The sequence below is a fragment of the Caryophanon tenue genome (assembly GCF_001700315.1).
GTDB lineage: Bacteria > Bacillota > Bacilli > Bacillales_A > Planococcaceae > Caryophanon > Caryophanon tenue.
Map to the genome: position 1 here is coordinate 57,672 of NZ_MASJ01000014.1, position 53,394 is coordinate 111,065.

Sequence of the window (53,394 nt, forward strand, 5' to 3'; positions counted from 1 at the left end):
TGTAATATAATAAACGTCATGCCCCGCTTCTGTCAGCTGCCATAATATTTCTTTTGCCTGTTCATACGAGGGACAATCGGTAAAATATACTTGTTCATTCATACGTTGCCACATCGCTGAACCTTCTTCATTCGTTAAACCGAATGGCTCGTGAATTTCAACGCGACAAATTTGCTCAAAAACATCTTGTCCAATATTTTGGCCAAGTTCTTTATTATATAGCGTAAATGCGTGTTGACGTAACTGAATTAACGTATCATCAATATCAAATCCAAATCGCATTACTGCACCTCTTTCTGTTTCGGGTAGGCGACAATTTTTAGATCGTCCCCAATACGTGTAACCGTATCAAACACCAGATCGAATGTGTCACGCATATAGGCGACATCTTCCCCCGTGACTGGTGAAATCGCGTGTGCCCCACCAATAATTTTAGGCGCTATATAAATTAAACATTGATTGCTTAACTGCTCACGCACAAATGCGCTATGTACCGCACCGCCACCTTCAACTAAAATATCGGTAATGCCCGCTTCATACAAAGCTTCTAGCGTCTCATGTAATGTTTTACGACGAGTGATAAACGTCACACCTTTTTCAATAAATGGTGCTTGCTGCGTAGCTGTGACAGCTTCACCAACGACAATTATCGTCGGTGCTTCATCATTCACAACATGCGCATCAAGAGGTGTACGTAATTGCGTATCAAGTACAATACGTGTCGGATTTTTGCCGTAGCCTTCTGGTAAACGCGTCGTTAAGCTCGGGTTATCGGCTAACACGGTGCCAATTCCGACTAAAATGCCATCCACTTCATGACGGATGCGGTGCACATCTAAACGTGCTGCTTCGCCAGTAATCCATTTTGAATCACCGGTATGCGTTGCAATACGTCCATCTAATGTCATCGCATATTTAGTACGAATAAACGGACGAGCCGTTAACATATTATGAATAAATCGTTCATTTAAACGTAACGCTTCATTTTCACAAAGGCCTACTTCTACGTCAATGCCCGCTTCACGCAGTAAGCGAATGCCACGTCCTGCTACGTCCGGATTCGGGTCTTGCATCGCCACTACAACACGCGCAACGCCAGACTCTTTTACACGTAACGCGCATGGTGGCGTTTTGCCAAAATGCGAGCAAGGTTCTAACGTCACATATAAAGTCGCACCCTTTGCTTGCTCACCTGCCATATTAAAGGCGTGTACTTCGGCATGTGGCTCTCCTGCTTTACGGTGCATACCTGTACCAACAATGACCCCATCTTTTACAATAACCGCGCCAACAAGTGGGTTCGGGTTTGTATTGCCTCTTGCACTATTTGCTAATTGTAAAGCAAGCTCCATATATTGCTTATCTGTCATCATCTGCTTACACCGTCCAGCTGCCATCACGCACGTGACCAGATTTTTGCATCTTCGTTTCTAAATAGAAGCGGTTTGAATCTGTCACACCGCCCCACAGTGGTACATGCCCATGTGCCGATAAACCAGCTTGTTGTAACGCTTCAAGCTTTTTCGGGTTATTTGTAATTAATGTTACAGGTGCAGAACGTAACGCTTTTAATACCGCTAATGCCTGCTCATAATTACGTGTATCATCTTCAAAGCCTAGCGCTTCATTCGCCTCGACTGTATCAAAGCCTTCTTCTTGTAATAAATACGCTAATGATTTCGAGAATAAGCCAATGCCGCGTCCTTCATGGTCCGCAATATAGAAAATGGCACCAGCGCCGTGCTCTTTAATCATTTTCATCGACTCATGTAATTGGTAGCCACAATCGCAACGCTGTGACCCAAAAATATCACCTGTATGACAAATACTATGAAATCGAATTAATGGATTTTCAGCTGTTTGGAAATCCCCATACACAAGCACAGAAGATTGTTGCGCGCTTGCTAAATTTAACATTGGTAAGTGACGTAGCACATCTTCCTTCGTTACGCCGTTTTCTGTATGTAACCAGCTGTACCACTGAAACGTGGCATCAAAATCACCTTGTTTAATCGGTAGACGTACCGGTCCAACAACCGCTAGTTGTCCTTCCGCTACTGCGACAAATTGCATTTTACTTAAAATAGATGCACTCAGTGTTTGAATCATATTTTTCACCTGATTTCTTTCATTTTCATATTGTTACGTTAGTAAATTACTTTTCGTAAGTACATTAAAACCTACTCATCTTTTTATTTCAATGAAAATGCTCAAAAATGATACTGTTTTTTATTGCTATACTAATAGAGCTATTTACGGCGAATGAATAATGAAAAAAGACTCATGTATTTCGCACTAATTTATTCGACAATATACAACAACACTTGTATAATATAACCATTCTTGTAAATGGAAGTGACCTTATGATATCAATTGTACCAGAAACATTTTCACAAAAAGCAGATGAACTTGTGTTGCAAGGTAACTATGAAGGCGCTCTGCCACTATTTTTAGAGCTTTCGGTATACTATAAAGCTTCTGAAGACTATGCAAATTATGTAGCGATGAAAGCACGCATTATTTTATGTTACTTTAATTTAGAGCGCATTCCATTCGTAGCAGACCACGTTGCCGATATCGAGCCGTATGAATCGTATTTAACAGATGGCGACCGTCATCGCTATTTTATGGCACAAGCTACCCTATTCCACTATTGGCATGACCCTGAACAATGTATTGCGATGTATGAAAAATGTTTTGAAGCGTCGTTAAAATTATCACTAGACCGCATTTTAACAACCGCTTCTAATTTTGCGAGTGTTCTTAATTACAATAAACGTTTTGACGAAGCAATTGAAATGCTTCAACGTGTTGAGCCTTATTTAGCGCAAGTCGATTTATCGATTCCACAACAGCGCTATAGCTACGTAGACATTTCTTTAGAATTTGCTTGCTACTACGCCGGTCGTCAACAATTCGATAAAGTAGCACACTATTTAGCACCGTTAATCAAGCATAATTACGCATATGACGGTTCAACACATGAACATTCATTTGAACGTTACTATGCTGAATTATTATTTTCACAAGGAAAAACTGACGAAGCCTTTGTCTATGTGAAGCGTTTTATGAAACGTTTAAAAACGCAACTAGACGCCTATCAGTTCGCTGGCACATTTGAGCTATGGGCCAAAAATGCGGCATCTCTTGGGCGCTTTGAAGAAGCCTATGAATATACAAAAATGCATAATGAAATGCTCAAAAAACAACTTGTCCACACAATCACTGAAAATGCAGGGAAACATGCAGCGGAACTGAAGACAAAGGAATTCCAACATTTAGCGTTTGAAGACCCATTAACATCGCTACATAACCGTCGCCTGCTCCCAAAACTTGAAAAAGATTTCGTGAACCAGCCGCAGCACATTACAGTAGCAGTATTAGATATTGACCGTTTCAAACAAATTAATGACACATATGGTCACGCTGTTGGTGACGAGTTAATTATCGCTGTAGCAAACCGTATTAAAGAGTTGATGACGCATCCACTGCATACATGTATTCGCTTTGGTGGCGATGAGTTCATTATTGTGATGCGCCGTCCGCTCGACCAAGCTCAATCATGGATTGAACGTTTACACAGCGACCTCTATCATAATGTGATCGACATTGAAGACATTACGATTGCTGTACAATCAAGTATTGGCGTTGCAAGTGGCACGCATACGATGCTAAGTGACTTAACAAAACAAGCTGATGCACACTTATATGCAGCAAAAGAATCTGGGCGAAATTGCATTTTCGGCTTTTAACAGTTTCAACTACTCCAGCTCCGCTAAAAACAACGTGAGACAAAACAAAGAGATTGTGACAAAAGAAATATCCTTCAGCAACGACAACTGCTGAAGGATATTTTCTGCATTTGGTGCTACGCCATATAGAGGACGCACCAACACATTTTCATCACAAATAGGGTTCTGCTCTAACCTCTTTTTATTTCCATCAACAATGCGCTTCTTATCACGATGGCGCATCTATTTCTATTACACACCTTGACGTTTTTGTCGTTTATACAATAACCAAATAATCAAGCCACAAATAAGTAATGCCGCTAATACAAGTAGCACAATAGCCGTTTGCTGTAGCTGTTGTGACGTTGTTTCATACATCGACTGTACCGACACATTTGTAAAAATCCCTGTTAGCGTAGCATCTAGAAAAATCGTGTTACTATAGGTCGAATCATCATTGCCATAATACATGAGCAGTACACTTCGCTCATCCTGTGCCGCAGCTGTAGGTGTTGCGCCTATCCATATACTGACAATGACCACACAACTTACAAGCCATAAATTACATCGCATAAAAAATCGTCTCCTGTTCAAGCTGCGAAATGAATTGGTCAGCCGTTGCAGGTGCGACGTGCTGATTGTATTCGTCAAAGCTAATATGAAACAGCAATGTTACCTTTTTCCCGTTCAATAATGTATGCTCGGTCAATTGTTGCTGTAATTTTTCAATCACGCGCTCTACATCTTTTCTCGGTGTTTCGACAAGTAAAAAAGCAAATTTTGAATCATTAAAGCGATATTTATAATCAGATGTTCTCAACACTTGATTGACGTTATGCGCCAGTGCTTGCAATAAATGTTGCATTTCTTTTTCACCATATGCTTGTAGAAACTCTTTATGATGGTCGAACGATAAAAACAATAGTGTAAAACAGCCACCATGTCGGTCAATTCGTTTAATCTCACGTGCCACTTCTTGCTGCATCCGCTTCTCATTATCAAAATGCGTTGTCACATCAACTGCAACAAGTGCATCAATTTGTTGTTGCATCGCTTGCTGTTGTTGCATAAAACGGCTAAACACTTGCTGAATATAACTGGCAGACGCCACCGTTAAAACGAGACCTATCATAAAAATCGCAAATGCAACTAGTGAAAATTGTTGAGTGAGTAACCAATCTTGCCCTGCTCCTGTCGTCGTTTGCCATATAATCCAGACGCCAAGTACAAACGCACTCACCATCGCGATAATGCCACCACCTACTAGACCGAAAAACAAAGTAATGCATACACTCACGACAATGGCTACTACCATCGCTATGCCAATCGTCTGGAATGGTTGCAATAATATATAGCTACCTAGTAAAGCTGCCATTAAGAAAATAATCGCGATACATACATATTTTTCATTCCGTAAAAATGCCTGCATCTTGCCCTCTCCTTTCTACAATTGCTGGTAATACGTTATCGAACATATGCGTATCTTTTGAGAGAACATCGATATAACCACCATAATAAGGGCTAGATGAATCATCTACGCGCAGTGTTTGAAGCTGCGACCATAACTGTTTTGCCACATCATCTTCATCTAACGTCAGCATCATCAAAATCGCTAACGCATACCGTACGCAACAGTTGGCTGTCCTTCACGCGCATCGTATCGTCCAAAAATACGACCATGTTCCGCTAACTGTCGTTTTGTAAAATCGACAAGCTGTGACACATCACCATGCCACTGCGCACGATAAAAACCAACATAATATTGGTCAATCATATTGACTTCTTCTTCAAATTGATACGTATGTGAGGGGATATAATATGATTTTGGAAAAAAATACATTTCGTGCGAAGGTGCATCCACTAATATACGGCGATTTTTTTCATAATATTCTGACGCTAAAATGCCGACGCTTCGTAAATATTGGAAAGCTTCTGGCATCATATAACTCAATGTCACGCTATCATTTGCATACGCGCTATTTTCATCATAAAAATCGACAAATACACCGTTGATCAATTGTCGTTGCACAATCGTTTTACCAATTGCTGTGGCGGTGTGTTCATAGTTTGCATCACCAAACTTTTGATCGGCATGATGCAATGCCATCATAATCCGAAAATCATCAATTAACGCATTAACCGTACTCACATTTTCCACTTCAATTATCCATGGAATGACCTGATGAGACGTATAGAAATAACGTTGAAACACGTCAAATTGTTGACGAAATACTTGCTCATTGTTTACTTGCTGCAAATAATACATCCATAAGCCAATCGATTCTGATAAATATTCTTGTTGACGAGTTGTCATGTTCGAGCGAATCAAACCATTGTTCTTCACTAAATGGGTTGCAATAAACGCTTCCGTTATCGTCTGTGCTGGCATATGCGGTGCACGAACCTCCTTCCATGCGCCAATAACAATAATTAGCACACTAATGATGAGAGAAAATCGTATATACTTGTTCATGCTACACCTCACGCCATATATTTTTACAAAACATTATACATATCATGAATATATATTACTACTTACCATAATTTACTAACTTCTTTTTATAATTTAGTAGTAAAATAAGCCCTTTGTAATTATTTTTAGAAACAAATAAAAGAGGTTGAGACAAAACAAAGTGTTAGGAGAAATATCGTCATTTCTCCTAACACTTTTCTGCTTTCATCGTCTTAAATTTTCGAGCAGGCTTTTCTGCGGTACGGCTCGAGCCTGTAGTCTCTCGCTCGTACTGTTCCGCTAGAAGTCCGCTCTTCATTTAACGACGACGTATCAAATGTTTATCATCGAACATCGGTGGGATTGATTTGGATTATCCTTCTGTCCCAAGCTCTTGTAGTACTTTTGTTTTTTATTTTTATAAATATAAATAAACACATACATACATGCATGCACTTCCCGCTAGGACAAATAGATGCCAAATCGCGTGATTGTAAGGAATATGTTCACCTCGGTAAAAATATGTGCCTGCTGTATAAAATAAACCACCGATTAATAACCATAGGAAACCTTCATAGCCAATTTGCGCAAGTAATGGTTGATACGCAAAAATAATTAACCAGCCCATGCCGATATAAACGATTAATGAAGCCTTTTTAAAACGGTGGACAAAATAAAACTTTAACACGATGCCAATCGCTGCTAGTGCTAATTCAATCATTAAAATCGTCCAGCCTAATGTACCGCCTACTGCGACTAACGCAATCGGTGCATACGTCCCTGCAATTAATAAGAAAATTGCGCCATGGTCAAGCTTTTTAAAAAAATCTTTATAAACCGGTAAAGCATGATAAAGTGTTGATGATAAATATAAAATCATCATAGCAATGCCGAATAATAAGTAACTACTAAGTTCTAATGTTGTTTGTGCTTTCATTGCGAGTGCAATTGTTGCGGGAATAGCAAGTACAAAGCCTGCCCCATGTGTAATGGCATTCCACATTTCTTCTCGCTTCGAATAATGAATGTTCATCGTCGCTAATTGTGCCATATTACATCACTCTTCTTTTCTTAGATTTATTATCTTTATTATGTAAAAAAACGGTCGCTTGTTGTAGATAAAAATGTCATCATTCTCCTATGACACTTATCATATTATCGCTAATTTTGTATTGTAAAAAAATTTTTTCGTCTTTTTATTAAATCGTTTTCATTGTTGTAGTCGTCGTATTGAAGCCGTTTTCACGAAAACGCTTTACATAACTTTAATAAAAAATTAACCATTTACATAATTTTCAGATTATTATATACTACGAATAACTTACATGGAGGTGTTGACGATGGAACAAACAACGTACACATATGAAGCAATTGATGATAATGACTATGCGTATTTATATGAAGAGGAAGATTTCGGTGTAGAGTTCGATGACAATGATTTTTAATTTGACAAAGGGAGCTGATACGACAAAATGTCCAGTGTAATGATGTCCATATAGCGAGCGTTTGCGTAGAAATCATATTTCGCAATCGCTCGCTTATTTGTTTAGAGGGCGTTTGTGCGTGAAAATAACTCTTCCACCGTCGTTAACCTCATCGTGTCGTCATATGTGACCGTTTCAATTGTAAAATGTAACGTCACTTTACGCCCCGTCAATAACGGATGTTTACTCGCTTCTTCATGCAATTTCTTTACAACGTTTGGCATCATTTCCTCAGGTGTTTCAATTAATAAAAAAACAAACTGTTGTTGCCCAAATCGATATTTATAATCAGAAGCTCGTAGTAATTCGGTCACTTTCTCGGCCATTTTCCGAAGTACATGCTGCATTTCTTTCTCTCCGTATGTCTGCAAAAATTCATCATAATGAATGAATGTAAAAACAAGCATTGTAAAACAGCCTCCGTGCCGATCTACACGTTTCATTTCACGTGAAATTTCTTGCCGCATGCGCGTTTCATTGTCAAATTGCGTCACTTCATCAACGGCGATTAATGTCTGAATGTGCTCGGCCATTACGGTACTACGTGTTGCTAATTTGTGAAACTGATTGTGTAGCAGCGTTGCCATCATTAAGATGAGTAATTGAGCGACTGCAAATAGCACTAACATATGCAAATCAGGCATTGGTACATTGACTTGTAATGGTGTATTTATCGCTGTATTACTAATAAGGACAATGCCAATTCCAATGACCGCAATGATTGTGATTAAGCCACCATATACAACACCATACAACATCGTTAATACCATTGTTGCCCCTACAATACATACAGCAATATAGCCACTCGTACCATACGAAGATAAAGCAATATAGCTCGCAAATAATACAATCACAGTTGTCATAATACCGATAAAGATATATAGTTCACCACGCAAATACGTTTTCATACTTCCTCCCCGTTGTTGTGCGGCACCGATTCACATATGGTACGATAGCGACAAAGGGGGCTTTTTACTATGTGTTTAATTCAATTATCCTATAATGAACTACATCAAACCTATACCGTTATCGCCAATCGGGACGAGTTTTTAGACAGAGAAGCAGTGCCTGCTCACCTTTGGCAGAGCGGCATATTTGCTGGGAAAGATCTATCCGCAGGTGGCACATGGCTAGGTATTACAGCACAAGGGCGCTTTGCCGCTGTAACAAATGTGCGACACCCAGATAGTCGCGTTGTCGGCATTCATTCTCGTGGTGATATCGTCACACAATTTTTACAAAGTGATGTTACATCGAAACAAATGGTTACGCAGTTGCAACAACAGCGTGAACAATACGGCGGCTTTAACGTATTACTTTATGACGGCAAAGAATTTTACCACTATAATAACATTTTCGATAAAACCACTCGACTTACATCCGGCATTTACAGCTTAAGCAATCATTCACTTAACACACCGTGGCCAAAAGCTTGTCGCTCGCGTGAACGCTTTGAACAATTACTTGCAACTGATGCTTCACCGCAGCAATTTATCACAATAATGCAAGACGATACACAAGCACAGCCACATGAGCTGCCAAACACAGGCATTGACCGCCATATGGAGCAACAATTGTCCTCGATTTTTATTCAGTTAGATGGTTACGGGACACGCTGTACGACATTTATTGACAAACATCCGCATCATATTACATTTATCGAACAAACATATGAAGGGGGTTTCGCAACAACAATTGTGCATGAACAATTTAAAATAACACAAAACGAAGAAAAATAAAAATTTTCAAAATATTGTTGACAAAGCATTTCATTATCCGCTACACTAGGTGACAATAACAGGCACTGACTGGAAGTAGTAAAATTGTTTGTCAACTTGTAGAGAGCTAGCGGCTGGTGAAAGCTAGTAGTGACACAATTTGAACTCGTCCATGAGCTATTGTAGCGAAGTCATAGTAGTTACAATCGGAGTCGTTCACGTTACCGAACGCTTAAGTTGGGACAAATTTGTCCAAATAGAGTGGTACCGCGAGTTCAAGCTCGTCTCTATCCGTTTATGGATAGAGGCGGGCTTTTTTATATGATAGTAGCAAAGCACATACATTCAAAGGAGATGGCAATTATGACAAGAAAAATTTTAGTATTTGATACGACATTACGTGATGGTGAACAAGTACCAGGTGCAAAATTAAACTTATACGAAAAAGTAGAGATTGCCCAACAATTAAAAAAGCTTGGTGTTGACATTATCGAAGCTGGTTTCCCTGCTTCTTCACAAGGTGATTTTGATGCGGTGCGTGCTGTTGCAGAGCGTGTCGGCAACACATCAGATATTATGATTACAGCGCTTGCTCGCGCCGTACAATATGATATTGACCGCGTATACGAAGCGGTGAAATATGCACAAAACCCAATGATTCATATGGTGCTTGGCACATCTGATATTCATGTCGAAAAAAAATTCAGTAAATCAAAAGATCAAATTTTACAAATCGGCGTAGATGCTGTGAAATATGCGCGTACATTATGTCCACAAGTCCAATACTCAACAGAAGATGCATCTCGCTCTGACTTTGATTATTTATGGACAACTATCGAAGCCGTTATGAAAGCTGGCGCAACGATGATTAATGTGCCAGATACAGTTGGTTATGCAGAGCCAGAAGAATGGGGTCACTTAATTTATCGTTTAAATGACCGCATGAAAAATGTTAATCCTGACGTTATTTTATCGGTACACTGCCACAATGACTTAGGTATGGCAACAGCCAACACGCTAGCAGCTGTAAAAAATGGTGCAGATAAAGTGGAAGTAACCATTAATGGTATCGGTGAACGTGCCGGAAACGCGGCTCTTGAAGAAGTGGTGATGGCACTAAAAACACGTAACCAAATTTATGAAGCGACGACAGGTATTAATACGCGTGAAATTATAAACACATCTCGTCTTGTTTCAAGCTTTATGGGCTTAGATGTACAAGTGAACAAGGCGATTACAGGAGACAACGCATTTGCACATTCATCAGGTATTCACCAAGACGGACTATTAAAATCACGTGATGCGTATGAAATTGTGCACCCAGAAGATGTTGGCTTAGAAGATATGGAGCTTGTCTTAACAGCTCGTTCAGGTCGACACGCTGTGAAAAATGCTCTTGAAAAACTAGGTATTGCGCCACAATCAACAGATGATTTCGAAGCAATTTTCGAGAAGTTTTTACAGCTTGCTGATGCAAAAAAAGAAGTGTATAACCATGATTTATATGTGATTGTCGAAAGCTATTATGAAGCGACAGACTCTGCAACAAATGAATCGACGACTGCATTTAGTGATGCGTTTTATGACTTACAAGACTTGCAAGTCATTTCAAACTCAACATTCCCATCTGCATCTATTCGTTTAACGCGCGGTGCCGATGTTATTCCAGCAAGTGCAGTTGGAACTGGTCCAGTCGATGCGCTATATTCTGCGATTGCATCTGTGACAAAAATTGATGCGAAGCTCGTCGAATATAATATTTCAAGTGTATCACGTGGCAAAGAAGCACTTGGTAAAGTAAAGATCACTCTTGAATACAATGGTGAAACCTATATGAGTAAAGCGGCGGATACCGATATTTTACGAGCATCAGCACTTGCCTATATTAATGCGATTAATAGTATTATCGTCGAAACATTACAACCAACGATTCATGTGTAACAAGAAAAGCGCCCTGTCCAAAACATTGGACAAGGCGCTTTTTCTTTATATATATTTCGCTGTAATGGACATTGAGCAGGCAAGTAAGTCTTGCGGTGGCCCTTCAAATAAAATATGACCACCTCCACTGCCACCTTCTGGACCTAAATCAATAATCCAATCCGCTTGGCGAATGACATCAGTTTGATGCTCAATGACGACAACGGTATTCCCAGCATCTACTAGCTGATGCAACATATTCATTAACGTCGCAACGTCACGAATATGTAGTCCTGTCGTTGGTTCATCTAAAATATATAATTGCCCATCCTCTTTCATTTCCTTCGCTAGCTTCAGACGCTGGCATTCACCGCCTGAAAATGTCGACAAAGGTTGGCCCAAAGACATATACGATAAGCCAACAAGCTGTAATGTTTGCAGCTTTTTGACAATATCTTTTGCACTGAAAAATTGAAGCGCTTCTTCGACATCCATCGCCAGTACCTCGACAATGTTTTTACCATTATACGTATATGCTAATACATGTTCGTCATATCGCTCGCCACGACAGCTCGGACATACACGCTCAACATTATCTAAAAATGATAAATTGAGCGTAATGGAGCCATTGCCGCCACATTCTTTACAACCACCTTTGGAATTATAGCTAAACAAGGCTGCCTCTACATCATTCTCTTTTGCAAATAACTTCCGAATCTTGTCCATCATCCCTAAATAAGTCGCTGCATTTGAACGCACATTTGTATGAATCGGCTGTTGGTCAATAACAATTGCCTCCGCATGCTCGTTTGCAAATACATCATGTACAAGTGTACTTTTCCCCGACCCGGCAACACCCGTTACAACCGTTAGCACACGTTCAGGTACGTGTAATGCCACTTGCTGCAAATTATGAAGACTACTCGTTGAAGACGTTAAGAAGGTCGTCACAGCACGCGGTTTTTCGTTCAGTGGTGTTTGCGTATTTAACGCTTGTGCTGTAATCGAGCCATTCTCTTTAAACTGTTCATATGGTCCGCTAAATAAAATGGTCCCTCCGTGAATACCTGCGCCAGGACCTACATCGACAATATAGTCAGCAATTTGAATCACATCTGCGTCATGCTCCACGACAAGCACTGTATTTCCGTTATCACGAATTTGGCGTAATAAATCATTTAGACGGTACACATCGCGTGGATGTAAACCTGTGCTCGGTTCATCAAAAATATAGAGCATACCTGTTAATGTACTTGATAAATATTTCACCATTTTCACGCGCTGCGATTCACCACCCGAAAGTGTAGCTGTCTCGCGGTTTAAGCTCATATAACCTAGCCCAATATCAATTAAGCTGTGAACACGTTGTAAAATGCGTGTAATAACCGCTTCCATTTGCGGGTCTGTAAAGTTTGTTAACACCTTTGATAACTCCGTTAACTGTAATTCACTCAAGTCATAAATCGAATAGCCATGTAGCTGAGATGCTAATACTTCTGGGCGATAACGACTACCGTTACAGGCATCACACTTTGCTGTTATCATAAACGGCTCGCGCTTTTTCTTTTCCCGTTCCGATAGCTCTTTTTGTTGCTGAAGCGCTCTGCGGAAACGATACACAAGCCCCATATACGTCCCGTTAAATTCTCCGGTACTATGCGTAATATGAATTTTTTGTTCGGCACCGTATAAAAATTGCTGCCATTCTTCCTCCGTGTATGCATGTAACGGCTTATCATTATCAAAAAAGCCACTTTGTGCATACAAGCCCCAATAATACGTGTCAACACCGTAGCCTGGCAATAAAATCGCGCCTTCATTTAATGATTTCGCCATGTCTAACGAGGTATCTACATTTAACGTCAACTGCTTTCCGATACCTTCACATATTTCGCACATACCTTGTGGGTCATTAAATGAATACATATTAGCTGTTTGTAGCGATGGCGTTGCAAAGCGTGAATATAATACACGTAGTAGTGGCGCAATATCAGAAATCGTCCCTACTGTTGAACGGGCATTCCCGCCAAGTCGCTCCTGTCCAACGACAACAGCAGGTGATAAATTGTGAATAGCATCAATCGCGGGTGCTTCATATTTCGGCAAAAAATTGCGGACAAAATTGCTATACGTTTCATTTAACTGCCGACCTGCCTCTTGTGCAATCGTGTCGAATACAATGGACGACTTCCCTGACCCTGACACACCGGTAAATACCGTAATCTTCCCTTTTGGAATACGTAACGAAATATTTTTTAAATTATGCTGCCGTGCTCCGATTAATGTAATCCATTGCGTTTCCATAAAATCCCCTCATTCCCGTATGCTGTTTTCATCGTAGCGAACTCGAAAATGATTTACAACTGATTCTTGAACACTTTACAATAAACGTAATGTTATATACAAAGGAGACGAACATATGGCAATTCAATTAATGGCAAACGAACGTGGATTTGAAGTAAATAATGCAGAAGGTGTACAAGTAGGGCGCATCGTATGGGATTTAGAAGACAATATTATGATTATGAATGGTACATTTATCGATAGCTCTTTACGTGGTCAAAATATGGGCGAGCAACTACTAGATGCCGCAGCGCAATATGCACGTGAACATCATTATAAAATGAAAGCAGTATGTCCGTACGTTGTGAAGAAATTTAATACAAGCGATAAATATACATCATTAGAAGCATAATCGTTCAAAATGAAAAAGGCTTTACACAAAAGCCGAAAAACAGCAAAATATCCTTCAGCAGCTGTCGTTGCTGAAGGATATTTCTTTTTTCCTAGCCTCTTTTAATAATGCGGTGCATAAATAAGCGATGTATCGGTATCAATTCGAAAATCAACATGTGACACCTCATCGACAAGGCGAAACGCGTAGTGCTGGCAAAAATAAAGTGCCAGTGCTTCATTATACGTAGCAATACGTTTTGCTTTCGTATACATCATGTCGAGCTGTGCTTTTGTATACGAAGCGCCTTCCAAAAAAACTTGCCCTTTATAGCCGTCAATTTCAATAATTATGACTTTCACCTCTACCTTCTCTTTACACAGTACTACTTCGCCCACCACTTGTACACGTTATGATGTTTCTAGTGAAGATGACGTATGTCTTTTCATCCTAATCATTATTCAAAATTGTTGCTATTTTGACATAACAACTTATAATAAAATAAAGCATATATATTTACTATGACTTACATCCAAGAAAGTGGGCATACGATGACGAAGAAAATTTATGTCATTCATGAAAATAATGAGTGGACAATGCATTTAGAAAAACGATTACAAGAACTTAATTTACCATACGAGTTATGGTACTTAGACGAAGGTACTGTCAATTTACAAGAAGCACCGCCTGAAGGTATTTTTTATAGCCGTATGAGTGCTTCATCACATACACGTAACCATCGCTTCGCTCCTGAATTAACAGCTGCTGTCCTTACATGGTTAGAATTCCACGGACGCACAGTTTTTAACGGTTCAGAAGCATTAACATACGAAGTAAGCAAAGTAAAACAATACACGCAGCTTGAACGTTTCGGCATTCAAACACCTAAAACTGTTGTCGCTGTTGGAAAATCACGTATTGTCGAAGCCGCAAAATCACTGAATATCTTCCCATTCATTACAAAACATAACCGCGCTGGTAAGGGATTAGGTGTACAATTATTTTACTCAATTGCTGCACTTGAAGAATATCTTAACAGCGAGCGTTTTGAAGAACCTGTAGATGGCATTACACTTGTTCAACAATATATAACATCACCTGAGCAGTTCATTACACGCGCAGAGTTTATCGGTGGGCAATATATGTACTCTGTACGTGTTGACACATCTGAAGGTTTTGAACTTTGTCCAGCAGATGCTTGCCAAATTGGTGACTTATTCTGCCCAGTTGGTGAACAACCGAAGAAAAAAATGAAATTCGAAGTAGTCGATAACGCGCATCCTGAGTTAACAGCAAAATTCGAGCAGTTTTTAGCGGCGAGTGGCATCGATGTAGCAGGTATCGAATATATCGTGGATGCAGATGGAAACACATATTCATACGACGTCAATACAAACACAAATTACAATGCAGATGCTGAAGCATTACACGGCACATACGGTATGCTAGAGCTTGCAAAGTTTTTAGGTGCACAACTAAACGCATAAGTTATCGAAAAAAGTGGCGAACCGAGAGATTATTCTCGATTCGCCACTTTTTCATTTCGCACCTAAGCGATTAATAATGGTCTAGCTGTACGAATTCAACTAAAGCGAGACACGTTTATGCCATACTATTTAGCTAAAATACTTTTATAGTAACTCTTTACGTAAATCTGCTGGTGATTTTGGTGATAATAAACCATATGGAATATCAAATACTGTTTTTGCACCGAAATCTTTTTTCACGGCTAATTTATGTGCTGCACGTGCATATGCAACAAGCACACTTGATGTAAACATCGGGTTAGAGCCTAGTTTTAATGAAAACTCTAAAATTTGTTTGTCGCCTGCACCTGATTCACCTGAACGAATCACAAATCCACCATGCGGCATACCTGTATGGTTGGCATTAAATTCTTCTTCAGAAATAAAATGTACTGTCGTATCATAATCAGCGAAGTAGTTTGGCATTTCAACGATTTCTTTTGTAATAGCCGCTTCATCTGCACCTTCTTCTACTACAACGAAACATTCACGCGCATGCTTTTCACGTGTTGTTAATTCTGGATTTTCACCTGAACGTACACGATCTACTGCGTCTTGAATTGGTAATGTATATTGTACCGCATTTTTGACACCGTTTACGCGACGTACCGCATCCGAGTGACCTTGGCTTAAGCCGTCGCCCCAGAATGTATATGTATGACCAACTGGTAGTACCGTTTCACCTAATAGACGATTTAATGAGAATAAGCCTGGGTCCCACCCAACTGAAATTACTGCTACTGTATCATTTTTCGCTGCTACTGTATCGGCTGCTTCAAAAAATGCTGGTATTTTAGCATGTGTATCAAATGAATCGACTGTGTTAAACCATTGTGCAAAATGTGGTACTTGCTCTGGTAAATCCGTTGCTGAACCACCGCATAATATCATTACATCAATCGCATCCTTATAACTTTCTGCATTGTCAACATGGTCTACTTTTACACCTTCTGTTGCTATTGTTACACCAGCGGGATCACGACGTGTAAAGACGGCCACTAATTCCATATCTTCGTTTTGTGTAATCGCTGCTTCAACACCGCGACCTAAGTTTCCGTACCCTACGATACCAATACGTGTTTTTGTCATTACAATTCCTCCATTACATCACAAGTCAATGTCAGTATTATCAGAAAAGACTTTGAATTTATTTATTATCATACATTTTTGTATAAAAACTCACAAGATAATTAGGATAAATTCATTATTTTTTGTGTTATTCTCTTAAAATACATGTCACAATCGTGTGATATTACAATTAATAAAAAAACGAGAGCACAGCTTTATAGGTGCTCTCGTTAGAATGTTTATACAGTTTGTTTAATATTTAAAACGGTATATAGTTCGCGTAAATTGTCAATTTCATACGTAACCGGAATATTAACAGTAGGCTCTTTTCCTTTTGCATTTAACCAGCATGTGTCAATGCCAGCATGGTGGCCTCCGACAATATCTGCACCGAAAGAATCACCAATAATTAATGTCTCGTTCGCATTAAATTGTGGAATGCGCTCAAATACATAGTCAAAAAAGGCAGGCATCGGTTTTTGTGAGCCTGTTTGCTCTGATACAAAAATATCGTTAAAGTGCCCATGAATGCCGGCATGACGTAAACGTTTATGTTGTGTATCCGTTGCACCATTTGTCACAATATATAAGTCAAATTTTTGAGATTGAGATAATGTTCGAATGACTTCATCTGCATGTGGCACAAACTGTTGTCCAACGACTAAATAATCGCGGTAACGTGCATCCGCTTCTGCCCCATTTACCGTATAGCCAAACGTTTCGAATAAACGTGTAAAACGTGTTGTTAATAGCTCATGGCGCGTTACACGTCCAATTTCAAGCGCGCCCCATAACTCCTCGTTAATATCACGGTATACTTGACGAATTTCTTCTGAATACGGAATGCCGTAATCATTACAGACAAGTGGTAATGCGCCAAGTTCTGCCGAATCAAAATCTAATAATGTATCATCGACATCGAATAATAAATGTTTGTATTGTTTCATTGTTGCTCTCCAATCCTTCCGCTCTCATACTACCTCTAAGATTATAGCAAAAAATCAGTTATAATACGACTAGATGGCTTATATAGAGAACATATCGCCTACCTGATAACAATGTAAAGGAGTCAAATGGATGAAAACAATTATACTACAGCATACTGATTATTGGCATGGCGGTGTTATACACGACATAGTTGAAGCAGACGTCATTTTCACAAGACAGGTTGAACAATATCCAGCAATCGCGGATATTGGACTGATTATTGTGCTTGGTGGGCCTGAACCTCTTTCTTATGACGAGCATTGGGTACGTGCTGCGCAAGCTTTTCTAACAGCAGCAATTGAGCAAAAACGTCCAGTACTCAGCTTCGGGTTTGGTGCACAACTTGTCGCTCGTGCGCTCGGCGGACAAATACACCCAAATCCGGCAGGCAAAGAGATTGGCTTTTTCCCAGTTGAAGCCACTTATCCAACATTACCATTTGGGCTATTTCCACAGCAACTCGTACCATTCCATTGGCATAGCCAGACATGCCAACTACCACAAAGTGCCATGGTGTTTTATAAAACACCATTTTGTGACACACAAGCCTTTTTATATAGTGACCGGGTGCTCGGCTTCCAATTTCACTTAGAAATGAATGCGTCATTACTTGAAGCGTTACTAACACATGAACATAATTTTATCGAACAACGCGGTTATTTCACGCAATCCCTTGCACAACTTCGCGCTGCACAAATAAATCCGCAACATCACGAACCTCTTGAAAAAATTATCGCGCATTTACAAGGTCGGCTACAGTTTTTATAAGTGGCTTTTAGCGAATATAGCAGAATGGGACAGAACCGTTCTGTAAATACAACAAAACCACGGCGCATGTCATGTTCGCCGTGGTTTTGTTTATCTATCGCTGAATTTGTAACACTTTTTAGCAGGTATGAAAAAAGAAGTTTCTTTCATCGCACCAAAAGGTTGTTTGCCTCCGCACTAAATTATTTTTCAAAAAATAGTGCAAAGACACCTAAGCCAACATGTGAGCCAATTACCGCACCTATTGTTGTGACATCAAAATCTTTTGGCTGTAGCTCTGCTGTTAAGACTGCCTTCAATTCGTCGACAATCGCCACGTCACCCGTATATGCAATACCGATTGTCTTCGATGTGAAATCACCGCCGCGTGCTTTCACATGTTCTACAACTTGCTTAAAGGCACGTTTTTTGCCGCGTGCTTTATCTAATGTATCAATTAATCCCTCATCGGTAATCGTTAAAATGGGCTTAATATTTAATAAACCTCCAACAAACGCTGTTGATTTTGATAAACGTCCACCTCGCGCTAAATGGTCTAAATCATCAACTGCAAAAACGTGCTGAATCGACGCAGCATAGGCTGTTAGTTGCTCGGCAAGTGCAGTTGCTGTGACACCAGCCTCGCGTAAACGCACCGCTTCCTTTACGACAAAACCTTGTCCAAATGATGCACATTTTGTATCGATAATATGTAATGAAAAATCTGGATACGTCTCTTTCACTTGCTCACGCATCATAACCGCTGTCGCAAACGTTCCAGATAAGCCTGATGAAAACGCGATATAGACGCCTTCTTCACCTGCTTTTGCCTGCTCTGTAAATGCAGCTAAAAATGTTTCTGGTGACACTTGTGATGTCTTCGGTTGTCCACCTTGTTCTAAAATATCGAAAATTTGTTGTGGTGTAATTTCAACACGGTCTGCTAAATCTTGTCCATTATACTCCACACGTAATGGAAATAAAGTAATGTCATGTGCCTCTAAATAAGTTAATGGTAAGTCACATGCACTATCTGTATAAAGTTTCATATGTATTCACGTTCCTTTCTCGCTTTTATTTTACTGCTTCCACTGAAAACGTCAATTTACATTTGTCATATATTCTTTCCTTCTACCCCATTTTTCGATAACATAGACATACAAACTGGCGAATTTCTTCCAATATTCGTTGTACTAAAGGAGTTTTAACATGATTCAAACGATTTATGAGCAATTGGCCGTTCAAGGAATGTATGCCGTTGCAACATGGCCTTCCGCTGGTGCTTCACTACAGGAGCATTTGCATAAACACGCCCCTGTACACGATGCGTTCACATCACCGTTTTGCGAGCAAGTAGCAACCTACCATGTTGGACGTGGCACAGCGACACAGCGTTTCACACAATTACAAACGTGGCTAAAAAGCACATTACACGAAAAAACAATTCATGATTATGTATATATGCTTCGAAGCGTTTTATATAATGATAGCGTCCTTCGTCCATTATTTCGTGCTTTAGAACGTACGACGCCGCAGCAAGAAACCGCATATGAATACGCAGCAGCGATCGCAATAACGCCTTATACAAACGAACAATTATGCACTATTATTGATTTTATCGAAACATTATTTGAATTAAAGCAATTACAGGCACAACGCACGAAAATCGAGCCATTGATTTGGCATGAGCGACTTACACAATGTGCAAATCGTACACAACAGCGCTTCGATACGATTGAGCAAGCGATGACGTATACAAATCTCTTTAGCGAACAACCTGCAACGATACCGTTGTCTTCTCTTGTGATGCTCACAGAAATTCCAGCGAGCACGTATGAACTTTTACGTCAGCAGCAAATTGATGTAGCACATTTTGTCGCGACAACAGCCTTTACAGCACAGCAAGTAGAGGCATTTACGTCGCAACATGCAAGTGTTGATGTCATACTGCAACATGCACTCATTGCCTATTTACAACGTCCAGTTGAAACCATTGCGCCCATTACCGTGAAAAAAACGACGGTGAAAGCCGCGAAAACATCGCCAAAAGAAAAAGAACTTGCGCAGCAAATTACACATCTTACCAAACAGTTAACCGAGCTTCAACAACGGCTCACACATTATGAGCAACAAGCGTCCAATCATACACAAAGCGAGCAGCAAATCGCCTTCTTATATGAGCAGTTGCATACACTTGAAATGCACAATGAGGCGTTAGAACACGCCCTTGAACAAGCAAAACAGCAACGACAAACAACAACCGCTGCAAAAATGGTCACAGCGATGCAACAAACGCTCGAAGCATTACAACAAGAGTTAGCAACTGAAACAACGAACACGAAACAAACCTATATTGAGCAAATTGCTGATTTACGTATCGCCTTTATCGGTGGGCATCAGAACTTACATCAGCAAATTGCCAAAACATTTGTGCAAGATGTACTTTGCATTAGCCCTGAGAAACAGCAGTTTGATGTGAAGCAATTACAACAATACGATATTGTTGTGTTCATTACAAGCTACGCTAGTCACAGCCTGTATGAACGTGCTTTTGACTATTTAAAACGCCAGCACATGAAACATAAATGTGTTGTCACATCGCAACAACATTTGGAAACAATTGCGCGTAAAATTTATTTCCAAGCCTACGTATAACGAAAAAAAGCTGCCGAAAAAGGAGTTCCTTTTTCAGCAGCTTCTTTCATGCCGCACAAGAGATGCCTATGCATTTAGTTTAATTGGTCGCCATGGACATAGTTGGTCATTGGTCACATGTAACAATTGAACAGGTAATGAGTCATTGGTTTTTCTTTACGATTAAAGTCGTTGTATGCGGACATGAAAGCCTAGTTTGGAGTCTCACCGCCCTAGGTTTACATATAACGGCTATCATCAAAATCAATCGATACCGTAAAGTTTTTGGCATTAATTAAGTTTGATAATTTATGTGCTTTTTTCTCTAATTCATCTGCTTGTTTACGATAATGCTCTGGGTCAAATAATGCCACTTTATATACTTGCACCGCTTCACTATAACCGTATTGTAGCTCTTCTTGCTCCGCCATCGCAAATTCCTTCGCCTCGTCGACTTCCATACGTAGCTGCTTCGCAAGTTCAATCGCCTCAACAATCGCAAACGCTTGTCCGTCAAAGGCCACAGTATGACGGACATTCGCTTCATATACAAGGCGGTCTAATTTCCGTATATCTGCACGAATCAAGCGCAATTCATGCTCAACATCTGCTAAAGTGCGTCCTTCACGTACCGGGCTTTGCCCTTTTTCGATAACTTTAAACGCCACACGATGACGCTCATGCGTTAATTCTTGTTGTTTTTTAAGTAAAATACTTTTTAATTTCACTGCTTCTGCTAATAAAATGGTCACAAGATTCCCTCCTAGCCGTTTCCAGTAATATATATTATACCTTTATATTCTAAAATTTACAAATTATCATGCGGAACAGCTGTGGCAATATGTGTTTTAATGTCCGCAATATCCGCTTCCATTTTCGCCGTATCATAGCCAACACCTGCTTCAAACGCTGCTAATAGCGCATCGCCCATATTGCTTAGTGCTGTATACGTAATACCGCCCGATAAAAATCCACCTGCTAGCGGAATAAATTTCGTGACGCCACTTGCCATCGTTTTTTTCGTAATCTTTTCGATAATAACGGTCGCAATTTCGCCTAAAATGGGCCAATACATCGCCTTTTCCATTTCGCTAAATGAAATTTTCCGGCTCACAATTTCCGTATGACGCGTCGTTAATAAACGCATCGCAGCCGCGCCACCCTTTACTTGTAGCATTGTGCCAAGTAGTAATAATAAATCATTCTTTCGTGCTTCATCTTGCAGTTGCCAAAAATCACGGTAGCCGTATAAATACGCCATTTCCTGTGCGAGCCTTAACGCATTACCTAAAAACTGCAATGTATCTGCTGGCACGGTTGCAGCCATCGCAAAGCCACCCGGTAAACCTGCTCCAAACGATAGCGTTGTCGATTGACGCGTACGCTTGCCAACTAATCGCTTTGCTAAACGCTTCACTTCTTTTTGTGGCACACCTGCTGCAAGTGGCCCATCTAGTAAAATTTGTGCTAACTGTGGCGACTTTTCAAAGTGCTTCGTTAAAAATGCATCGCGGTCTACCTTCACACCGGGAATTTTATATAATGTACGAAAAAAGCTTGCTAAAATTGTTTGCTGTTCAAACCATTTCATATCCTAACCTCCATTACTTTCATCCCCCTACTGAATTTGCTATACTAAAGTTTCAAAGCGAGGGACAAAGATGACTATTTATACGTATACGGAATCGACAAATATTGATTCCACTGCACCTGTACCCGTTGTATGTGAAGGACAAAACGTTTTCACGTATAATCGTGTATACAGCAATAAACTGAAAAAAATTTTAGACGCGGCACTTGATTTCCGCTATTTTGTACAATACGATGTGCATGATTTACAAGGTGAACAGCTATTTACGATCAAAAAATATGCACGTAAACGCCGTATTATTTACAATGCGCGGGATAAAGAAATGAAGTTTTTAATTTCATATGACGGCCAATTCGTCATGATTCCTGAATTGCATATTCATCGTGAAGACGGCATGAAAATGGAATTGCATAAAAACATTGATGATTGGTCCATTTTTAAAGATGCTACAACGGAATACGCGCGCTGGAACTCCGCATTTGACGAGCAAACAGAAACGTTTCAAATGACGCTCGAAGTCATGCAGGAACATCCTGTCATGACGCCTGCCCATTATATCGGCATTGCACAAATGACATTGTTTATTGGTGGTTAAAAAAGCAGACTGGGACCAAAAGAAATATCCTTCAGCAACGACAACTGCTGAAGGATATTTTCTGCTTTTGGGGCTGAAGTCACCGCTTGTATTGGGACACACCAGCATATTTTTCTCATCTCAATACGCGCATTTTCATCAGAAATAGGTTTCTATCTCAAGCTCTTATTCGTATCATTAAATCATCGCGATTTGATATTCGTGTGTGCTAGATAGCTTTACTTTATGTACAACTTCATCTACTTCAACTAAAAGCTGTGTCGCTGTGTAGTCATAATGATGGCTCATAATACCACCCATACTCGCTGGAATTGTTAACGTCACATCATCAATTGTTGCCGGTGCTTCTAAACGCGCTGTTAACGCATGTAATAACTCTCGTACTTTTGTAGCGTTCGCATGCAGCACTTTAATGACAAATTCGTCCCCGGCTAAACGATACACTTTTACATCGTCTGATACAAAGCTTTGGAGTACACTGCCAACATAACGAATGGCTTCGTCTCCTAAATCATAGCCGTATTTTTCGTTAATGCGTTTGAAATCATCAATATTTAACATTAATACCGCATATGGAATACGCTCCTGCTCACCATTACGTAGCAACACTTCTAAATCTTCTAATAATGCCACACGGTTTGGCAACTCACTTAATTTATCAACATACGCATATAGCGCTAATTGTTCTTCTAATTCTTTCTCGACCGAAATGTCACGAATGACCATGACCATATGTGAAAACTCACTACCTTCATAGACAGGTGTGCCGTGAATTTGTGTCCAAACCCAGCCCTTTTTGGCGTGTAAACAACGTACTTCTAAAAAGCTCGATGCTTTCTCAGTAATCGTCTGTTCAAACCATTTCGCAAATGTTTCAACATCCGCTTCATAAATATTGACGAAACCACGTGCACGTTGTAACGTCTCGACATCATAGCCAAATGTTGTATACAAGCCTGGTGAAATATATAAATGCTCTTTTTCTGCATTCATAATGACAATTACTTCTTTAATCTTTTCCGCAATGATATGGAAATGCGGTTCCTGCTCTAAAAACTGTGCTCTATTCATGTTCAAATTCCTCCCATTGCGTTGTCATCCTTTCGTTTATTATAAACAGTTTTGCCCTCTTTCCACTACGTTTTTTCATAAAAATCCTTTGATTTGTCAAATTTGCAATAGTAGTTCAGCAATTCTGACAATCCAAAACATTTCTAACAAGATGATTGATGAAATATAAACGTAAAAAAACTGGGACAAAAAGAAATACCCTCCAGCAACGATAACTGCTGAAGGATATGTTTCTGCTTTGTGTGCTACGCCGCATAGCAGACGCATTTAGCGAGCGTGACTTCATCTAACCTTTTCGCGAAAGCTGAAAAAATAGATACTCCGCTCCCATTACGCCCGTAAAAGTCGATGATTCTGTTGTCACATACGAGCCAATTGCTATGACCTCAATGTAAAGTAATACCTCGGCTCATCTGTGTTTGATATTAAATACTACAGCCGTCATCGCCACAAACGTCCGCATTGCCACCTTTTTGAATTAGACCAGGTGTAATCCCTTCCTCTTTTGCCACTTCACGTAACGTATCGTTGAATACTTCTTGTGGCTGCGCGCCTGCAATGCCGTATTTTTTATTAATGACAAAGAACGGTACACCGCGCACCTGTAGTTGCTGTGCAATTGCCTTATCTTGCTCAATATCTGTACTAAACATTTTCGTATCCGCTAATACTGCGCGCACATCATCTAAGTTTAGACCTACTTCTAATGCGAGTTTCACAAGCACATCATGCTGTCCAATCGCTTGTCCCTCTGTAAAATAAGCTTTCATTAAACGTTCCGCAAACTCGCCGTCTTTATGAACGGTCTCGGCATATTTTACAAGGCGATGTGCATCTAATGTGTTTTGATTTAGCATCCCATCCACATCATACTGTAAGCCAACTTCGGCTGCACGTGCTGCAACACCTTGTGACATTTCCTTCGCCTTTTCAGGTGTTGTGCCGTATTTACGTGCTAAAACCGTATGCACCGGCTCCATTGAATCTTTTGGCGTTGTTGGATCAAGCTCATATGCCTTTAACTTTACATCAACCTTCCCTGTTAAACCTGTTGCAGCAATCGCTTGCTCTAATTGGCGCTTCCCAATATAACAAAACGGACATACATAATCCGACCAAATTTCTACTTCAATTGTTGACATCCTATTTTTCCTCCTGTGCAACCGTAAACCAACCTGGGATTGTTGTAATCATCTCCCAAAGTGACTGCGGAATATCTAATTCATCTTTTTTGCTAGTATATAGCATCGTATGCACCGCGTCATCTAAACCGAGTGCCATTTTTTCATACCAATCTGGGTCATAAATCAACGCATGCCCAAGCGACACAAGTGGCACAGTCGCTAATGCCTCCTCGACTTGCTCACGCGTTTGTAAAGCACCTACGCCAATAACAGCTAACTCTTCACCAACGGCTTGTTGCAGCAGTGCAACACGTGATGTTGTATCTTCTGCATCACGCATCGAGCCACCATCGAACTTACCCACTGATGCGTGAACGTAGTCCAATGGTGTCTTCGCAAGTGCACGCACAAATGCGAGTGTGTCGTCCATCGTAATACCGGGCTCTTCGCGCTCCTCCGGTGATACACGGTAGCCAAATACAAATGGCTTCTTCGCGTATTCTTGAATCATATGTGCACATGCTTCGACAACACGTAACGGGAATGTAAAACGGCGCTCCACATTACCGCCCCATTCGTCATCACGCTGGTTTGAGTGCGGAGAGACAAATTGCTGTAATAAATACGTGTTTGCTCCGTGTAACTCAACGCCATCAAAGCCTGCTTCAATAGCACGTCTTGTTGCCTCCGCAAATGCCGTAATTAACGCTTCAATCTCTTCATGTGTTAAGGCGCGTGGCGTTGGCATATTCGGACGAGGCGCCGCAATCGCACTTGCTGACACGACTTCTTTTCCTAGTTGGTACTTCGGATTGGCCATACGTCCACCATGATAAATTTGCAGCACCGCTTTCGCACCGCCATCTTGAATACTTTTCGCAACTTTCGCTAACTCTTGAATATCGTCATCCTGTGTAACTTTCAGTGAATCTGGAAACGCAATCCCATTATCCATAATATATGCACACGCCGTAATAATCATACCAATCCCACTTTTTGCACGGCGATAATAATACACTAATTCTTCATCTGACACACGACCATCCGCTGTCGAGGCAGAAATCGTCATCGGTGCCATCACAATACGGTTTGACACCGTTACCCCATTTTTAAACGTAAAATTGTCTTTCATCACATGAACCCAACCCTTTCTTCTAAGAAGTTGGCTTCATTGTATCTTATTCCGAGTGAAAACGTCGCCTTTTTTTATAAAATTCATGCTAAAGACTGAAAAGCCAAACGCAATGTCATCGACACAACGTTTGGCTTTTTCGTCTCTTTTTCGTTTACGAGCGCTTTACATATAATAATTCGCCTTCTGCTGGTACATCTACTTTCGCTGAACCGTTTGAGTAACGGTCGGTACGTGTTAATGACATCACTGCTATCGTTTCTTTCACACCGGCTGTTGTATGCAATTCAATCGTATGCCCTGCACGAACAATCAGTGTCGCAAAAATGCGATGTGGATTCGCTTTTAGCTCTTTCAGTGTCACGACACCGCGTTTACCACGTGTTCCTACTTCAATTTCGCGTACGGCCATGCGTTTCACATTGCCTCGCTGCGTAATAATTACAAGATCATCATCACTTTCTTTATCAACTGCTTGAATCGATGCAATTACTTCATCATCTTTTAACGCAAATGCTTTCACACCAGCTGTACGTAAGCCTGTCGCTGGAATGTCATCCAGTGGGAAACGAATTGCATAACTTGTATTCGCGAGCACAAGCAATTCTTGCTCGGCAAGTACAACTGCTGCGTATATCATGTCATCGCCTGCTTTTACATTCATCGTTTTCGCAGCTTTATTATAGCGAGCTAGTTTATAGTCTGCTAATGCTGTACGCTTCATCTGACCATTTTTCGTTGCTGTCACAATAAAGGCATCACGTTCATCAAAGTTTTCTAAACCAATTGCTTGAATAATTTCCTCGTCCTTATCGAGCGTGATGATGCTCGACATATGTTGTCCAAGGTCTTTCCAACGAATATCTGGTAATTCGTATACCGGCTGGTACATAAAATTCCCTTTATTCGTGAACAACAGTAAATGGTGCTGTGTATTCATACTTTGTTCTAACAGTAAATAATCGGAGTCTTTCATCGCGAAATCTTGACCGTTTGATGCATTGTATGAGCGAGGACTTGTACGTTTGACGTAACCATCTTTCGTTACCGTCACAATTGTTTCTTCTGACGGGACAAGCACATCCATCGTTAATTTAATTTCTTCGACTTCTGCTTGAAGCTCTGACAGACGCGGGCTTTCAAAGCGTTTACGCACATCTTTCAGTTCATTTTTCAGCACCGTTACTAAACGACGGTCACTTGATAAAATACCTTCTAGCTTATCGATTAATTTACGCAATTGCTCTTGCTCTTCTTCAAGCTGTGTAATATCTGTATTTGTTAAACGGTATAACTGCAGACTCACAATTGCTTCTGCTTGGATTTCCGTAAATGCAAAACGCTCGATTAAATTGTCTTTTGCGTTACGTTTATCGGTTGACGAGCGAATCGTTTCAATCACTTTATCAAGCACCGATAATGCTTTCACAAGACCTTCGACAATATGCATACGGTCCTTTGCCTTTTGTAAATCATACGTTGATCGACGTGTCACCACTTCTTTTTGGTGGTCGATATACGCATCTAGCATTAATGGCAATGTCATCATCGTTGGACGACGATTATGAATCGCAATCATATTAAAGTTATACGTTACTTGTAAGTCCGTCACCTTTAATAAATATTGTAAAATCGCATGCGCATTTACATCTTTCTTTAGCTCAATAACGATGCGTAAGCCTTCGCGGTCTGATTCATCACGCACTTCTGAAATACCTTCTAAACGCTTATCTAGACGTTGCTCGTCAATTTTCTTGACTAAATTTGCTTTATTCACTTCATACGGCAATTCTGTAATCACAATTTGCTCTTTATTGCCTTTTAACGGCTCAATCGTTGTTTTTGAACGTACGATAATTTTGCCTCGGCCTGTCTCATATGCCTTTTTGATACCATCTGCACCCATAATAATCGCGCCTGTTGGGAAGTCTGGTCCTTTAATAAACTGCATAAGTTCATCTACTGTCGATTGTGGATGATCCAAGCGATGCAACACACCATCCAATACTTCCGCTAAATTATGCGGTGGAATATCCGTTGCGTACCCCGCTGAAATCCCTGTAGAACCATTCACTAATAAGTTCGGGAAGCGTGCTGGCAACACAGTTGGTTCCATATCTTGGTCATCAAAGTTCGGCACAAAGTCCACCGTTTGTTTTTGAATATCACGTAATAGTTCAGCTGCAATGCCCGATAAACGCGCCTCTGTATAACGCATTGCGGCTGCTGGATCACCGTCAACAGAACCGTTATTGCCGTGCATTTCAATTAAACAATGGCGCGCTTTCCAATCTTGGCTCATACGCACCATTGCTTCATATACCGATGAATCACCATGTGGGTGGAAGTTACCGATAACATGACCAACTGTTTTGGCTGATTTTCGGAATGGCTTATCAGACACATTCCCTTCACTATACATCGCATATAAAATACGACGCTGTACCGGCTTTAACCCGTCACGCGCATCCGGTAACGCACGGTCTTGAATAATATATTTAGAGTAGCGGCCAAAACGATCCCCTACGATTTCTTCTAATGGTAAATCTTGAAATTTTTCAACTGTCATCCTTGTGCGTCCTCCTCATCATGATGAATGTAGTCATTGTCTAAAATATTCGCATCATCTTCCATACTGAAATCGACATTTGACTCAATCCATTTACGACGTGGCTCTACTTTATCGCCCATAAGTGTATTAATACTTTTTTCTGCACGTACGGCATCGTCAATTTTTACACGAATTAATGTACGCGTTTCAGGATTCATCGTTGTATCCCATAATTGGTCGGCATTCATCTCACCTAACCCTTTATAACGCTGTAACATATAGCCTTTACCGACTTTACGAATCGTTTCGCTTAATTCTTTTTCCGTCCATGCATACTCGATAACTTGCTTTTTCCCTGTACCTTTAGACACTTTATAAAGCGGTGGCAAAGCAATATACACTTTCCCTGCTTCAATTAATGGACGCATATAGCGGTAGAAGAATGTCAGCAATAACACTTGAATATGCGCACCATCCGTATCGGCATCGGTCATAATAACGACTTTATCGTACGCCGCGTCCGCCACATTAAAATCAGGTCCTACACCGCCACCAATCGCATGAATAATCGTTGAAATTTCTTCATTTTTCATGATGTCGTTGAGCTTCGCTTTTTCGGTGTTTAGCACTTTTCCGCGCAGTGGTAAAATCGCTTGGAATGTACGGTCACGCCCTTGTTTTGCCGAGCCGCCCGCTGAGTCACCCTCTACTAAATACAGCTCATTTTTTTGCGCATTGCGTGACTGTGCAGGTGTCAGCTTTCCTGACAATAACGTCGATGATTTTTTATTTTTTTTGCCGTTACGCGCATCTTCACGCGCTTTACGAGCTGCTTCACGCACTTGTTGCGCACGAATAGCTTTACGTACGAGGCTTGCAGATAGCTCTGCATTTTCTTCAAGCACATATAATAACTTTTCAGATACGACACTATCTACTGCCGAACGTGCTTCAGATGTGCCGAGCTTTCCTTTTGTTTGCCCTTCAAATTGCAGTAAATGTTCAGGAATACGTACCGACACAATCGCCGCTAAGCCTTCGCGAATATCTGTACCTTCTAAGTTTTTGTCTTTATCTTTTAATAAGCCTGTTTTACGTGCATAATCATTGAACACACGCGTCATCGCAGCTTTAGCACCTGTTTCATGCGTTCCACCATCACGCGTACGCACATTGTTTACGAATGATAAAATCGTTTCAGAATACGCATCGTTAAATTGGAAAGCAAACTCCACTTCGATATCATCTTGTATACCATCTACATATTTCACCGGATGCAGGACATCTTTATCTTCATTCAAATATTCAACAAACGCTTCAATGCCGTTTTCATAAAAATAAACATCATGTGCCGTTTCTTCTTGACGTTCGTCAATTAGCTCGATTTTTAATGCCTTTAGTAAAAATGCCGATTCACGTAAACGTTCTGCAAGCGTGTCAAAATTAAATTTTGTCGTTGAAAAAATCGTAGCGTCCGGTAAAAAGTGAACCATTGTGCCACTTTCACGCGTATTGCCGATTTCTTCTAATGTCGTTACAGGCTTTCCGCCATCTTCAAAACGCTGTCTAAATTTTTTACCGTCGCGACAAATTGTTACTTCTAAAAAACTTGAAAGTGCGTTTACAACTGATGAACCGACCCCGTGTAAACCACCACTTGTTTTATAACCACCTTGCCCAAATTTCCCGCCTGCATGAAGCACCGTAAAGATAATTTCTGGCGTTGGCTTTCCCATTTTATGCATCCCTGTAGGCATACCACGTCCATAGTCACGCACTGAAATACTATTATCTTGATGAATTTTCACGATAATGTGTGAGCCGTAGCCTGCTAGCGCTTCATCGACTGCATTATCGACAATTTCATACACAAGATGATGTAGTCCTCGTGCATCTGTTGAACCAATATACATCCCTGGACGTTTACGAACTGCTTCTAACCCTTCTAATACTTGAATTGCGTCATCATTGTACGCATGTTGCACTTGTTTATTCGCCAAATTCAAAACCTCCGAACACTCGTTCTATAAATACTATTATTAATCGTATACGAACCGTTGCGACGTGTCAATGTTGTTTGTACGTACAGTGTCGCTACTTAACAAAAATTCATTTTAGCAAAGTTCCTACATTCATGAAAGAAAAATCCTTCCAAATATTTGACTACGTTCACGTTTCCACCATTTTCTCAGAAAAAAACATATTGTCTACATTTTTTTGTGGCAGACTGTTTAATATACAAGAAAACAACTAAAAACGTAAGCACTAAATCACCTTTTTATTTATATCACAATAATATTTTAGGCAAAAATAATGGATTTTTCACAAAGTTACATAAAAGGAATTGTACAATAAGCATGACAATGATACACTTATACGTAACTATCAGTTATTAGCACCTAGTCATAAAGAAAGAGAGGCGCTCGCACATGGCATTAGCACTTATTCTCGTTGCAGCGTATTTAATTGGTTCGATTCCTTCCGCTTTATGGATCGGCAAACTATTTTATAACAAAGATATTCGACAAGAAGGCAGCGGAAACCTTGGTACGACGAATACTTTTCGCGTTTTAGGAAAACCAGCAGGCATCGTTGTGTTATTAATGGATATTTTAAAAGGAACGGCAGCTGTATTACTAGTTCACCTATCGTACTTTGCCGATGTATCCATTCATCCATTATTACTCGGGATGATTGCCGTTATTGGTCATATGTATCCTATTTTCGCTGGCTTCCGTGGGGGCAAAGCAGTTGCGACAAGCGCAGGTGTCGTACTGGGCTATGCACCGATTTTATTTATTTCACTGGCAATTATATTCGTCGTTTTACTAAAGCTCTTTAAAATGGTGAGTCTATCCTCTATTTTAATCGCCATTATTGCCTTTTTATATTCAATTGTAGCGTATTTCTATACAGGCGACTGGGTATTTACGTTAATGATCGCGGTACTTGCGACATTTATTATTTATCGTCACCGAGAAAATATTCAGCGTATTAAAAACGGTACAGAATCAAAAGTTAATTTTTAATGTAAAAAAGGAATTGCTACATGCTTGTAGCGATTCTTTTTTCATTTTCCACACAATGCGCTATACTAAAAGCACAAAGGAGAGTGGCACGTTCATGAACATTATTGTAAGTGAAGAAGCATTTGCGTGGTTTACACGTGAAATGGAAGCTGAAGCTGGAGATTATATTCGTTTTTATGCCCGCTATGGTGGCTCCTCTAAATTTCATGAAGGGTTTTCACTCGGCATGAATCGAGAATTACCGCATGAAATTGGCGTTGAAACAATCGTTGATGGCATTCACTTTTATATCGAAGCACGAGACGAATGGTTTTTTAACGAACATGATTTACACGTTCACGTCAATACCGCACTTGACGAACTAACGTATGAATACCATGCTACATAAAAAACAGGAGCAACCGATAAGCATTCGGCTTGCTCCTGTTTTGTTGGGAAAGGTCATTTCTTCCCACGATTTGTTACATACATAAATAGTTCTAATACAACAATTAAAATAAATCCGATTACTGCTGTGTTGGCAACAGCTTTTTGTGGAATTCCTCCGTACACAGCTGTTAGTACAGCGAATGCGATGATTAAGCCACCAAACACACCTATGTAAAGTGGGGCACGTTTTAATTTCATCGGTTCTACACTCCTTCCAATAAAAAGGTCTAACAGCCTTTTTATACGCCACTCTTGTTAAAAAAGCAACCATTTACGCACAAAAAAGCAATGCCTTCGTAAGGACATTGCTTTTTCCGACTATAAAAAGACAATAACAGCTAATACAATAGCTAAAATAATACGATAAATTGCAAATGGCATTAACTTAATACGTGAAATCAGTTGCAAAAAGAACTTAATAGAAATAAGCGCAAACACGAATGCACTTATAAAGCCTACTACGTAAAATGATAAATGGTCCATTGAAATGGCGTCCCAATTTTTAATGAGTGACAGCCCTGATGCACCCATCATGATCGGTACAGCCATAATAAAAGTAAAATCTGCGGCTGTTTTATGGTCTAAGCCTAATAATACCCCACCTGAAATCGTTGCACCTGAACGTGAAAACCCTGGCCATAGCGATAAACATTGAATAGCACCAATTTTAAATGCTTTTGTATATGTAATATCGTCAAGCGTTGTCACAGACGGTTGCTTTGGGCCCATTTTATCCGCAATAATCATTAAAATGGCACCAACAAGTAAACCAACAATGACCGTTTCAATACTGAATAAATGGTCATCAATAAAGTCTTCCAATAACACACCTAAAATACCGGCTGGAATAATCCCAACGATTACATGTAATACGTTAAATGTCGTTTGCGCTTGCCCTTCTAGCTTATATAAACCCACAATGCTTAAAATACGTTTCCACATGACAAACACAACAGCCAAAATGGAGCCGAGCTGAATAACAATTTTAAAGGTATTCGCTGAAGGGCCTCCTAAAAACTCGTCTGTTTTCAGCCATAAATCATCAAAAATAATCATATGTCCTGTCGATGATACGGGCGCAAACTCCGTCATCCCTTCAACAAAACCAAGTAACAAAGCTTTTAATAATTCCATAATTTCCATCTATCCACTAACCTCTCTTCATCATATACAAGCACGAAGTTATAGACGCTTTCCATACAAAAAAGATGCCGAATATTTCGTTCGACACCTTTTTTTGTACGTTACCTATGAATATCCGTAGATACATTCCTTTTTTCGTTACGAAGTTGTTAAATATGATACTCCACATATTCATCAATGTAATCCCATTCGTATGGTGTTTCTTGGTATACATAATAGTTTAACCAGTTTGAGAACAGTAAATGTGAATGCGCGCGCCACGTATTCAGCGGAATTTGTGTCGGATCATCATTTGGGAAATAGTTTTTTGGTAGTTCCACTGCAGGGTCCTTTTCAATATCGCGGAAATACTCATCCGATAATGTGGTTGCATCATATTCTAAATGCCCCGTTACCATAATATCGCGCGTATCTTTTGACATCACAATAAACACGCCTGCATCGTCCGAATACGATAATAAGTTCAAGTACGGATGTTGACGCACTTCATCAATGGATACCGATGTATGACGTGAATGTGGCGCTACATAAATATCGCTAAAGCCACGCACTAAATCAACGGTTAAATCTGTAATAACATGCGAGTACACACCTGAACATTTTTGCGGCAATTCATACTTGCCAATGCCGTAATGATAATGAAGTGCAGCTTGTGCGCCCCAGCAAATGTAAAGGCTCGATGTAACATTTTCCTTTGCCCAGTCCATAATATCTGTAATTTCTTGCCAATAACCAACCGCTTCAAACTCCATTTTTTCAACAGGCGCCCCTGTAATAATCATGCCGTCAAAGCGACGATTTTTAATATCATCAAATGTTTTATAAAACAAATCTAGATGATTTTTCGATACATTTTTCGAACGATAAGTCGCTGTATTTAAAAACGTAACATTCACTTGTAATGGCGTATTCCCAAGTAAACGCAGTAACTGCAATTCTGTTTTTTCTTTTTCAGGCATTAAGTTCACAACTAAAATATTAAGCGGTCGAATTTGCTGTGTTTTCGCACGGTCCTCCTCCATAACGAAAATCTTCTCCTGGCGCAACAATTCGCCTGCCGGTAGTGATTTTGGAATATTAATTGGCATTGATAAGTCCCCCCATAACGATAATTGGCCATAAAAAAACTCCTTATCTATACACAGATAAGAAGTTTGTATGTAGCCATCCGTCTCTTATCTGTCTGGAATTAGCACCTTTCTACGTAGGTAGAGGTTGCTGAAGTGTCATAGGGCCAAGTCCCTCAACTTCTCTGGATAATCGTCTTATTCATTTAATGGATTCATACTACCATGTTTTTGTTTTTTTGACAACATTTAAAATTATCTAATAACTATTGTTCCGCTTTAATTTCATGGTATTTCGCATCCCATTGTGGTGCGATTTTATTAAACGCAACAGGTCGAAACGTTTCCTTCTTTACAACGGTATGTTCAGACTCACCTGTTACCGCAACCGTCCCGTCCTCATGAACAATTTCATAGCCATATGTCGTGCGTACGCGCGTATGATTTTTCACCCATGTACGAATTACCGCTTTTTCGCCATAGCGAATCGGCGTTTTATATTGCACATTAATACCGAGAACTGGCGACATATACCCTTGCTCCTCTAGCTCAGCATATTTAAAGCCAATTTGCTCGATTAATTTCGTGCGTCCTACTTCCATCCAAATCACGTAGTTGGCATGATACACAACGCCCATTTGGTCTGTTTCTGCATAGCGTACTTCAATCGCTGTTTCATTAATTACCATTTCTTCACCTCGCCCTTTATGATACACGTTCATTCGATGATTTGTCATACATTGTCATTAAAAACTGAAACTTCCGTCTACTTTCGCTCGTATATACACAAAAAGGAGCTGATGACGATGCATACGATTTACATTGAAGAAGGCGGCTACGAAGAAAAAACGCCTGTCATTACGGATATTCGATTTACATTACAAGAGGGTGAAATTATCGGCTTAATCGGTGGGAATGGTGCAGGAAAAAGCACAACGATTCAAGCAATGCTTGGCACATTGCCATATGTAAAAGGCGAGGTCACACTCCCAACGTTTGGGTATGTACCAGAACGCCCCATCTTATATGATTATTATACGTTAGCAGAACATATTCATTTACTGGTGCAATGCTCGGCGCAACCTGAAACGGTACAAAAACGAGCGTATGAGCTAGCGTCATTATTTAAATTGGACACACATTTTGAAGAATACCCAACAACATTTTCAAAAGGGATGCAGCAAAAAGTGATGCTCATTTTGGCATTTGCACCACGCTACTCTTTTTATATTGTTGATGAACCATTTATGGGCTTAGATCCTCAAGCCATTCGTGCGCTCATTCGCCTTCTTATAGAGCTTCGAGATGAAGGCGCGACCATTTTATTATCGACCCATGCACTCGATACAGCTGAAAAGATGTGTAATCGTTTTTTATGTTTACATAATGGGGTGTTAATTGCACAAGGTTCATTACAAGCTCTACAGCAACACCGAGATGAACCGCTTCTTGATATTTTTGACCGCGTCATTGATGAGGTGACCTATGCCTCTATTTCGTGAACGTCTAAAACGTCAGTGGCACAGTTATAAAAAATTATTTTTAAGTGTCGTTGATATCACCATTGCACTGTATGTAGCAGCATTTGGAGCTGCTGCTCTGTACTACTTTATCACTGAAACGGTAGCGAATGGACAGTACGGTTTGATACGTATCATTCCTGTTGCGTTCTATATTTGGCTAGCGTTATGTGTCGGTAGCTCCCTATATATCCGCAATTTTCATGAGCCTGCTGACCGCTTATTTACGATGCACCATTCACACTTTACAGACGTGAAACGACAAAGTCTGTATTACTCGCTAATGATCAATAGCTTTATTACCGCATTACTTGTCGCCGTTACAAGCTTTTTCACAGCCGTTGTGCATCACGAAACGCTCTGGCTCAGCGCAGCACTATTCATCTGTGTGTACGCGCTCTCCCTTTCGTTTCACATTTTGGCACTTCTATTACAACGCGCTTGGTTATTACTTTGTATACGCATAGGTATCGCGGTTGGTTTTACCTATCTGCTTCTAGTAAGTCCTCTTCTGAGCATATTGGTCAGTAGCCTTGTATTTGTGTGTGCGTTCACCTATTACAAGCGTATACTCATTCGCACAAACCGCTTTTTCACACCGTTATTGCAACAGGAGCAAACATTTGCATTTCGCTGGGAGCGACGCATTTTTATGGTCAACCCGGATTTACAGCAATATAATGAAGCACCTATTAATCAAAAGAAACCACGTGTCTTTCGAAAACGCTATAGTACAACGGTTTCAGGCGCACTTGTCGAACTGTGCTTTAAAACATTATGGCGCCGTCCTTCGTATCTCAATACGTATATACGATTTGTCATCATTGTCTTCCCAGTACTGTTTATTTTACCAACGTGGGGCAGCTATCTATTAATTATCATCTTATGGATTGGACTCTCACATTTTAGTGAATCCATGATGACAAAACTACAGCAAGAACCGATTTTCACGCTACTGCACTATGACGAGACGATGTGGTTTCAGGCCCTCACACGTGTTCGTCGTATACTGTCCGTTCCAATTCCAATTGTGTACGCCGTTATCGTCACGATTTCTTGGCTTATCAGGTAACAAAAATCCCCTTGCGTACGCGCAAAGGAATTTTCTTCATTACGCTTTTGGTACGAAATTGTGATTAAAGCGGAATGTATTGTGTGGGTCGTACTTCGTTTTAATATCAATAAGCTTGTCTTTATTTTGGCGATAAGCACGCGCTACAACAGTGTCGTCTGCTACGATACCATTAATATATGGTGTGCCATTTGACACGGTACGTAACGCTTGTTCAAGGTCGCGTAGCCATGCTTGACAAGCTTCATCTTCACCGTTCATAGCCATTGCATCTACAAGTAATACATATTTTGCGTCACGCACAGCAAAAGCCGTTGCATCACTCGCAACACGATTCACAGCACCACCTAATGACCATAATTGTATTAATGTGCTTGGAATAGGTGATGTAGTAGCGACTGAAATAAGTGCTTGCTGTGCTGCTGGTGTCAAGTCATCAAAATAAAGCGATGTACCATAACAATTAACACGCGGCGGAATCATCACATCTAGCTTCTGTTGTAACTGTAAAAATGGCATGACGCCTGATTGGTCAACAATCGGTGTTGCCAACTGACGTAATGGTTGTGTCGCCGCTTCTCCTAGCTGTACATCACCGTTATACAATGCCACGACCATAATCACCTTTTTAAAGTGTAAAAAATCCGGTAAAAACGGCGCAGGTAGTAATACAGCAACGGTCATATTAACGGCGACTGTTGCATCATCTGCTTGCGCAATAAACGCTTGTGCTCGTTCAAATACAGTTGCAGCGTCCGCAAAATCATACAATACATCGACCGCAAATACATCCGTCCCAATTGGATGCGCTTGGAATGTTAGGGATGTGACGACACCAAAATTACCACCGCCCCCTTTTAATGCCCACAGGAGGTCTGCATTTTCTTGCTCGTTCACCACTAAACATGTGCCGTCCGCTGTCACAATACGTGCTGCTACTAAATTATCGCACGTTAAAGCGTAGCGCCCACGTAAATAACCGATGCCGCCACCTAGCGCCACACCACTCACACCTGTTGTTGAAGCCGTTCCAAGTGGGACTGCTAAACCGTGCTGTTGTGTCGCAGCGTTTAATTCGCCTGCTAATACACCTGCTCCAATCGTTACGGTTTGTTTTGCTGTATCAATATCAATTTCTTTTAGCTGCTGCACATCAATGACGAAGCCTTCATCACACATTGCAAAGCCACCAATATGATGTCCACCGCTACGTATAGCGATTGGCCACTGCTGTTGCTTGGCCAGCTGAACAGCTGCAATGACATCTTGTTCAGTCACACAAACTGCAATCGCTGCAGGCGTTTTATCAATCGCACTATTCCAAATTTGTCGTTTTTCCTCATATTGCAGGTCATTCGGGTATACAATTGTACTGCTTGATGAATGTAATTGTGGTAGGTTGCTCATCGATTCACTCCATCCGTGTAAAATATTTTAACAACATTATAATAGCACAAAAAATGTTATTTAAAGTATTTATTTACCATAAATTATAGAACATTAGCGAAAAACCACTTCATAACAGCGCTAATGTTTTTTTACGACGAGCTACACATATGTCTGACTTCTCTTTTTCCAAAAGCTATGATATGATGGACTTTGATTCTAAATGAGGACGTGAAATATTTTGATTAAAATTGATTTCCCAAAACCAGACGTAGTTATTCGTCAACGTGAACAAGTAGTAAAGCCAGGTGAAATTGAAATCCCACCATACTTCGGATTTATCGACTTCCACAAAATCACACGCGAAAAAGGCGGTCTTTTCTTCTTCTACAACGAAGATAACCAATTATTATTCGTTGGTAAAGCACGTAAAGTTCGTCAACGTATTAAAAAATTCTTTGATGGTAACATCGCACCAGTAAACAATCATAAACACGAAATTCACAAAATTGAAGTGTATGAAATCGAAGACCCAATGGAACGTGAAATTTACGAAACTTACGCAATTAACACATTCCGCGCGAAATACAACACAGAAAAAGTATTTTACTAATAAAAAATCGGTCCCGGAAAAATTCCGGGACCGATTTTTTTAACGGATAACTAACGGCACTTTATACGCTGTACCGCTATTTGGCGTAATACGTAAATAGTATGTTTTATCGTCTTCAAGTATCACGTTCGGTATTACGGTCACCTCACGCCCTTCATAAGTCACCGTTGCTTGCTGAATCGTGCCATGTTCATCGACAATTTGCATCTCCACATACGGGCGTAACGCAGCTGGAATATGCTTTTTCACCCTCACTTTTATTTCTTGGTTTTGCTGTATATATGTACTGCCCTGCCAAACAATTCGCTGCTTTTTGGCACGGGCAAGCACTTTGGCGCTCCGCTTTAACTCTTTAAAACGAAACTGCTCCGTTGTTAAAATTTTTGCTTGTACTGGAAGCTCATTAAATGTTTGCTCCGCTGCTGTAACTGAGTCACTGGTGAGATGGTCACCTGCCAATGCGCGGATTTTCTCATCCCAATAAAACGCCAATCGTTTATAAGATGGTGCGAACTCATCGACGACTTGAATCGTTGACTTCACTTGTTGCTCTTCACGCTCATACACAAGCACACCGTTTTCTGCGTGGAAAGCTGTGACATTTGGCGCTAAATATTCGATGTTATTTGTTAGGATATTCCAACGTTTTAATGAGCTTGTGTCGATGTCAATATAATATAAATACACATCATTGACCCATAAGTTCGTCCCCGAAATATAAACGGGCATCTCTATTTTTTCCATTGTTGCCTTTGAAAAACGCTCAATGACACCTATTTTAGATTCAGCATAAATGTATCGCTCATCATGTGTCATCGTGTAATGACTTGTTAATACCTCATATTTCTTTTCAGTTGCTTGCGGCAAGTTTGTATCTTCACGTTCATGGTCATACGCAATGAGTGAATCTGACATCATATAATTATACGATGCTGCGCCTTTCACTGGATAGTACGGGTCAGACCATGTTGTATCTACATTTAGCCATTCCCCATCCACTTCAACTAAGTTCCATGCATGTTGCTCGACGGTGCCATCTTCATGCGTAATATAGCCGAGCACGTATTTTACATTCATGCCTAAACGCTCTAATAGTTCACCGGTCATGAGTGCATACGCTTGGCACACACCAAAGCCGTCTTTAAAAAACGCTACATGTGAATGTGGTGTTACCGTCGTATCATATGAATAACCATAATGACGCTGTACAAAATCTGTCACGTATAGCACCTTATCTAAATCCGTCGCGGCGACTTCACGAATTTGTGACGCAATGTTGTCTTCAAATGCCCATAATGCTTGAATGTCCTCATACGGTACATCGACATTCAGCTCAAATACATTCAAATACGTAATATTTTCACCATCTTCATGTTGGTCTACAAAATATGTCGTATATTCTGCTGGATATCCTGCAATCAATTCACCACTCGTTTGATACGCCATATAAAAATCATCTATCCACGTATAAAAAGCGTCGTTAATTTGCTGTTGTGATAAAGTCGCTGCATTATCAACATGCAATGTAATCGCATAATTTGTTTCAAAAATCCCTTTTTCATAATTTGTAACAATTAAATTTGTCAATTCGCCGTATCCTGTTACTTCTTTGTACGACGTGCCCTCACTATCTTGTAACGTGTCAGCCATAATGACATTTGGTGTAGCAATACACCAAATAACGATGAATATCCACAACGCAATGTGTCTTTTCACGTTCGATCACATCCTTCAATCAATTATCTTTCCCTTATTATAGGAAATTTTACATACTTTTAAAAGTATTGACCCTTATCTATTTCTCTCCTTAGCATGTTCGCTCTTTTATAGGACGCACCTGTGTCCAAAAAGTTTAACTTTTCATCAAAAAAAACACGTACTATTTGCCACTAATGCAAAATAGTACGTGTTTGTTTAAAATACTTGTTGATGCTTTGTATATTTCTGTGTTGCTAAACTAACAACGATAAAAATAAGTAGTGAGGCAACGACTGGAATCGTTACAGTATGCATCCCGAAAACATGCTGGTGGAAGCGGTCAATATAGATATATAACACTAATCCTGTTGCCATCGATGCAAACGCACCGTATTTATTTGCTTTCTTCCAGTACAATCCTAGTACAACTGACCATAAAAAGGCAGATTCCAAGCCACCAAACGCAAATAAATTCACCCAAATTAAAAACTCTGGCGGATTTAATGCAAATAACACAACCGCAATCCCAACAACCGTTGTGACAATAAAGCTCATTCGCTTAATTTCCGCATCAGGTGCGTTCGGCTTAATAAAGTTTAAATATACATCTTTTACAACTGTAGAACTTACTAAAATTAACAATGCATTAACCGTTGACATAATCGCCGCCATTGGAGCAGCTAGTACAATGCCTGCTACGATTGGTGGTAAAATTTCTAACGTTAATGTTGGCATAACTTTATCGCCAATTTCAATACCTGGCATCACAGCACGTCCGAATACGCCAATTAAATGCATACCAAACATGACAGTTGCGATACCAATTGTTCCAATTAAAATGGCACGGTGCATACCTTTAGCGTCTTTATAGCTCATCGCACGTACCGCAATTTGTGGTAAACCGATAACCCCGATACCAATTAAAATCCAAAACGTCGATACATATAGTGGCGTTAAATTACCGTCAACACCATACGGAGAAATAAAATTCGGGTCTTCTGCTACTAAATCTGCAAAAATTGCTGACACACCGCCACCTTCAATAACAACGGCTACAAGTAACACAATTGTGCCAATGACCATGACCGTGCCCTGTAGCGCATCTGTAAGTGCAACTGCCGCGAACCCGCCGATGATTACATATACTAATACAGCCACCGCAAAAATAATTAATGCACCGCGATAATTTAAGCCTGTTAATGACTCGATTAAACGCGCACCACCAACCCACTGTGCGGTCATCGCTGCAAATAAGAAAATAATAATAGCAACTGCTGATAATAAGACGATTGCATTAGATTGATAGCGTGCTTTTAAAAAGTCGATAAGCGTAATCGCTTCATACTTACGCGAAATAATCGCAAACTTTTTCCCTAAAATCATCAACACAAAATAGCCGGCCGGTAATTGTGCCATTGCAAGCAATACCCAACCTAAACCTGTATTATAGGCAACCCCAGGACCTCCAATAAAACTAGAGGCACTTCCATACGTCGCCATCATTGTCATCGCGAGCAAAAATCCGCCCATTTCGCGTCCACCTAAAAAGTAATCCGATAAAAACGAATCTGATTGGCGAACACGCATATTTGTCCAAATGCCGATACCGAAAATAATGACTAAAAATAATAATAACGGTAAAATTACTTGCCAGTGCATTCGTCGTCATCCTCCACTTCTAATGAAACTTCGGTGAAGAAAAATTTCATGACCATCCAAATGAGTGCGACCATAAAAATTGTGCCTGCAATACAACTATAAAAGAACCATGCTGGAAAACCGAACACATATGTATAGTCTGTCGGGTCACCCTGCCCTAATCCATACGCGAAACCATACCACATTGCAAAGTTAATAACGACTAAAACGATACCGATTAACGCTTCTCTGTGGGCGATTTTAAACCGTGGATCCATGATGTCACACCTTTCTGTTTCAAATTGTTTTCTTCATAGAAAGTAAATCTCCCTATTTCCAAATACTTATTGTACTTGATATTACCACTTTTGAAAATGCTTGAAAAATAAGTACATAATTATCAGAATATTAGATTTACATAAACCTGTCTAAAGTCGTATAATGAGGAAAATGATAGAAAGGGGAAATTGAATATGTGGCAACAATTACAATATATCCAATCTGTGAAGACAAGTATTTTTTTGACACCAGATATGTTATATGAGCAATTTACCGCTGCTTGCCATTCGATGCCCCATTACTTTTATTTACTGAGTGCTAAACAAAAAGAAGAAATTCATTTATTAAATGCGATTCGTGATATGTATATTGCGTTACAAAAAAACGAAGAAGCTGTTCTTGATCCAGATTTAAGCATGATTTATGTAATCCGTACAGCTTTTGTCACGGAAACGATTCATGTATCTCGTTTTAAAACATTACGCACACTTTGTCAACGACATGAGGAACTTACGCTGTTAATCGCCATTTTATTAACGTTAAAGATTTCCTTTTTATTGACAACGCTTTATGGGCGTGAACCGAACAGTAGACTCAATGAAAGTAAACGCTTTCTTGATCCATATAACACAACAGATATTTTATTTATTTATGACCAAGCGTATTTAAAACGACATGGCTACCCGAAGGAGCTTGCTAAATCACAGGCTGTCGTTGCTCAAGCGGTACGTAAAGCACTGTTCAGTCAACAAGACACGATTCAAAGCATCATGCAAAATATTACATCGCTTGCGCAAAACCATATTACTTTAGCAAAGTAGGTGAATGTATGCTGACATTCAAACAAAGTCCGAATTATCCGCAGTCATTAATACTACAAAATGAAGGTAAGTATGTAGAAGTCATGCATAACGCACAACAAAAGCTATTAAAAGCGAAGGCAAACATGCATATACGTGATTTACTCGATGCATACGTAGATTTATATGACTGTTATTTTACTGATTTATTAATCCAACCAGCGATTGAAATGTATGAAGCACATGCCGCATTATTAACTGCCAATTCTGATGCGCTTGATTATTTACAGCATTATCGGATGTCATATATCTACTATGATTCTGAGCAACAATATGATGAAGGAATTGAAGCAATGCAGAAGGCGATTTCGCTCGCCTTTGCATCTGGTCAGTATCATTTCACGGCGCTTTGTTACTGCTATACTGCTGCGCTCTATAGTCGTAAAAAGGCGTATGAACAAGCGATTCAACATGTTGAACTCGGCTTAACATTTATGTATTCGACTACAAAACCTTTACTCATACACCGCTTCCAATGTGAATTAATTGCACTGCAAATTTACATTTCAAGCGGTCGATTTGGCGAGGCCGCACAATTAATTGCACGATTTGACCAAATGGATAACTTACCAAAACATCATATGCTTTATATGCAATATTTATTTTTCCGGCTGCGCTATTATTATGAGCTGAACGACCCATTTGTAAAATCGTATCGTAAACATTTATTTGAAACGATTGAAACAGGACATGATTACACACAAGCCCTACAACTTATTCCGATGATTATGCAGAGTATCCAATCGAATAAAGCAGAGGTACACATTTGGCGGGAGTTTGAAAACTACCTTCGTGTTGTTGTGATACAGCAAGCTCCTCCTGTCCTAGCAACGTTTCAAAAAAAACATCAGCAACTATTACATGATGTACCACAAAAATTGCTCGATAAAACATCCTTTTTTGCACAGGCCAATACATTGTATGAACAAGAAAGTAAACCATTAACACTTTTGCTTGTGCATGTAACAGTACCTGAGAAAGCAAAACAAACGGCGAGCACATACGTACAATTTTATATTGTCCAACAAGCGATTGATATTTTGCTTACAACTTTTCCAAAGCAACCTTTACACTATGGACAAATCACCTATAATAAATTTGCGATTTTGTTCGATACCGATGAAACAGAACCTATCGTTAAGCCGGTACGTCAATTAAATAGCACGATTAATATTCCCGCATATAACGAACAGTATGATGTGCCATTCCACACAACATTTGTGTCAACATTAATGTCACGCACCTCGACATTTTTAGAACTGTATCATATTGCAGAAGCACGGCTCTATTATTCGCTATTCCAATAAATAAACAGACTTGGACAAAATAAAGTGTTAGGAGAAATGACGAAATTTCTCCTAACACTTTTCTGCTTTTGTCGCCGTACACTTTCGAGCAGGCTTTTCTGCGGTACGGAGGCAAACACGATGTTTGTCACATCTTCCTTGCCACATGACATGGCTTTTTCTGTCCAAAATCGATTTTCTATTTAAAACAAATAAAGCGGTACATGTAATGCCAGTGGCTCCGTTGTATACGCAAGTACGACTGTTGACGGACCACATGTGACATCCATTGGCAACGGCGCATTTGGCACTTCACCGAAAAAGCGCTGGCACTCTACCGCAATTCCTTTTGAACCTGTAGGCCAAATATGCGTAATTACACCACTTTGCCATAGCGCGTATAACTCCGCAAGCGGCGCAATTTCGTGTGGGTGTTGCAACACACTTTGTCCTACATGAGGCATGCCGATAATATAGCGATACGTGCCTTTTGTTCGCGCTGGCTGTTGTGTGCCAATCGCCGTTACGGTCAATGCAGATTGCTGCGTCGGCATATTCGTTTCGGTACTGACCGCTAACGGTGGCAATAGCTCTCCGATATCGTCAAATACACGCTGAATGCCGGCTAAATAGCCATCATATGCATCCGCACCAGCCCCGTTTCCCATTGTAATGTACTCAATTTGTCCATTTGCACATAATTGCTCTAGTACAATCACGCGCATCGTGAACGCGCTCACAATATCATATGGTGCTTGTACAGCGTCTAGCGGTTTTTCCCCAATCGCAACCGAATTATCTACAGTAATGACTAATCCACCACTAACGATGGCGTTTCTCATAGACGCACCTCATTACGCGTGAACACTTTTTGTAAAATAGGCAGTAACACCGCAACAAATACTAAGTTAATCGCAGTCGCTAACAATAATCCTGGTACACTCGCAAAGAAAAATGCCGGTGAAATAATAAAGTAAAATGGTAACGGCGATAAAATACCGTTGGCAATTAATGCCCATACCCATTTTAAAATATGCTTGCCTTTTTTATGTAAACTAGCAAATACCCACACAACGACAAACATTTCAATAGCAATTAGTGCATGTAAAGGTCCTAGTGGCATACCTGATGTTAATGCGGTTAATACATGTCCCATTCCGCCTGCAATGCCGGCAAAAGCGGCTGGTAAAAAGGCGGCACTAATAAAAGCTGGTGCGGCATCAAGTGCAGCTGTTGCACTAAATACTGGAATTTTAATCATTGCACCAATTGCACAAAGTGCCATAACCATAGCAGTTAATGTTAATAATTTTGTTTGCTTCATTAATTTATTCTCCTTTTATCGTTTGTGGAATGCCATACCAAACTTGTGTCACATTCGTTGCATGCTGAACAAGCATTTGATAAAGCCTCCCTGCACAATCTCGCTGAAATCGCTGTGTGGCATCTAACGGCACAACGCCACGCGAAATATCATTGCCAATAACAATGACGTCATACTTCGTGCACAAAGCTGTTAAAGCATTCATAATGCGGGTCGCCTCTGCCACTTCATCCTGCGCTTGCTGTATGCATTGTTCCACATGTCGAATGATGATTGTAGGCGTGTCACTTGTTGTTGGTATAAAACCGGTATGTACTGTATAATCGCCGCTTACTTGTGAAAGTGCGTAGGCAGTTTTGCCGTTATAGGCACCTCCGAATATGAAATGCATGGTCGTCCCTCCTGCCAATGTTCTAGCCGTTCCCATTCAAATTGGTACACCATTTGATGTGTCGCGGTCGCTTGTTGAAAATGTGTAGCAACACCACTTTTTACTTGCATAGCCCGAATAACACCACCATGAACAACAAATATATATGGCTGTGCTTTCGTAATAATGTCATCGAACGCATTATTTACCCGTGCCTCAAAATGCGAAAATGCTTCTCCTTGAGGTGGTGTAACCATATACGGATTGTCAATCCAAGCACGATACTGCGGGTCTTCTTGTAAATCATCATACGTTTTCATTTCGTATGCGCCAAAATCGATTTCACATAACCCTTCATGTGCGCGGTAGTCAGCATTTGGAAAGTACAGTGCCGCCGTTTCGATACAGCGCTGTCGCGTACTACCATAGACAATATGTGGCTTGTGTGAAATCGGTTCCCTCTCAATCGCCACAATTGGCTCATCTGTTTTCCCTACATACGCACGGCGTAAATTCCCTGCTGTTTTCTCATGGCGCATCATAGACACAATAACACGGCTAACCATAATAACACCTCCGATCCTGTAATATAAGCGCCAACTAAATCTCCTGACACGCCGCCAAAGTTTTTCAAACAAAAACGTTTATACAGTATCGTTATCACGAGAAATACGCTGATCATCGCAACGAAGATGAGTTCGTACAACGCGGTAGCAATGATTGTGATGCCGAAAATGACGCATGTCGTAATGGTCAGTACTCGTTTGTTGACGAGCGTGCGGAAAAATGCCGCAATGCCCGTCTCTTTCGCGAGTGGTATATAGGCAAAGCAATATACGGCTCCGATACGTGCAAGTACAGGCACAACAACTAACATCATATAGTGATTCGCTAACACTAGCTCATAAATAATCGCAAACTGTGCGAGTACAAGCGCGACTAAGCTCATCGCCCCAAAAGCACCAACACGTGGATCATCTAATATTTCAACACGTCGGGCAACATCACGATAAGAGAAAAATGCGTCGCTCATATCGACCCAGCCGTCTATATGCAAGCCACCTGTATAAAAAGCATGGAGCAATATAAAGAAAATCGCCACAAATACCGGACTAAATGTTGTATGTCCCATCGCTACGATATAGAGCGCATCTAAAATACCAATAAATAAACCGATGATTGGTAATAAGCTATACATAGCTGTCGCATTATGCACATGTAAATCGATTTGCTTTTGAATCGGTAGCACTGTAAAAAACTGTAGCGCTAACAAAAATCCTTGCATGTCGGCGCTCCTTTCCATTGATGAATATGTCCAAAAGTACAAGCATACGCCGCATCACTTTCTTGCACGAGCCATTGATGAAGTTTCCCTAAAATTTGTCGATATTGTTCCGTTTCAGCATATTTAGAAGGCACTTCATGCAAAAGCTCATTTGAAACAATAATCAACGTTTCTTTTTTATGTAGGCAAAGCTTTTTAAACTGTTCAATATAATCATGCCATGTTGTTGGATATTTATATAAAATATTGCTCACCCATGTCGTCACACATTCCAATAAAATGATGCCGTCCACATCATATAACGGCTGTAAATGATACGGCACTTCGATTGTTTGCCATTGATGCGTTGCACGATCATACTGATGCCGCTGTATACGTTGCTGCATCTCTTCATCAAACGCCACGGCCGTTGCCGCATAAATTAATGGCTGCTGGTAGCGCTCTGCTAACGACTGCGCACATGTTTCTGCAAAAGCACTTTTGCCGCTACGTACACCTCCGCTAATAAAAATCACATCATCCCTCCTTTATCCTTGTAAATTTTATCACACTTTCTAGCATTTGTTGGGACAACTCACGTGACAAATGAATAAGCTGCATAAAATTCAGTATTTTCCAAATTTCATGCAGCTTATTAGTCATATATGAAGTTGTGTCGTGCATTCATGCGCGGTGTACGTCCTCCGTAATCAATGATTTATGGTCGTTGTTGAAACTTTCGCTCGGACACTCGCCCATGTTGTAAATGTGCATGTGAAACTTTCACATAAGAGCGCTTTTCTGGATGTAAAATAAATAATAAAAACGCGGTAATACCAATCAGTACAACAAATGCAATTATCGCATACATACTAAACAACATGCTTGCCACCCCCTTTTTCTAGTCGATATTTTAGCCTGTTATGATACAGTTGCTAAAGTATATATATACCCATCCATATATTTTATAAACAAAAGCACATTTTCCATATACTTTACGTAATTTTTGCCAATAAAAAAGAGCATGTCCTAGAATAACTCTCGGACATGCCCGTTATAAAATATTATGATAGTGTGCCGTGTGCTCATAAATTGCATCGCGGCGTGTACGTTGTAATTGTTGCTGGCAAATACGCTCAAGTGTTGCAACTGTATAGTAATTGCCACTTTCCCAATCGCTATATAATGGCTCTCCTAATGTCACCCAAATTTCGCCTCTCTTTGCATCACGTTGTGTGTAATACAATGTAACCGGCACAATCGGTATATCTCGACATAATCGCGTTAATACTTCAATTGATGGTACAAGTTGAACTGGGCGTTCTTGGTGCATTAATTGCGTCGTTGGAAACAGGGCGACTGAATGTCCTTCTGTCAGTAATAAATCTGCATATTGATACGCATGTAGCGCCTCATCCACGTCGGTTAAATTTGCGCGATACACATCGCTTTCCGTTAAAATCGATGCATCATGAAGACATGTTTCATCGACTAACAGATGAAGTGCAGGCAAACAATGCTGCTTTTGCAACATCAGTAACACAGCCGCATCCCAATAATTTGTATGATGCACAAGAAAAATTGCCTCGCTTGGCATATAACTAGAACGCACATACAATTTCTCAAATTGCTGTGTTAGTGCCTGCCTTTTTTTCAGTCGAAATACCGGCCATTTATGATTGTTTTTCTCGCCCATATGTACTCCCCTTTCCAACAAGCACCATCACGATTAGCAATAACGTACTCATTATAACTTCTTGAAATAAACTATGTAACAATGCCCAAAATACAAACATGCCCCATAACGCATAATAGACAAATTGTAATTTTAGCGTCCATTTATGAACATTCGCAAACCCTGCATATTGTAAAAACACCTGTATACATAATACCCCAATTAACACCGCACTAACATAAATAAGCCATGTGCTCATCTGCAGCTGTTGCGCCCAAAATTGTAACGTGACCCCAACTGGCTGGACGATAATAACGAGTACAATCGTTAAACACGTTGCCATAACCGGTTTTATAAACGTTGGTAGCTGCCAAAGCTGAACGACTGCATGTGTCGCTGCTATCGTTAGTAGCACCATTCCGATAAACATGACCGGAACACCTTCTACAACGAATGTCCATTTCTCAGAAAACGTAAAGCTGCCAATATAGCCATTTAACGTAATGAATATGTAGAACATCATATAACTTATCCCTGCAATTGCTGCTGTGACGACACAACCAATAACACTACCGAATGTTTTTTGCATATAGCGTAGTGCCAAAAGTGCTGCTACACTGAAGAACACATCATATGCCCATGTCACACGCGCCGGTAACAAATGAAAAGCAACAACAACAAGACCGATTAAATACCAAATGAAAAAGAAACGATACAGCCATTCTTCCATAAGCTTTAGCATAAAACAAACAACCTCTTTTCTATGATCTCTCTAAAAGGTAGAACGCTCATTTCTAAACAAATGATTGCGTAAGAAAGTGCCCTGACATCATATGCAGGACACCTTATGATTGCTTAATGTAAATGTGCTGGTGGCTCATCTTCAATCGATGTAATCGGCACCGAGACAAGCTTTAACATTTGGTGTTGAATTTCTGCAGTTGTATACTCTTTTTGAAAACCACGCTTCGCTTCAAATATCAGTAACATAAGCTCTTCACCTTTTAAAAAACGTGAAAACTGCGAAACGTACTGCTCCACAAATGAAAAGATTTGCCCATGTAAGCCATCGCTATCTTCACTGCTGCAACGCACAAGCATATTATCACCGTCTCGCATAAAACAAATAAGCGGCACATCACTATTCATAATCGTATAAATCGTACGCTCCTGTTGCTGATTGTCTTGTTGTAGCTGTTCTTCCATATACGGCATAATGCCTGTAAACGCATAGTAAAAGTACGCGACATCTAAAATCGCCTCTAGCAAATATTCCGCATATTCTAAATCGACCTCTAAACGAAATTGAAAGCTTAGCCCGACATAATTCGCCAGTTTTTTCGTGAGTGCTTCTAATGCAACTAAATCGATGTTGTCCGAAAATTTTTCTGTAACTGTTAGCGGCTCGTAGCGGGATGTTTTAAACTGATGTGTTCCTTTCACAATCAAATAGCTTTGAAAAAGTACGCTCACTTCCGTTTCCCACGTACCTTCCTCTGCACCCGGACCAATAATCGTTTCAAATACTTCTAACTCATCAATCTTCACAATTGGAAATTGCATAACCCTCACTTCCTTTCGTCGATTTGTATTGTCGTTACAATCGAAATCGCTGCCTAGCTTTATCGTAACATATTCACTAATTCCTATCGACTTTGCGCCTTAGTTGCCGAAAAATTCCATATCTAAAACGCCTCGGCGATAAAACTCTTGTTGAATCGCACTTCCTGCTTCGGTTAATAGCGCCACAAGACGTTGTTGGTGCACCTCAACACTTTCCTCTTGTTTATACCATAGTTCGGCTGGCTCTACCGCATGTAAAGGACCTACACTCACTAGCTCTGTTTTCACCGTTTGTACACCATGTAGGCGACAAAGCTTCGCGAAATTACGTAAATTCATACGCGTTAGTACGACTTGCCCTTTCATCGCATTGGCAATTTTACGTAAAAATGCACCTAATTCTTCATCGCGCTGCACCGTATATACATTCTCAATATACGTTTCACCGTCTTTTTTCGTCTTTTCGACTTCATTTACTGTAAACGTCAGCTCTTTCACCATGCTTTCAACATTGGAAATCACGACACCCTCTTTATGCAAATGCCCTTCAACAAATGTCACTTCCGCATAAAAATGTGTTTCTTGTTTGATATACACTGTAAATACCCCAACAAAACGTTGTGTACGCTGACTATCAATTATTTTCTCGCCATTGCTGGCAACAAAAATTTTCATCAACGATTCGGCATCTGCTAACGCACGGTGCGCCAGACTTGCTTGTTGCTCATGTGTTTCTAATAATTTCGCTAAACTTGGCTGGTCTCGCATATTTTCAGCAATCATATACTTTTGCTGATAGTCAATAAGCGGATAAATGCATGCTGGGTCAATATTATTATCTGCACATTCATCTTCTAACATTTTGCGATCTAAATTCCCGTACGTCACTAGATGATAGTCTTTGCCACACCATGCAAAGAAACGCTGTAAACCATGAATAATCAACGGTGCTTCTTGTACTTCTTCAGATGTAATTCCTGTAAGTGCCTCAATTCCATAACTTAATCGTTTAAAATAGTACGGCTTTACAAGTTGCGTAAACTTTTCTGTCGTGCCATCTGGTCGTAGCTTGACCGCACCAATTTCAATAATATGATGCCTACCACGCAAACTCGTTGCCTCAAGGTCAACGAAAATATATGTATTCCTCATTTGCCGCACCTGCTTTTTTGTCATTTCCTCTTATTATAAAACAAATAAAAGAGCGGTGCTACCTTCATAGACGACAAAAGCCATTTCCCTGTTCAAAAACAGTGTGAAATGGCTTACTCCCAATAATGCGCCAAACTTCGACGAATTTGTTCATGGTATTGTTTAAAATAAGGATTTTTCTGATACAGTTGTAAAAACTGCTGAATGCTCGTGCGGTCAAAACAATATGTAAAACGTGATATATAAAAATCATTTAACGTACAAAGACGTTTAAACACAAGCGAGAATAAGGGAGACGGTGTTTGCTCTGCTTCTAAACAGGCCGCTAGTAAACTTGGCATAAAGAACATAAACGCTCTTGGTGACAATTCCTCATACGCTGAAGATAATAACACTTCTGTTGGACATTCTAAGTTCGTACGATACGTAAGCAATGTCGTTAAATGCTCATACTGTTCACTTTGCTCTGCAACAATTGTCGTCGGCAACATCGAAATTTTCTTCTCACTTTGTTGTAGCTGCTCTTGTAACTGGTCTCGTTCACGTAACCATTCTAGCCCGTTCGTTAAACCGACCAATTTTGCTTGCGCTGTTTGTGGCTGTTGTCGTAACACTTCAGCAATTTGTTTACGCTGCGCGCGGTTATATGTTGAAAGCTTTGTAAATTGCACAGGAAATGGAGAGTCTTTAGGCTTTTCCAATAGTTTCATTAATACGTGCTCAAGCTGTCTCGCTTCTATCATTGTACTTCACCTCGATTATCATTATTTTCATTCTCGCACAAACATCTGCAAACGTGACGACCTATTTCACAAATGAATCATTAGATATAAAAATAACTATCTCTACACATCGAAAGTTACATACCATAAACTTACATATACGCCATTTAGACTTTCTATCTAGTGCGTTTATTCACCCTAAATATGGATATGGACGTATCCATTTGTTTTTTATACCGTTTTTTGACATAACTTAGTAAGCCCGTAATCAAATAACGCATATATTCAGGCAGGCACCT

General features: G+C 40.2%; 57 protein-coding genes, 1 riboswitch and 1 other annotated feature (1 of these 59 cut by a window edge). Of the genes, 15 read left to right on the forward strand and 42 right to left on the reverse strand.

Going from position 1 to position 53,394, the window contains the following annotated elements; all coding sequences use genetic code 11:
• The 3 genes in view from A6M13_RS08460 to A6M13_RS08470 are tightly spaced (at most 4 nt apart) and all read right to left on the reverse strand, a layout consistent with a single transcriptional unit that may run on beyond the window.
• Nucleotides 1-282 carry the start of a 5' nucleotidase, NT5C type gene (locus A6M13_RS08460; protein WP_066544958.1) on the reverse strand. Its footprint begins 291 nt before the window's first position, so 282 of the gene's 573 nt are visible here — the first part of the coding sequence; the start codon lies at nt 280-282; its stop codon lies beyond the left edge, outside the window.
• Nucleotides 282-1,373 carry a bifunctional diaminohydroxyphosphoribosylaminopyrimidine deaminase/5-amino-6-(5-phosphoribosylamino)uracil reductase RibD gene (gene ribD / locus A6M13_RS08465; protein WP_066544960.1) on the reverse strand — a complete coding sequence of 364 codons (1,092 nt, stop codon included), beginning with the start codon at nt 1,371-1,373 and terminating at the stop codon, nt 282-284. Before ribD ends, A6M13_RS08460 begins: the two co-directional genes overlap by 1 nt.
• A 4-nt stretch (nt 1,374-1,377) precedes the next feature.
• A complete protein-coding gene (locus A6M13_RS08470; protein ID WP_066545060.1) occupies nt 1,378-2,073 on the reverse strand; it encodes a GTP cyclohydrolase II in 696 nt (231 codons plus the stop codon).
• 290 nt (nt 2,074-2,363) lie between these two features.
• Here A6M13_RS08470 and A6M13_RS08475 point away from each other — a divergent pair, with 290 nt between their 5' ends.
• Entirely contained in the window at nt 2,364-3,752 is a 1,389-nt protein-coding gene (locus tag A6M13_RS08475) for a GGDEF domain-containing protein (RefSeq protein ID WP_066544962.1), read from the forward strand.
• A gap of 9 nt (nt 3,753-3,761) precedes the next feature.
• On the opposite strand, the gene A6M13_RS08480 is transcribed toward A6M13_RS08475, so the two are convergent.
• The 7 genes from A6M13_RS08480 to A6M13_RS08510 all read right to left on the reverse strand — a co-directional run bounded on the left by A6M13_RS08480 (nt 3,762) and on the right by A6M13_RS08510 (nt 8,575).
• The gene (locus A6M13_RS08480) at nt 3,762-3,974 is read right to left on the reverse strand and encodes a hypothetical protein (protein WP_066544964.1); all 213 of its coding nucleotides are present in this window, start codon (nt 3,972-3,974) and stop codon (nt 3,762-3,764) included.
• Between the two features lie 9 nt (nt 3,975-3,983).
• Nucleotides 3,984-4,304 carry a hypothetical protein gene (locus tag A6M13_RS08485; RefSeq protein WP_066544965.1) on the reverse strand — a complete coding sequence of 107 codons (321 nt, stop codon included), beginning with the start codon at nt 4,302-4,304 and terminating at the stop codon, nt 3,984-3,986.
• Nucleotides 4,294-5,160, reverse strand: a complete 867-nt coding sequence (locus tag A6M13_RS08490; RefSeq protein WP_066544967.1) for a diguanylate cyclase domain-containing protein — start codon at nt 5,158-5,160, stop codon at nt 4,294-4,296. Before A6M13_RS08490 ends, A6M13_RS08485 begins: the two co-directional genes overlap by 11 nt.
• Nucleotides 5,138-5,338 carry a hypothetical protein gene (locus tag A6M13_RS08495; protein ID WP_169817426.1) on the reverse strand — a complete coding sequence of 67 codons (201 nt, stop codon included), beginning with the start codon at nt 5,336-5,338 and terminating at the stop codon, nt 5,138-5,140. Before A6M13_RS08495 ends, A6M13_RS08490 begins: the two co-directional genes overlap by 23 nt.
• Before the next feature lie 5 nt (nt 5,339-5,343).
• A complete protein-coding gene (locus A6M13_RS08500; RefSeq protein WP_141680929.1) occupies nt 5,344-6,204 on the reverse strand; it encodes a hypothetical protein in 861 nt (286 codons plus the stop codon).
• 397 nt (nt 6,205-6,601) lie between these two features.
• The gene (trhA, locus tag A6M13_RS08505) at nt 6,602-7,234 is read right to left on the reverse strand and encodes a PAQR family membrane homeostasis protein TrhA (RefSeq protein WP_066544974.1); all 633 of its coding nucleotides are present in this window, start codon (nt 7,232-7,234) and stop codon (nt 6,602-6,604) included.
• A 495-nt stretch (nt 7,235-7,729) separates the two neighbouring features.
• Nucleotides 7,730-8,575: a diguanylate cyclase domain-containing protein gene (locus A6M13_RS08510; protein ID WP_066544976.1), complete on the reverse strand. Its 846-nt coding sequence runs from the start codon at nt 8,573-8,575 to the stop codon at nt 7,730-7,732.
• Nucleotides 8,576-8,644: 69 nt separating this feature from the next.
• Between A6M13_RS08510 and A6M13_RS08515 the strand changes: the two genes are divergently transcribed.
• Together A6M13_RS08515 and A6M13_RS08520 are read left to right on the forward strand one after the other, a co-directional pair.
• The gene (locus A6M13_RS08515; RefSeq protein ID WP_066544978.1) at nt 8,645-9,406 is read left to right on the forward strand and encodes an NRDE family protein; all 762 of its coding nucleotides are present in this window, start codon (nt 8,645-8,647) and stop codon (nt 9,404-9,406) included.
• Between the two features lie 56 nt (nt 9,407-9,462).
• Nucleotides 9,463-9,677, forward strand: a binding site (T-box leader).
• Between the two features lie 71 nt (nt 9,678-9,748).
• Complete coding sequence (locus A6M13_RS08520) at nt 9,749-11,326, forward strand: 2-isopropylmalate synthase (protein WP_066544979.1); 1,578 nt, start codon at nt 9,749-9,751, stop codon at nt 11,324-11,326.
• Nucleotides 11,327-11,371: 45 nt separating this feature from the next.
• Here A6M13_RS08520 and A6M13_RS08525 read toward each other — a convergent pair whose 3' ends face one another.
• A complete protein-coding gene (locus A6M13_RS08525) occupies nt 11,372-13,609 on the reverse strand; it encodes an ATP-binding cassette domain-containing protein (protein ID WP_066544981.1) in 2,238 nt (745 codons plus the stop codon).
• Nucleotides 13,610-13,724: 115 nt separating this feature from the next.
• On the opposite strand from A6M13_RS08525, the gene A6M13_RS08530 reads away from it, so the two are divergent.
• Nucleotides 13,725-14,000 carry a GNAT family N-acetyltransferase gene (locus A6M13_RS08530; RefSeq protein WP_066544982.1) on the forward strand — a complete coding sequence of 92 codons (276 nt, stop codon included), beginning with the start codon at nt 13,725-13,727 and terminating at the stop codon, nt 13,998-14,000.
• A gap of 101 nt (nt 14,001-14,101) precedes the next feature.
• Here A6M13_RS08530 and A6M13_RS08535 read toward each other — a convergent pair whose 3' ends face one another.
• Nucleotides 14,102-14,341, reverse strand: a complete 240-nt coding sequence (locus A6M13_RS08535) for a hypothetical protein (RefSeq protein ID WP_066544986.1) — start codon at nt 14,339-14,341, stop codon at nt 14,102-14,104.
• Nucleotides 14,342-14,530: 189 nt separating this feature from the next.
• On the opposite strand from A6M13_RS08535, the gene A6M13_RS08540 reads away from it, so the two are divergent.
• Nucleotides 14,531-15,466, forward strand: a complete 936-nt coding sequence (locus A6M13_RS08540; protein WP_066544989.1) for an ATP-grasp domain-containing protein — start codon at nt 14,531-14,533, stop codon at nt 15,464-15,466.
• Nucleotides 15,467-15,610: 144 nt separating this feature from the next.
• Here the strand turns inward: A6M13_RS08540 and A6M13_RS08545 are convergent, their stop codons facing one another.
• Entirely contained in the window at nt 15,611-16,594 is a 984-nt protein-coding gene (locus A6M13_RS08545; RefSeq protein WP_066544990.1) for a diaminopimelate dehydrogenase, read from the reverse strand.
• A 218-nt stretch (nt 16,595-16,812) separates the two neighbouring features.
• Complete coding sequence (locus A6M13_RS08550) at nt 16,813-17,520, reverse strand: YjjG family noncanonical pyrimidine nucleotidase (RefSeq protein ID WP_066544991.1); 708 nt, start codon at nt 17,518-17,520, stop codon at nt 16,813-16,815.
• A 130-nt stretch (nt 17,521-17,650) separates the two neighbouring features.
• Here A6M13_RS08550 and A6M13_RS08555 point away from each other — a divergent pair, with 130 nt between their 5' ends.
• Nucleotides 17,651-18,328 (forward strand): type 1 glutamine amidotransferase, encoded by a 678-nt coding sequence (locus tag A6M13_RS08555; protein WP_066544992.1) that lies wholly within the window; start codon nt 17,651-17,653, stop codon nt 18,326-18,328.
• Nucleotides 18,329-18,510: 182 nt separating this feature from the next.
• On the opposite strand, the gene A6M13_RS08560 is transcribed toward A6M13_RS08555, so the two are convergent.
• On the reverse strand, nt 18,511-19,356 hold the full coding sequence (locus A6M13_RS08560; RefSeq protein ID WP_066544995.1) for a DegV family protein: 846 nt from the start codon (nt 19,354-19,356) through the stop codon (nt 18,511-18,513).
• A gap of 160 nt (nt 19,357-19,516) precedes the next feature.
• Here A6M13_RS08560 and A6M13_RS08565 point away from each other — a divergent pair, with 160 nt between their 5' ends.
• On the forward strand, nt 19,517-20,962 hold the full coding sequence (locus A6M13_RS08565; RefSeq protein WP_066544996.1) for a hypothetical protein: 1,446 nt from the start codon (nt 19,517-19,519) through the stop codon (nt 20,960-20,962).
• 218 nt (nt 20,963-21,180) lie between these two features.
• On the opposite strand, the gene A6M13_RS08570 is transcribed toward A6M13_RS08565, so the two are convergent.
• Entirely contained in the window at nt 21,181-21,693 is a 513-nt protein-coding gene (locus A6M13_RS08570; RefSeq protein WP_066544997.1) for a hypothetical protein, read from the reverse strand.
• A 56-nt stretch (nt 21,694-21,749) separates the two neighbouring features.
• On the reverse strand, nt 21,750-22,532 hold the full coding sequence (locus tag A6M13_RS08575; RefSeq protein ID WP_066544998.1) for a hypothetical protein: 783 nt from the start codon (nt 22,530-22,532) through the stop codon (nt 21,750-21,752).
• Nucleotides 22,533-22,602: 70 nt separating this feature from the next.
• Here A6M13_RS08575 and A6M13_RS08580 point away from each other — a divergent pair, with 70 nt between their 5' ends.
• Nucleotides 22,603-23,127 (forward strand): tubby C-terminal domain-like protein, encoded by a 525-nt coding sequence (locus tag A6M13_RS08580; RefSeq protein WP_066545000.1) that lies wholly within the window; start codon nt 22,603-22,605, stop codon nt 23,125-23,127.
• Nucleotides 23,128-23,304: 177 nt separating this feature from the next.
• On the opposite strand, the gene A6M13_RS08585 is transcribed toward A6M13_RS08580, so the two are convergent.
• From A6M13_RS08585 to parE, 5 genes are all read right to left on the reverse strand, one after another.
• Nucleotides 23,305-24,198 (reverse strand): sensor domain-containing diguanylate cyclase, encoded by an 894-nt coding sequence (locus tag A6M13_RS08585; protein ID WP_066545001.1) that lies wholly within the window; start codon nt 24,196-24,198, stop codon nt 23,305-23,307.
• A 425-nt stretch (nt 24,199-24,623) separates the two neighbouring features.
• Nucleotides 24,624-25,331 carry a DsbA family oxidoreductase gene (locus A6M13_RS08590; protein WP_066545061.1) on the reverse strand — a complete coding sequence of 236 codons (708 nt, stop codon included), beginning with the start codon at nt 25,329-25,331 and terminating at the stop codon, nt 24,624-24,626.
• Between the two features lie 10 nt (nt 25,332-25,341).
• The gene (locus tag A6M13_RS08595; protein ID WP_066545063.1) at nt 25,342-26,454 is read right to left on the reverse strand and encodes an NADH-dependent flavin oxidoreductase; all 1,113 of its coding nucleotides are present in this window, start codon (nt 26,452-26,454) and stop codon (nt 25,342-25,344) included.
• Between the two features lie 154 nt (nt 26,455-26,608).
• A complete protein-coding gene (gene parC, locus A6M13_RS08600) occupies nt 26,609-29,023 on the reverse strand; it encodes a DNA topoisomerase IV subunit A (RefSeq protein ID WP_066545002.1) in 2,415 nt (804 codons plus the stop codon).
• Nucleotides 29,020-31,005, reverse strand: coding sequence for a DNA topoisomerase IV subunit B (gene parE / locus A6M13_RS08605; protein WP_066545003.1), 1,986 nt, complete (start codon nt 31,003-31,005; stop codon nt 29,020-29,022). The genes parC and parE overlap by 4 nt, the downstream gene beginning before the upstream one ends.
• Before the next feature lie 429 nt (nt 31,006-31,434).
• Here parE and plsY point away from each other — a divergent pair, with 429 nt between their 5' ends.
• Together plsY and A6M13_RS08615 are read left to right on the forward strand one after the other, a co-directional pair.
• On the forward strand, nt 31,435-32,034 hold the full coding sequence (gene plsY / locus A6M13_RS08610) for a glycerol-3-phosphate 1-O-acyltransferase PlsY (protein WP_066545006.1): 600 nt from the start codon (nt 31,435-31,437) through the stop codon (nt 32,032-32,034).
• A 94-nt stretch (nt 32,035-32,128) separates the two neighbouring features.
• A complete protein-coding gene (locus A6M13_RS08615; RefSeq protein ID WP_066545008.1) occupies nt 32,129-32,422 on the forward strand; it encodes a HesB/YadR/YfhF family protein in 294 nt (97 codons plus the stop codon).
• A 53-nt stretch (nt 32,423-32,475) separates the two neighbouring features.
• Here the strand turns inward: A6M13_RS08615 and A6M13_RS08620 are convergent, their stop codons facing one another.
• The 4 genes from A6M13_RS08620 to A6M13_RS08635 form a co-directional block, all read right to left on the reverse strand.
• Complete coding sequence (locus tag A6M13_RS08620) at nt 32,476-32,661, reverse strand: hypothetical protein (RefSeq protein ID WP_066545012.1); 186 nt, start codon at nt 32,659-32,661, stop codon at nt 32,476-32,478.
• Nucleotides 32,662-32,781: 120 nt separating this feature from the next.
• The gene (locus A6M13_RS08625; RefSeq protein WP_066545014.1) at nt 32,782-33,606 is read right to left on the reverse strand and encodes an undecaprenyl-diphosphate phosphatase; all 825 of its coding nucleotides are present in this window, start codon (nt 33,604-33,606) and stop codon (nt 32,782-32,784) included.
• Nucleotides 33,607-33,755: 149 nt separating this feature from the next.
• Nucleotides 33,756-34,694 (reverse strand): homoserine O-acetyltransferase MetA, encoded by a 939-nt coding sequence (gene metA, locus A6M13_RS08630; protein WP_066545015.1) that lies wholly within the window; start codon nt 34,692-34,694, stop codon nt 33,756-33,758.
• A gap of 84 nt (nt 34,695-34,778) precedes the next feature.
• A riboswitch (SAM riboswitch) is annotated at nt 34,779-34,869 on the reverse strand.
• Between the two features lie 70 nt (nt 34,870-34,939).
• Complete coding sequence (locus tag A6M13_RS08635; RefSeq protein ID WP_066545016.1) at nt 34,940-35,362, reverse strand: acyl-CoA thioesterase; 423 nt, start codon at nt 35,360-35,362, stop codon at nt 34,940-34,942.
• 117 nt (nt 35,363-35,479) lie between these two features.
• On the opposite strand from A6M13_RS08635, the gene A6M13_RS08640 reads away from it, so the two are divergent.
• Both A6M13_RS08640 and A6M13_RS08645 read left to right on the forward strand, forming a co-directional pair.
• Complete coding sequence (locus A6M13_RS08640) at nt 35,480-36,175, forward strand: ABC transporter ATP-binding protein (protein ID WP_066545018.1); 696 nt, start codon at nt 35,480-35,482, stop codon at nt 36,173-36,175.
• Nucleotides 36,159-37,265, forward strand: a complete 1,107-nt coding sequence (locus A6M13_RS08645; RefSeq protein WP_066545020.1) for an ABC transporter permease — start codon at nt 36,159-36,161, stop codon at nt 37,263-37,265. Before A6M13_RS08640 ends, A6M13_RS08645 begins: the two co-directional genes overlap by 17 nt.
• Nucleotides 37,266-37,304: 39 nt before the next feature.
• Here the strand turns inward: A6M13_RS08645 and A6M13_RS08650 are convergent, their stop codons facing one another.
• A complete protein-coding gene (locus A6M13_RS08650; RefSeq protein ID WP_066545022.1) occupies nt 37,305-38,672 on the reverse strand; it encodes an FAD-binding oxidoreductase in 1,368 nt (455 codons plus the stop codon).
• Between the two features lie 220 nt (nt 38,673-38,892).
• Between A6M13_RS08650 and A6M13_RS08655 the strand changes: the two genes are divergently transcribed.
• Nucleotides 38,893-39,264: a GIY-YIG nuclease family protein gene (locus A6M13_RS08655; RefSeq protein WP_066545024.1), complete on the forward strand. Its 372-nt coding sequence runs from the start codon at nt 38,893-38,895 to the stop codon at nt 39,262-39,264.
• A gap of 39 nt (nt 39,265-39,303) precedes the next feature.
• Here the strand turns inward: A6M13_RS08655 and A6M13_RS08660 are convergent, their stop codons facing one another.
• The 3 genes from A6M13_RS08660 to A6M13_RS08670 all read right to left on the reverse strand — a co-directional run bounded on the left by A6M13_RS08660 (nt 39,304) and on the right by A6M13_RS08670 (nt 42,878).
• The gene (locus A6M13_RS08660; RefSeq protein ID WP_066545025.1) at nt 39,304-40,980 is read right to left on the reverse strand and encodes a transglutaminase domain-containing protein; all 1,677 of its coding nucleotides are present in this window, start codon (nt 40,978-40,980) and stop codon (nt 39,304-39,306) included.
• A 198-nt stretch (nt 40,981-41,178) separates the two neighbouring features.
• On the reverse strand, nt 41,179-42,621 hold the full coding sequence (gene panF / locus A6M13_RS08665; RefSeq protein ID WP_066545027.1) for a sodium/pantothenate symporter: 1,443 nt from the start codon (nt 42,619-42,621) through the stop codon (nt 41,179-41,181).
• Nucleotides 42,606-42,878, reverse strand: a complete 273-nt coding sequence (locus tag A6M13_RS08670) for a YhdT family protein (RefSeq protein ID WP_066545029.1) — start codon at nt 42,876-42,878, stop codon at nt 42,606-42,608. The genes panF and A6M13_RS08670 overlap by 16 nt, the downstream gene beginning before the upstream one ends.
• Before the next feature lie 195 nt (nt 42,879-43,073).
• Between A6M13_RS08670 and A6M13_RS08675 the strand changes: the two genes are divergently transcribed.
• Nucleotides 43,074-43,700 (forward strand): hypothetical protein, encoded by a 627-nt coding sequence (locus tag A6M13_RS08675; protein WP_066545030.1) that lies wholly within the window; start codon nt 43,074-43,076, stop codon nt 43,698-43,700.
• An 8-nt stretch (nt 43,701-43,708) separates the two neighbouring features.
• Nucleotides 43,709-45,046: a tetratricopeptide repeat protein gene (locus A6M13_RS08680; protein ID WP_066545037.1), complete on the forward strand. Its 1,338-nt coding sequence runs from the start codon at nt 43,709-43,711 to the stop codon at nt 45,044-45,046.
• A 182-nt stretch (nt 45,047-45,228) separates the two neighbouring features.
• On the opposite strand, the gene A6M13_RS08685 is transcribed toward A6M13_RS08680, so the two are convergent.
• The 12 genes from A6M13_RS08685 to A6M13_RS08735 form a co-directional block, all read right to left on the reverse strand.
• Nucleotides 45,229-45,867 carry a hypothetical protein gene (locus A6M13_RS08685; protein ID WP_066545039.1) on the reverse strand — a complete coding sequence of 213 codons (639 nt, stop codon included), beginning with the start codon at nt 45,865-45,867 and terminating at the stop codon, nt 45,229-45,231.
• Nucleotides 45,864-46,349 (reverse strand): ECF transporter S component, encoded by a 486-nt coding sequence (locus A6M13_RS08690; protein WP_066545040.1) that lies wholly within the window; start codon nt 46,347-46,349, stop codon nt 45,864-45,866. The genes A6M13_RS08685 and A6M13_RS08690 overlap by 4 nt, the downstream gene beginning before the upstream one ends.
• Before the next feature lie 4 nt (nt 46,350-46,353).
• The gene (locus A6M13_RS08695) at nt 46,354-46,740 is read right to left on the reverse strand and encodes a bifunctional adenosylcobinamide kinase/adenosylcobinamide-phosphate guanylyltransferase (RefSeq protein WP_066545042.1); all 387 of its coding nucleotides are present in this window, start codon (nt 46,738-46,740) and stop codon (nt 46,354-46,356) included.
• The gene (locus A6M13_RS08700; RefSeq protein WP_066545044.1) at nt 46,680-47,285 is read right to left on the reverse strand and encodes a histidine phosphatase family protein; all 606 of its coding nucleotides are present in this window, start codon (nt 47,283-47,285) and stop codon (nt 46,680-46,682) included. The genes A6M13_RS08695 and A6M13_RS08700 overlap by 61 nt, the downstream gene beginning before the upstream one ends.
• Nucleotides 47,258-48,004, reverse strand: coding sequence for an adenosylcobinamide-GDP ribazoletransferase (cobS, locus tag A6M13_RS08705; protein ID WP_169817428.1), 747 nt, complete (start codon nt 48,002-48,004; stop codon nt 47,258-47,260). Before cobS ends, A6M13_RS08700 begins: the two co-directional genes overlap by 28 nt.
• Nucleotides 47,986-48,519, reverse strand: a complete 534-nt coding sequence (locus A6M13_RS08710) for a bifunctional adenosylcobinamide kinase/adenosylcobinamide-phosphate guanylyltransferase (protein ID WP_066545046.1) — start codon at nt 48,517-48,519, stop codon at nt 47,986-47,988. Before A6M13_RS08710 ends, cobS begins: the two co-directional genes overlap by 19 nt.
• 182 nt (nt 48,520-48,701) lie before the next feature.
• Complete coding sequence (locus A6M13_RS16305) at nt 48,702-48,866, reverse strand: hypothetical protein (protein WP_169817429.1); 165 nt, start codon at nt 48,864-48,866, stop codon at nt 48,702-48,704.
• 171 nt (nt 48,867-49,037) lie between these two features.
• The gene (locus tag A6M13_RS08715; RefSeq protein WP_066545047.1) at nt 49,038-49,679 is read right to left on the reverse strand and encodes a lysophospholipid acyltransferase family protein; all 642 of its coding nucleotides are present in this window, start codon (nt 49,677-49,679) and stop codon (nt 49,038-49,040) included.
• Nucleotides 49,657-50,400, reverse strand: coding sequence for a hypothetical protein (locus A6M13_RS08720; protein WP_066545049.1), 744 nt, complete (start codon nt 50,398-50,400; stop codon nt 49,657-49,659). Before A6M13_RS08720 ends, A6M13_RS08715 begins: the two co-directional genes overlap by 23 nt.
• A gap of 113 nt (nt 50,401-50,513) precedes the next feature.
• Nucleotides 50,514-51,221: a hypothetical protein gene (locus A6M13_RS08725; RefSeq protein ID WP_066545050.1), complete on the reverse strand. Its 708-nt coding sequence runs from the start codon at nt 51,219-51,221 to the stop codon at nt 50,514-50,516.
• Between the two features lie 99 nt (nt 51,222-51,320).
• Nucleotides 51,321-52,373: a 3'-5' exonuclease gene (locus A6M13_RS08730; RefSeq protein WP_169817430.1), complete on the reverse strand. Its 1,053-nt coding sequence runs from the start codon at nt 52,371-52,373 to the stop codon at nt 51,321-51,323.
• Nucleotides 52,374-52,486: 113 nt separating this feature from the next.
• The gene (locus tag A6M13_RS08735; protein WP_066545054.1) at nt 52,487-53,116 is read right to left on the reverse strand and encodes a hypothetical protein; all 630 of its coding nucleotides are present in this window, start codon (nt 53,114-53,116) and stop codon (nt 52,487-52,489) included.
• Between the last annotated feature and the right edge of the window lie 278 nt (nt 53,117-53,394).

Excerpts from the sequence above, each read along its gene's own strand:
- ribD (WP_066544960.1), bottom strand. The coding sequence starts at position 1,373 with ATGATGACAGATAAGCAATATATGGAGCTTGCTTTACAATTAGCAAAT.
- A6M13_RS08470 (WP_066545060.1), bottom strand. The coding sequence starts at position 2,073 with ATGCAATTTGTCGCAGTAGCGGAAGGACAACTAGCGGTTGTTGGACCG.
- A6M13_RS08475 (WP_066544962.1), top strand. The coding sequence starts at position 2,364 with ATGATATCAATTGTACCAGAAACATTTTCACAAAAAGCAGATGAACTT.
- A6M13_RS08480 (WP_066544964.1), bottom strand. The coding sequence starts at position 3,974 with ATGCGCCATCGTGATAAGAAGCGCATTGTTGATGGAAATAAAAAGAGG.
- A6M13_RS08485 (WP_066544965.1), bottom strand. The coding sequence starts at position 4,304 with ATGCGATGTAATTTATGGCTTGTAAGTTGTGTGGTCATTGTCAGTATA.
- A6M13_RS08490 (WP_066544967.1), bottom strand. The coding sequence starts at position 5,160 with ATGCAGGCATTTTTACGGAATGAAAAATATGTATGTATCGCGATTATT.
- A6M13_RS08500 (WP_141680929.1), bottom strand. The coding sequence starts at position 6,204 with ATGAACAAGTATATACGATTTTCTCTCATCATTAGTGTGCTAATTATT.
- trhA (WP_066544974.1), bottom strand. The coding sequence starts at position 7,234 with ATGGCACAATTAGCGACGATGAACATTCATTATTCGAAGCGAGAAGAA.
- A6M13_RS08510 (WP_066544976.1), bottom strand. The coding sequence starts at position 8,575 with ATGAAAACGTATTTGCGTGGTGAACTATATATCTTTATCGGTATTATG.
- A6M13_RS08515 (WP_066544978.1), top strand. The coding sequence starts at position 8,645 with ATGTGTTTAATTCAATTATCCTATAATGAACTACATCAAACCTATACC.
- A6M13_RS08520 (WP_066544979.1), top strand. The coding sequence starts at position 9,749 with ATGACAAGAAAAATTTTAGTATTTGATACGACATTACGTGATGGTGAA.
- A6M13_RS08525 (WP_066544981.1), bottom strand. The coding sequence starts at position 13,609 with ATGGAAACGCAATGGATTACATTAATCGGAGCACGGCAGCATAATTTA.
- A6M13_RS08530 (WP_066544982.1), top strand. The coding sequence starts at position 13,725 with ATGGCAATTCAATTAATGGCAAACGAACGTGGATTTGAAGTAAATAAT.
- A6M13_RS08540 (WP_066544989.1), top strand. The coding sequence starts at position 14,531 with ATGACGAAGAAAATTTATGTCATTCATGAAAATAATGAGTGGACAATG.
- A6M13_RS08545 (WP_066544990.1), bottom strand. The coding sequence starts at position 16,594 with ATGACAAAAACACGTATTGGTATCGTAGGGTACGGAAACTTAGGTCGC.
- A6M13_RS08550 (WP_066544991.1), bottom strand. The coding sequence starts at position 17,520 with ATGAAACAATACAAACATTTATTATTCGATGTCGATGATACATTATTA.
- A6M13_RS08555 (WP_066544992.1), top strand. The coding sequence starts at position 17,651 with ATGAAAACAATTATACTACAGCATACTGATTATTGGCATGGCGGTGTT.
- A6M13_RS08560 (WP_066544995.1), bottom strand. The coding sequence starts at position 19,356 with ATGAAACTTTATACAGATAGTGCATGTGACTTACCATTAACTTATTTA.
- A6M13_RS08565 (WP_066544996.1), top strand. The coding sequence starts at position 19,517 with ATGATTCAAACGATTTATGAGCAATTGGCCGTTCAAGGAATGTATGCC.
- A6M13_RS08575 (WP_066544998.1), bottom strand. The coding sequence starts at position 22,532 with ATGAAATGGTTTGAACAGCAAACAATTTTAGCAAGCTTTTTTCGTACA.
- A6M13_RS08580 (WP_066545000.1), top strand. The coding sequence starts at position 22,603 with ATGACTATTTATACGTATACGGAATCGACAAATATTGATTCCACTGCA.
- A6M13_RS08585 (WP_066545001.1), bottom strand. The coding sequence starts at position 24,198 with ATGAATAGAGCACAGTTTTTAGAGCAGGAACCGCATTTCCATATCATT.
- A6M13_RS08595 (WP_066545063.1), bottom strand. The coding sequence starts at position 26,454 with ATGAAAGACAATTTTACGTTTAAAAATGGGGTAACGGTGTCAAACCGT.
- parC (WP_066545002.1), bottom strand. The coding sequence starts at position 29,023 with ATGACAGTTGAAAAATTTCAAGATTTACCATTAGAAGAAATCGTAGGG.
- plsY (WP_066545006.1), top strand. The coding sequence starts at position 31,435 with ATGGCATTAGCACTTATTCTCGTTGCAGCGTATTTAATTGGTTCGATT.
- A6M13_RS08615 (WP_066545008.1), top strand. The coding sequence starts at position 32,129 with ATGAACATTATTGTAAGTGAAGAAGCATTTGCGTGGTTTACACGTGAA.
- A6M13_RS08620 (WP_066545012.1), bottom strand. The coding sequence starts at position 32,661 with ATGAAATTAAAACGTGCCCCACTTTACATAGGTGTGTTTGGTGGCTTA.
- A6M13_RS08625 (WP_066545014.1), bottom strand. The coding sequence starts at position 33,606 with ATGGAAATTATGGAATTATTAAAAGCTTTGTTACTTGGTTTTGTTGAA.
- metA (WP_066545015.1), bottom strand. The coding sequence starts at position 34,694 with ATGCCAATTAATATTCCAAAATCACTACCGGCAGGCGAATTGTTGCGC.
- A6M13_RS08635 (WP_066545016.1), bottom strand. The coding sequence starts at position 35,362 with ATGGTAATTAATGAAACAGCGATTGAAGTACGCTATGCAGAAACAGAC.
- A6M13_RS08640 (WP_066545018.1), top strand. The coding sequence starts at position 35,480 with ATGCATACGATTTACATTGAAGAAGGCGGCTACGAAGAAAAAACGCCT.
- A6M13_RS08645 (WP_066545020.1), top strand. The coding sequence starts at position 36,159 with ATGCCTCTATTTCGTGAACGTCTAAAACGTCAGTGGCACAGTTATAAA.
- A6M13_RS08650 (WP_066545022.1), bottom strand. The coding sequence starts at position 38,672 with ATGAGCAACCTACCACAATTACATTCATCAAGCAGTACAATTGTATAC.
- panF (WP_066545027.1), bottom strand. The coding sequence starts at position 42,621 with ATGCACTGGCAAGTAATTTTACCGTTATTATTATTTTTAGTCATTATT.
- A6M13_RS08670 (WP_066545029.1), bottom strand. The coding sequence starts at position 42,878 with ATGGATCCACGGTTTAAAATCGCCCACAGAGAAGCGTTAATCGGTATC.
- A6M13_RS08675 (WP_066545030.1), top strand. The coding sequence starts at position 43,074 with ATGTGGCAACAATTACAATATATCCAATCTGTGAAGACAAGTATTTTT.
- A6M13_RS08680 (WP_066545037.1), top strand. The coding sequence starts at position 43,709 with ATGCTGACATTCAAACAAAGTCCGAATTATCCGCAGTCATTAATACTA.
- A6M13_RS08685 (WP_066545039.1), bottom strand. The coding sequence starts at position 45,867 with ATGAGAAACGCCATCGTTAGTGGTGGATTAGTCATTACTGTAGATAAT.
- A6M13_RS08690 (WP_066545040.1), bottom strand. The coding sequence starts at position 46,349 with ATGAAGCAAACAAAATTATTAACATTAACTGCTATGGTTATGGCACTT.
- A6M13_RS08695 (WP_066545042.1), bottom strand. The coding sequence starts at position 46,740 with ATGCATTTCATATTCGGAGGTGCCTATAACGGCAAAACTGCCTACGCA.
- A6M13_RS08700 (WP_066545044.1), bottom strand. The coding sequence starts at position 47,285 with ATGGTTAGCCGTGTTATTGTGTCTATGATGCGCCATGAGAAAACAGCA.
- cobS (WP_169817428.1), bottom strand. The coding sequence starts at position 48,004 with ATGCAAGGATTTTTGTTAGCGCTACAGTTTTTTACAGTGCTACCGATT.
- A6M13_RS16305 (WP_169817429.1), bottom strand. The coding sequence starts at position 48,866 with ATGTTGTTTAGTATGTATGCGATAATTGCATTTGTTGTACTGATTGGT.
- A6M13_RS08715 (WP_066545047.1), bottom strand. The coding sequence starts at position 49,679 with ATGGGCGAGAAAAACAATCATAAATGGCCGGTATTTCGACTGAAAAAA.
- A6M13_RS08720 (WP_066545049.1), bottom strand. The coding sequence starts at position 50,400 with ATGCTAAAGCTTATGGAAGAATGGCTGTATCGTTTCTTTTTCATTTGG.
- A6M13_RS08725 (WP_066545050.1), bottom strand. The coding sequence starts at position 51,221 with ATGCAATTTCCAATTGTGAAGATTGATGAGTTAGAAGTATTTGAAACG.
- A6M13_RS08730 (WP_169817430.1), bottom strand. The coding sequence starts at position 52,373 with ATGAGGAATACATATATTTTCGTTGACCTTGAGGCAACGAGTTTGCGT.
- A6M13_RS08735 (WP_066545054.1), bottom strand. The coding sequence starts at position 53,116 with ATGATAGAAGCGAGACAGCTTGAGCACGTATTAATGAAACTATTGGAA.